The 57,671-nt window shown below is 41.5% G+C and carries 41 protein-coding genes (1 of these 41 running past the window's edge); 17 read left to right on the top strand and 24 right to left on the bottom strand.

Annotation, left to right across the window (positions count from 1 at the left end; genetic code table 11):
* The 4 genes from lipA to V7K73_RS25005 all read left to right on the top strand — a co-directional run.
* Positions 1-656, top strand: partial view of a lipoyl synthase gene (gene lipA, locus V7K73_RS25020; RefSeq protein WP_334884038.1) — the 3' portion only. 223 nt of this gene lie to the left of the window's left edge; only the last 656 of its 879 coding nucleotides appear in the window; the start codon falls outside the window, past its left edge; its stop codon occupies positions 654-656.
* 45 nt (positions 657-701) lie between these two features.
* Complete coding sequence (locus V7K73_RS25015; RefSeq protein ID WP_334884083.1) at positions 702-1,634, top strand: NAD(P)H-dependent glycerol-3-phosphate dehydrogenase; 933 nt, start codon at positions 702-704, stop codon at positions 1,632-1,634.
* 925 nt (positions 1,635-2,559) lie between these two features.
* On the top strand, positions 2,560-3,810 hold the full coding sequence (gene sigC / locus V7K73_RS25010; protein WP_334884036.1) for an RNA polymerase sigma factor SigC: 1,251 nt from the start codon (positions 2,560-2,562) through the stop codon (positions 3,808-3,810).
* A gap of 629 nt (positions 3,811-4,439) precedes the next feature.
* On the top strand, positions 4,440-4,895 hold the full coding sequence (locus tag V7K73_RS25005) for a Fur family transcriptional regulator (RefSeq protein WP_334884034.1): 456 nt from the start codon (positions 4,440-4,442) through the stop codon (positions 4,893-4,895).
* A 132-nt stretch (positions 4,896-5,027) separates the two neighbouring features.
* On the opposite strand, the gene V7K73_RS25000 is transcribed toward V7K73_RS25005, so the two are convergent.
* Positions 5,028-6,167: a peptidoglycan-binding domain-containing protein gene (locus V7K73_RS25000; protein WP_334884033.1), complete on the bottom strand. Its 1,140-nt coding sequence runs from the start codon at positions 6,165-6,167 to the stop codon at positions 5,028-5,030.
* Between the two features lie 9 nt (positions 6,168-6,176).
* Positions 6,177-10,229, bottom strand: coding sequence for a cobaltochelatase subunit CobN (cobN, locus tag V7K73_RS24995; RefSeq protein WP_334884032.1), 4,053 nt, complete (start codon positions 10,227-10,229; stop codon positions 6,177-6,179).
* Positions 10,230-10,322: 93 nt separating this feature from the next.
* On the opposite strand from cobN, the gene V7K73_RS24990 reads away from it, so the two are divergent.
* The gene (locus V7K73_RS24990; protein ID WP_334884030.1) at positions 10,323-12,350 is read left to right on the top strand and encodes a GAF domain-containing sensor histidine kinase; all 2,028 of its coding nucleotides are present in this window, start codon (positions 10,323-10,325) and stop codon (positions 12,348-12,350) included.
* 471 nt (positions 12,351-12,821) lie between these two features.
* Here the strand turns inward: V7K73_RS24990 and V7K73_RS24985 are convergent, their stop codons facing one another.
* Together V7K73_RS24985 and V7K73_RS24980 are read right to left on the bottom strand one after the other, a co-directional pair.
* On the bottom strand, positions 12,822-13,655 hold the full coding sequence (locus tag V7K73_RS24985) for an ATP-grasp domain-containing protein (protein ID WP_334884029.1): 834 nt from the start codon (positions 13,653-13,655) through the stop codon (positions 12,822-12,824).
* A 134-nt stretch (positions 13,656-13,789) separates the two neighbouring features.
* The gene (locus V7K73_RS24980) at positions 13,790-14,653 is read right to left on the bottom strand and encodes a hypothetical protein (protein WP_334884027.1); all 864 of its coding nucleotides are present in this window, start codon (positions 14,651-14,653) and stop codon (positions 13,790-13,792) included.
* 135 nt (positions 14,654-14,788) lie between these two features.
* Here V7K73_RS24980 and V7K73_RS24975 point away from each other — a divergent pair, with 135 nt between their 5' ends.
* From V7K73_RS24975 to V7K73_RS24960, 4 genes are all read left to right on the top strand, one after another.
* Positions 14,789-15,706 (top strand): metallophosphoesterase family protein, encoded by a 918-nt coding sequence (locus V7K73_RS24975; protein ID WP_334884025.1) that lies wholly within the window; start codon positions 14,789-14,791, stop codon positions 15,704-15,706.
* A 245-nt stretch (positions 15,707-15,951) separates the two neighbouring features.
* Positions 15,952-17,298: an MATE family efflux transporter gene (locus V7K73_RS24970; protein ID WP_334884023.1), complete on the top strand. Its 1,347-nt coding sequence runs from the start codon at positions 15,952-15,954 to the stop codon at positions 17,296-17,298.
* A 34-nt stretch (positions 17,299-17,332) separates the two neighbouring features.
* Positions 17,333-17,599 (top strand): ribbon-helix-helix domain-containing protein, encoded by a 267-nt coding sequence (locus V7K73_RS24965; RefSeq protein WP_334884021.1) that lies wholly within the window; start codon positions 17,333-17,335, stop codon positions 17,597-17,599.
* A 199-nt stretch (positions 17,600-17,798) separates the two neighbouring features.
* Positions 17,799-18,092, top strand: coding sequence for an antibiotic biosynthesis monooxygenase family protein (locus V7K73_RS24960; RefSeq protein WP_334884019.1), 294 nt, complete (start codon positions 17,799-17,801; stop codon positions 18,090-18,092).
* Positions 18,093-18,140: 48 nt separating this feature from the next.
* Here V7K73_RS24960 and pcrA read toward each other — a convergent pair whose 3' ends face one another.
* Positions 18,141-20,465, bottom strand: coding sequence for a DNA helicase PcrA (gene pcrA / locus V7K73_RS24955; protein ID WP_334884017.1), 2,325 nt, complete (start codon positions 20,463-20,465; stop codon positions 18,141-18,143).
* Positions 20,466-21,175: 710 nt separating this feature from the next.
* Here pcrA and V7K73_RS24950 point away from each other — a divergent pair.
* From V7K73_RS24950 to V7K73_RS24940, 3 genes are read left to right on the top strand one after another with little or no spacing between them, the layout of a single operon-like run.
* Positions 21,176-22,144 (top strand): sodium-dependent bicarbonate transport family permease, encoded by a 969-nt coding sequence (locus V7K73_RS24950; protein ID WP_334884015.1) that lies wholly within the window; start codon positions 21,176-21,178, stop codon positions 22,142-22,144.
* A 4-nt stretch (positions 22,145-22,148) separates the two neighbouring features.
* Positions 22,149-22,460: a P-II family nitrogen regulator gene (locus V7K73_RS24945; protein ID WP_334884014.1), complete on the top strand. Its 312-nt coding sequence runs from the start codon at positions 22,149-22,151 to the stop codon at positions 22,458-22,460.
* A gap of 37 nt (positions 22,461-22,497) precedes the next feature.
* Positions 22,498-23,199 carry a carbonic anhydrase gene (locus V7K73_RS24940; RefSeq protein WP_334884081.1) on the top strand — a complete coding sequence of 234 codons (702 nt, stop codon included), beginning with the start codon at positions 22,498-22,500 and terminating at the stop codon, positions 23,197-23,199.
* Positions 23,200-23,277: 78 nt separating this feature from the next.
* Here V7K73_RS24940 and V7K73_RS24935 read toward each other — a convergent pair whose 3' ends face one another.
* Complete coding sequence (locus V7K73_RS24935; RefSeq protein WP_334884012.1) at positions 23,278-24,951, bottom strand: sensor histidine kinase; 1,674 nt, start codon at positions 24,949-24,951, stop codon at positions 23,278-23,280.
* Between the two features lie 1,079 nt (positions 24,952-26,030).
* On the opposite strand from V7K73_RS24935, the gene V7K73_RS24930 reads away from it, so the two are divergent.
* Entirely contained in the window at positions 26,031-26,468 is a 438-nt protein-coding gene (locus V7K73_RS24930) for a CAAD domain-containing protein (RefSeq protein WP_334884011.1), read from the top strand.
* 331 nt (positions 26,469-26,799) lie between these two features.
* On the opposite strand, the gene V7K73_RS24925 is transcribed toward V7K73_RS24930, so the two are convergent.
* On the bottom strand, positions 26,800-27,951 hold the full coding sequence (locus V7K73_RS24925) for an S-layer homology domain-containing protein (RefSeq protein ID WP_334884009.1): 1,152 nt from the start codon (positions 27,949-27,951) through the stop codon (positions 26,800-26,802).
* A 396-nt stretch (positions 27,952-28,347) separates the two neighbouring features.
* Here V7K73_RS24925 and V7K73_RS24920 point away from each other — a divergent pair, with 396 nt between their 5' ends.
* The gene (locus tag V7K73_RS24920; protein WP_334884007.1) at positions 28,348-29,706 is read left to right on the top strand and encodes a sensor histidine kinase; all 1,359 of its coding nucleotides are present in this window, start codon (positions 28,348-28,350) and stop codon (positions 29,704-29,706) included.
* Positions 29,707-29,747: 41 nt separating this feature from the next.
* On the opposite strand, the gene V7K73_RS24915 is transcribed toward V7K73_RS24920, so the two are convergent.
* The 9 genes from V7K73_RS24915 to V7K73_RS24875 form a co-directional block, all read right to left on the bottom strand.
* Positions 29,748-30,815, bottom strand: a complete 1,068-nt coding sequence (locus V7K73_RS24915) for a sensor histidine kinase (protein WP_334884005.1) — start codon at positions 30,813-30,815, stop codon at positions 29,748-29,750.
* Positions 30,816-30,822: 7 nt separating this feature from the next.
* Positions 30,823-31,980, bottom strand: a complete 1,158-nt coding sequence (locus V7K73_RS24910) for an FIST signal transduction protein (RefSeq protein ID WP_334884079.1) — start codon at positions 31,978-31,980, stop codon at positions 30,823-30,825.
* A gap of 317 nt (positions 31,981-32,297) precedes the next feature.
* Positions 32,298-33,794: a glycosyl hydrolase family 57 gene (locus tag V7K73_RS24905; RefSeq protein WP_334884003.1), complete on the bottom strand. Its 1,497-nt coding sequence runs from the start codon at positions 33,792-33,794 to the stop codon at positions 32,298-32,300.
* A gap of 466 nt (positions 33,795-34,260) precedes the next feature.
* Positions 34,261-35,088 carry an SDR family NAD(P)-dependent oxidoreductase gene (locus V7K73_RS24900; protein ID WP_334884001.1) on the bottom strand — a complete coding sequence of 276 codons (828 nt, stop codon included), beginning with the start codon at positions 35,086-35,088 and terminating at the stop codon, positions 34,261-34,263.
* Between the two features lie 1,408 nt (positions 35,089-36,496).
* On the bottom strand, positions 36,497-38,641 hold the full coding sequence (locus V7K73_RS24895; RefSeq protein WP_334883999.1) for a peptidase domain-containing ABC transporter: 2,145 nt from the start codon (positions 38,639-38,641) through the stop codon (positions 36,497-36,499).
* 773 nt (positions 38,642-39,414) lie between these two features.
* Positions 39,415-39,621 (bottom strand): hypothetical protein, encoded by a 207-nt coding sequence (locus V7K73_RS24890; RefSeq protein ID WP_334883997.1) that lies wholly within the window; start codon positions 39,619-39,621, stop codon positions 39,415-39,417.
* Positions 39,622-39,726: 105 nt separating this feature from the next.
* Positions 39,727-39,942, bottom strand: a complete 216-nt coding sequence (locus tag V7K73_RS24885) for a hypothetical protein (RefSeq protein WP_334883995.1) — start codon at positions 39,940-39,942, stop codon at positions 39,727-39,729.
* 101 nt (positions 39,943-40,043) lie between these two features.
* On the bottom strand, positions 40,044-40,247 hold the full coding sequence (locus V7K73_RS24880) for a hypothetical protein (RefSeq protein WP_334883993.1): 204 nt from the start codon (positions 40,245-40,247) through the stop codon (positions 40,044-40,046).
* Positions 40,248-40,343: 96 nt separating this feature from the next.
* The gene (locus tag V7K73_RS24875; RefSeq protein WP_334883991.1) at positions 40,344-40,550 is read right to left on the bottom strand and encodes a hypothetical protein; all 207 of its coding nucleotides are present in this window, start codon (positions 40,548-40,550) and stop codon (positions 40,344-40,346) included.
* Between the two features lie 936 nt (positions 40,551-41,486).
* On the opposite strand from V7K73_RS24875, the gene V7K73_RS24870 reads away from it, so the two are divergent.
* Positions 41,487-42,836, top strand: coding sequence for an HlyD family secretion protein (locus tag V7K73_RS24870; RefSeq protein WP_334883989.1), 1,350 nt, complete (start codon positions 41,487-41,489; stop codon positions 42,834-42,836).
* A 102-nt stretch (positions 42,837-42,938) separates the two neighbouring features.
* On the opposite strand, the gene V7K73_RS24865 is transcribed toward V7K73_RS24870, so the two are convergent.
* The 8 genes from V7K73_RS24865 to sat form a co-directional block, all read right to left on the bottom strand.
* The gene (locus V7K73_RS24865) at positions 42,939-43,547 is read right to left on the bottom strand and encodes a hypothetical protein (protein ID WP_334883988.1); all 609 of its coding nucleotides are present in this window, start codon (positions 43,545-43,547) and stop codon (positions 42,939-42,941) included.
* A 615-nt stretch (positions 43,548-44,162) separates the two neighbouring features.
* Complete coding sequence (locus V7K73_RS24860; protein ID WP_334883986.1) at positions 44,163-45,860, bottom strand: alpha/beta hydrolase; 1,698 nt, start codon at positions 45,858-45,860, stop codon at positions 44,163-44,165.
* A 487-nt stretch (positions 45,861-46,347) separates the two neighbouring features.
* Positions 46,348-47,271 (bottom strand): ion channel, encoded by a 924-nt coding sequence (locus V7K73_RS24855; protein ID WP_334883984.1) that lies wholly within the window; start codon positions 47,269-47,271, stop codon positions 46,348-46,350.
* 359 nt (positions 47,272-47,630) lie between these two features.
* Positions 47,631-48,515, bottom strand: coding sequence for a YsnF/AvaK domain-containing protein (locus tag V7K73_RS24850; protein WP_334883982.1), 885 nt, complete (start codon positions 48,513-48,515; stop codon positions 47,631-47,633).
* Positions 48,516-48,779: 264 nt separating this feature from the next.
* Positions 48,780-49,691, bottom strand: coding sequence for a DUF2382 domain-containing protein (locus V7K73_RS24845; RefSeq protein ID WP_334883980.1), 912 nt, complete (start codon positions 49,689-49,691; stop codon positions 48,780-48,782).
* Between the two features lie 449 nt (positions 49,692-50,140).
* Positions 50,141-50,983: a DUF2382 domain-containing protein gene (locus V7K73_RS24840; RefSeq protein ID WP_334883978.1), complete on the bottom strand. Its 843-nt coding sequence runs from the start codon at positions 50,981-50,983 to the stop codon at positions 50,141-50,143.
* A gap of 465 nt (positions 50,984-51,448) precedes the next feature.
* Positions 51,449-53,620, bottom strand: coding sequence for a caspase family protein (locus tag V7K73_RS24835; RefSeq protein ID WP_334883977.1), 2,172 nt, complete (start codon positions 53,618-53,620; stop codon positions 51,449-51,451).
* Between the two features lie 235 nt (positions 53,621-53,855).
* Positions 53,856-55,034 carry a sulfate adenylyltransferase gene (gene sat, locus V7K73_RS24830; protein ID WP_334883975.1) on the bottom strand — a complete coding sequence of 393 codons (1,179 nt, stop codon included), beginning with the start codon at positions 55,032-55,034 and terminating at the stop codon, positions 53,856-53,858.
* A 178-nt stretch (positions 55,035-55,212) separates the two neighbouring features.
* Between sat and V7K73_RS24825 the strand changes: the two genes are divergently transcribed.
* Together V7K73_RS24825 and V7K73_RS24820 are read left to right on the top strand one after the other, a co-directional pair.
* A complete protein-coding gene (locus tag V7K73_RS24825; protein ID WP_334883974.1) occupies positions 55,213-55,668 on the top strand; it encodes a hypothetical protein in 456 nt (151 codons plus the stop codon).
* 111 nt (positions 55,669-55,779) lie between these two features.
* Positions 55,780-57,671, top strand: a 1,892-nt coding sequence (locus tag V7K73_RS24820) for a tetratricopeptide repeat protein (protein WP_334883973.1), incomplete at its 3' end; no start/stop codon positions are given.

The following is a 57,671-nucleotide window of genomic DNA, read 5'->3' as shown; positions in this document are numbered from 1 at the left end:
CTAAACCACTAGACCCCACCGAACCTGCACGACTAGCAGAAGCTGTTCGCCTCATGAAACTTAATCATGTGGTAATCACTTCTGTAAACCGAGATGACTTGCTTGATGGTGGTGCGTCTCAGTTTATCGCGTGTATTAATGCGGTTCGCACTGTTTCACCAAACACCACAATTGAGGTACTAATTCCAGACTTGTGCGGTAATTGGAATGCTCTAGAGTTGATTCTACAAGCTGCGCCAGAGGTATTAAACCATAATACAGAAACTGTTCCACGCCTCTATCGCCGCGTGCGTCCCCAAGGAAACTACGATCGCACATTAGAATTATTGCAGCGAACTCGTCAAGTTTCTTTTCACACATACACTAAATCCGGTATCATGGTTGGACTCGGTGAAACTGATGCCGAAATTCGCCAGGTCATGCAAGACTTGCGAACTGTCGATTGCGACATTTTGACAATTGGGCAATACCTCCAACCCAGTCAAAAACACTTGCAAGTAAATGAATTTATCAACCCAGAACAATTTGCTGCTTGGAAGGCATTCGGCGAAGAAATCGGATTTTTACAAGTTGTTTCTTCCCCATTGACAAGAAGCTCATATCATGCAGAACAAGTCAGGGAATTAATGGAACGTTACCCCCGGTTTAAAAGTTAGAAGTTAGGAGTTAGGAGTTATGAGTTATCAGTTATGAGTGAGCAGATGTACTCCAACTCAAAATTATCGGTTGCAATTCTTGGTACAGGTGCTTGGGGTGCATCTCTAGCAAATCTCGCCGCAGCAAATGGTCATCAGGTACGCGTGTGGTCGCGTCAAGGTTCCCAAATCCAAGTAGTTTTAAAAGATGTCCAAATAGTTTTGTCTGCTATCTCAATGATTGGTGTGAGAGATGTTGCTTCCCAAGTCCAGTCTTTTCCTCTTTCTCCAGAGACAATTTTTGTCACAGCCACGAAAGGCTTAGACCCCGAAACCACCTGTACGCCGTCGCAAATTTGGCAAACAGTATTCCCTAACCATGCAGTAGTTGTTTTGTCTGGGCCTAATTTATCTAAAGAAATTCAAATGGAATTACCAGCAGCAACGGTGGTAGCGAGTAATATTCCCACGGCTGCGGAAATAGTGCAGTTAGTATTTTCTTCTGGGCGTTTTCGGGTATATACTAATCCCGATCCTTTGGGCGTGGAATTGGGGGGAACACTGAAAAATGTGATTGCGATCGCAGCCGGTGTATGCGATGGTTTACAACTAGGAACCAATGCCAAAGCTGCTTTAGTCACCCGTGGGCTTACAGAAATGGTTCGCATCGGTAACAACTGGGGTGCGAAGACAGAAACATTTTATGGTTTATCAGGTCTAGGGGATTTGTTAGCAACCTGCAATAGTCCCTTAAGTCGCAATTACCAAGTCGGCTATCAGCTAGCTGGTGGTAAGTCACTTACAGAAACTCTCGAAAATTTACAAGGAACTGCTGAAGGAGTGAACACTTGTCGGGTTTTGATGCAACGAGCCAAGCAACAAAACATTCCGGTTCCAATTACTGAACAAGTTTATCGTTTACTTCAGGGTGAAGCCACACCCCGACAAGCACTTGATGAACTGATGCTGCGAGATATCAAGCCAGAGTACAACTACTAGAGCATCGATTAAATAATCAAAACCAATACGTTTGGGCTAAGGAAAATTGTAGGTTGGGTTAAGCAAAGGGGAACCCAACAAAGCCCCAGAAATGGGAGCATCCCAATTTTGCTTAAATCTTTTCCCTCACCCCCAGCCCCTCTCCCTTCAGATGGCAGAGGGTAGACATAATTCTAGTTCCCCCTCTCCCTTCAGATGGCAGACGGTAGCCCTCATCCCCTAACCCTTCTCCCTTCAGATGGCAGAGGGTAGACATAATTCTAGTTCCCCTTCTCCCAAATATGGGAGAAGGGGTTAGGGGATGAGGGCAAACACAAAGTTTTTGCACCTGACGGGATGCTCCCCCAGAAATGTTGGGATGGGATTCCCGCCGATTTTTGTTGAAATTGACGGGTTAGCACGACACAAAGAGAGTATTTAATAACTCCCCCACGTTTTCTATCTCCGTGTCGAGAGAATTTTTGCCGTTAATACTAATCACTTCTCCAATATCTATTAGCTCTACTTATACCTGAATAATCCTGAGAAAAAATTCGGAAATCGTCAGGATATCACTTTTGTAGCCATGTAAATGTGACTATGCCAATTATAAAGATGACATTCACTGAAGGATGTTTATACCGTGTTATAAAAATTACCGTTAAAACCTATCAAGGTTGAAATGTTAACTAAGTAGTTGAAATATTGAAAACCTAGCTGCCGATTTGAATAGCTATTGGTTCAATCAAAAGTTTATCAGCCGATTAAGTTCAGTAATGCTGTATCCAATCAAACCCTTACAGTTAATTTCAAAAAAAAATTGTAATGGAACGTTCAACATGTTAGTTCATCGTAAATCACGGGAACAATAGCAACAGTTGAATAGCTGACCGTAATCTAAGCTGACCGAAATCTATTGTTACCTGGAGCCATTGAGACGATCTTTATGCCAGCAACATCTTTTTATGCAGACGCCCCCTACAACACCAAAAAGTCTAGCCAGGCTTTGGACTCGGATCTCACGGTTGATGACAGTGAGTTATCGGTAGATGATTTACAGGAGCTAGAGATGGCTTCTGCTGAGAATGCTAACTTTGCTGCTAACACTAACCGTCGGAGTACAGACCTAGTACGTCTATATCTTCAAGAAATTGGTCGGGTTCGCTTGTTAGGGCGGGATGAAGAGGTTTCAGAAGCTCAAAAAGTCCAGCGTTACTTGCGGATGCGGATAGTGCTTGCTAATGCCGCAAAGCAAGGAGATGAAGTAATTACGCCCTATCAGAGGTTAATTGAAGTTCAAGAACGTCTGACCTCAGAACTAGGACATCGCCCGTCTTTGGAAAGATGGGCTACCACTGCTGGTATAATGGTATCGGATCTCAGACCGACTTTGGCAGATGGCAAACGTCGCTGGGCGGAAATTGCCAAGTTGACTGTAGAAGAGTTGGAGCAAGTTCAGTCCCAAGGACTCCAAGCAAAAGAACACATGATTAAGGCTAATCTTCGCCTAGTTGTGTCTGTTGCTAAGAAGTATCAAAATCGCGGTTTGGAATTGTTGGATTTAGTCCAAGAAGGCACACTAGGTTTGGAGCGGGCTGTAGAAAAATTTGACCCCACTAAGGGTTATCGCTTCAGTACTTATGCTTACTGGTGGATTCGTCAGGGAATTACCCGGGCGATCGCTACTTCTAGTCGCACGATTCGCCTCCCTGTCCATATTACCGAAAAGTTAAACAAAATCAAAAAGGCTCAACGCAAAATTGCTCAAGAAAAAGGTCGCACCCCTACTCTAGAAGATTTAGCAACTGAGTTAGAGATGACACCGACCCAAGTCCGAGAAGTTTTGTTACGGGTTCCTCGCTCCGTTTCTTTGGAAACCAAAGTAGGTAAGGATAAAGACACTGAGTTAGGCGAATTACTCGAAACTGACAGTGTAACCCCAGAAGAGATGCTAATGCGAGAATCTTTACAAAGAGATTTGCATCATCTTCTGTCAGATTTGACTAGCCGAGAACGCGATGTAATTTTGATGCGGTTTGGCTTGGCTGATGGTCATCCTTACTCTTTAGCAGAAATTGGCCGCGCTCTCGATTTATCACGCGAACGAGTCAGACAAATAGAATCCAAGGCTTTGCAAAAGCTACGTCAACCCAAACGTCGCAACCTCATCCGCGACTATTTGGAATCTCTAAGCTAACGTGAGCTTTCAAGGAAGGGCATTCGTTATGCCTTAAGAGAAACAATCTAGTTTCCTAAAAGTTTGACGAACCTCTTCCTGCTTTGAAGAACAAAAACCTCACCCTGTCCTGACGGACATCCCTCTCCAAAGTATCGGAGAGGGAAAGGTTTTGCATAGCAGAACCAGGGTTTTGAAAAACAAAAACCTCACCCTGTCCTGACGGACATCCCTCTCCAAAGTATCGGAGAGGGAAAGGTTTTGCATAGCAGAACCAGGGTGAGGTTTCTTTGGGCTATTTGATAACCTGTAAATTGCGTCAATAGAGACTTGTAGCAAATTATTTGCATTTAATTGGACAAAAGTTTCCCTAGACCTTTGCTCAAATATCTTGAAGGCGGGGATCAACTGAACAATTCAAAATTAACTTATGCAAAATTCAACGTCAAGGGATGTAATCGTTACAAGTATCCTAATTATTAGCTGTATGCAAATTAAATGCAATACAGCTTATTAATTGAATTTTGCTCAAGATTTGGTGAATTGTTCTTAAATATTTAGGATATATTCTCAATAGGCAATGATTGTTGCAAATTGCTCCCAAGATTTGTTATATTCTCAATTAACGAGCTTTGTTGATAAATATTAGTATGACTGTCTACACAACTACTTCACTCAAGGCAGAACTGAATGAACGAGGCTGGCGATTAACTCCCCAGCGCCAAACAATTTTACACATTTTTCAAGAACTTCCGCAAGGTGAACATCTAAGTGCGGAGGATCTTTATCATCGGCTAGAAACTGATGGTGAAGGGATCAGTCTGTCAACTATTTATCGGACTTTGAAGTTGATGGCAAGAATGGGAATTTTACGGGAACTAGAACTGGGCGAGGGACATAAGCATTATGAAATCAACCAGCCCTATCCCCATCACCACCATCACTTAATTTGTGTGAGATGCAACTCTACTATTGAGTTTAAAAATGACTCAATTTTAAAAATTGGCTCCAAAACCGCTCAAAAAGAAGGTTTTCACCTGCTGGACTGTCAAATGACCATCCATGCAGTGTGTCCCAAGTGCCAACGGGCGCTGATGCCGCTTTAGCACTTGGGTGGGTAATTAAAACGAAACTACTCAAATTAACCAAATAAGGGGAATTTTGAGCAGTTCGTAATTTGTTGTTACTGGAGGCAAGCAACCAGTTGAGGACTGATACTAACAATGCCAAAGCGGATGTTAAAAGCGTCCGCTCTTAAGATCCTTGAGGCTGATGCCGTAGAATTCTTGGGCTTGTTTAATTGCTTTTTTGGTGTCATTTGCCATCACACCGTTCAGCTTGCCTTTATAAAAACCCCGCTCCCGTAGTCGCGTTTGGATTTCTAAGGTATTAAATTCGCTTTTGCTAGTAGTATTAACTGAGTTATATAACTTAGCTCGGGTAGTTGGGCCAGCAACACCACTTGCTGACAAGTAATTAGCTGCCTGGAATCTCCGTACAGCATCGGCAGTGTAAGGGCCATAGTAGCCATTTGGCTCTCCCTCTAAATATCCTGCCCGGATTAATTGTTCTTGAAGTACTCTAACTGGTTCACCGCGATCGCCTACACGGAATTTATCTCGATTGACTACCTTTGTGGGAGCCTCTTCTCCATCACCAATGCCAGTTCCTGGCAATTTAGCTAATGTTGCTGGGCCAACAACTCCATCAACGCTTAATTTGTAAGAATCTTGGAAGCGCTTGACAGATTCTTCGGTAATTGGGCCAAATATTCCTGTGGCGTTCCCGTAATAAAACCCTGCGACTCTTAAGCGTTCTTGCAAACCTCTGACATCTTCACCTTCATCACCCTTAGCAAGGTAATTAGGATTGCGGCGCTTGCTGGTGGCTGAACTAGCTGAACTAGTGGTGCTGGGCTTTTTGGTTTGTGTATTTACAGCAGTGGACTTTTTAGTTTGTGTAGCCGTAGTTGTGGGCTTGTTCGCTTGCCAACTTTCTAATTTTTGCAGGGTGTTTGCCCCAACAATGCCGTCCACGGGTAGACCAGCCGCCTTTTGAAAGCGCTGCACAGCTTCTTGTGTGGATGCGTCATATACTTGAGTAACAGAAGATTGGTAAAAACCTGCTGTTTTCAACTTTTGTTGTAGACTTCTGACAGAAGGGCCTTGATCGCCTTTTTCTAGTGCCATGACGCTGCTGACGGCGCCAAGAATAGACAAGGACAGAGCAAGGGGCAACATATACTTCCAAGCCCTACCTGAAAGCCGTTTCCAGTCTGGTGCAGCTGCGTCCTTAAACAAGGAACTGAGGGAGACCAATTGACTGGGTGTGCTGTCTTCGTAGGCGAAAGCTAGGTGCAAATACGCAAGATTTTCCATATTTGTTTCCTACACCATTGATTTTTCTTCGATCACTGCTTCAGCTTGATGTACTAGGTTCCTCAAAGCTTCTAATGTTCCTATATTTACATCCTCCCACAAATTGCGCTTGTGTGCTTCTAATAATTTTTCTGCAATATCACGCAGTGCATAAGGGTTCTTTTCTTGAATAAATTCCGAGACGACCGGATCGAGCAAGTAAGCTTCTACTATGCCTTGATACATATAATCTTCGACACATTTAGCTGTTGCATCGTAGGCGAATAAAAAATCTACCGTCGCCGCCATTTCAAAGGCTCCTTTGTATCCGTGGCGCATGACTCCCGCAATCCACTTGGGATTAACTACGCGAGAACGATACACCCGGGCAATTTCTTCTTTAAGTTGGCGGACTCGTGGTTTGGCGGGTATGGAATTATCACCAAAATAAGTTTCAGGATTTTTTCCCTGTAGAGAACGCACCGCCGCAGTTAAGCCGCCCTGAAATTGGTAATAATCATCAGAATCTAGTAAGTCGTGTTCACGGTTGTCTTGATTATGTAGGACAACTTGCATTTGGGATAAGCGTTGCTTGAAGGCTTCGGGGGAGGGGAGGGGGGAGTTAGGAGTTAGGAGGGGGGAGTTAGGAGTTAGGAGTGAGGAGTTAGGAGTTAGGAGTGAGGAGTTAGGAGTGGGGAGGGGGGATTGGGGATTAGGAAGAATTTCTGCTCCTCTGCTCCCCTGCTCCTCGGCGCTGTTTCCCGATGAGTAGGCGTAAGAACTCCAGTTGATGTAGGCGCGGGCTAAATCTTCGTCATCTGTCCAGTTTTGCGATTCGATTAAACCTTGGAGTCCTGCGCCGTAGGCACCTGGGCGAGAACCAAAGATGCGATAGCGCGATCGCACTACGGCTTGTTCTAAAGTTAATCCTTGGCTTGTCCACAAATCAGTTTCTTGGCGAACTGCATCGGCGAGGGGATTTTGTTCTGGCGGTTCATCTAAGTCTGCTACTGCTGACACTGCTTGATCGAATAAGTCAATTAAGTTGCCAAAAGCATCGCGGAAGAATCCCGAAATTCGCAAGGTAACATCTACACGAGGACGCCCCAAAATCGCTAGGGGCAAAATTTCAAAATCCACTACTCGCCGCGCTGCACCATCCCATACTGGTTGGACTCCTAGTAAAGCTAAGGCTTCGGCTATATCATCACCGCCTGTTCTCATGGTGGCTGTTCCCCACAATGATAAACCTAGTGTTTTGGGGTACTCACCATGCTCTTGAGTGTAATATTCTACCAGGGTTTCAGCTGCTTTTCTGCCGATATCCCAAGCTGTTTCTGTGGGAATGGCGCGAATATCGACAGAATAAAAGTTTCTCCCTGTTGGTAGAACTTCTGGGCGGCCGCGTGTGGGTGCGCCAGATGGGGCGCTTGGGACGTAACCGCCATCGAGTCCGTGTAATAAGTGGGTGATTTCTTGGGGGGTTTGTTGTAAAGCGGGAAGGAGGCGATCGCGTATCCAGTTAAGGACAATGGGGAGTGGGGAGTTGGGAGTTAGGAGTGAGGAGTTAGGAGTTGGGAGGGGGGAGTTGGGAGGGTGGAGGGGGGAGTTAGGAGTTAGGAGTGAGGAGTTAGGAGTTGGGAGGGGGGAGTTAGGAGGGTGGAGGGGGGAGTTGGGAGTTAGGAGTTGTTCTACTAGGAGGGCGGCGTGTTCTTCTAGGACTTCGACGATATCACCGAGGGTACGGCATTCTGTGCCATTGACGATTGAGTATTCACCGCTAGGCATTGACAAATCGGCTGTGAGGGGATCGAAGTCTAGATGCCAATGTTGAGCTATGGCGCGGGTGATACCTGAAGAATGGCGATTGGGTATGCGAGCGATCGCTACTATTAAATCTCGTAGCTGGCGGCCTTGGGGACATTGCCCAAAAATATGCAACCCGTCGCGGATTTGGGCTTCTTTCAATTCACAAAGATAGCCACCGATGGAATTCAAGATTAAAGATTCAGAATTAAAAATTTCTGTTTCATAATGGAATCCTAAATCTAAATGGAGATTCTCTTTGATTACCAGTTCGTGGATGCGATCGCGAATCACTGGTAAACGCGAAGGATCTAAACTATCGGCTTCATAATATTCATCAACTAAATTTTCTAACTGTTGCAAAGAACCGTAGAGTTCCGCACGAGTCATCGGCGGCGTGAGATGATCTATAATCACCGCTTGAGCGCGACGTTTAGCTTGGGAACCTTCACCCGGATCATTCACAATAAACGGGTATAAGTGGGGAAGTGCGCCGAAAGCCACTTCTGGATAACAATTACTAGATAAAGCCACACTTTTACCGGGTAGCCATTCTAGATTTCCGTGTTTCCCTACATGAACTACAGCATCAGCACCAAAACATTCTCTTACCCAATAATAGAAAGCTAAATAAGCATGGGTTGGTTCTAAATCCGGTGCATGATAATTCAAACTGGGGTCATTATCATAACCCCTTGCTGGCTGAATTCCCACAAAAACGTTGCCGAGTTGAATTCCGGGAACGGAGATAGAGGCAGAGGGGCAGGGGGGCAGGGGGGTAGGGGGGAATAATTCTTGATTGCTTACCTGTTCTCCCACTCCCCACCGTTCAGTGATACCTTGCTGAACTGCTGGCGGTAATGAAGCGAAATACTTTTGATAGTCTTGCCAAGAAACACTTTGGTGTACTGGAAGCCATTCTTGACCTTCTGGATCATTGGTTACGCCATCTGTCAAGCGTTGAATCAACTCATCTCCTTGAGCCGGTGGATTTTCTACTTCATACCCAGCCTGATGTAAAGCTTGCAGGATTTCTACACAACTAGCTGGGGTGTCGAGTCCTACACCATTGGCGAGGCGGCCATTGCGGTTGGGGTAGTTTGCCAAAATTAGGGCTATTCGGCGTTTTTGGGGGGGTTTGGAACGCAGACGCGCCCAATTTGCTGCTAGGTTAGCAACGAACTCGATGCGATCGCTTACTGGTTCATAAATTACTACATCTGTCTCTAGATGGGGATTACGAGTTTGTACGGCTTTAAAAGATACAGCACGAGTAATAATCCGCCCATCTACTTCTGGTAGCGCCACATTCATCCCAATATCGCGGGGAGAAAGCCCTTGAAACTGTGACTCCCACTGCTCAATTGAGCCGCCACTGAGGATTACCTGCAACACAGGCACATCTAATTTTTTCCATAATTCAGTTTGGGGTGTTTCGCTTTCTAACCGTGCTAGAGAAAAACTGGTGGTATTCAGCAGCACAGCTATTGAATCCGCTTCTTTGGGTTGAAAAAATTCACTCAACTCAACTTGCACATCCGGTTCACGCAATGAAGAAACAAACACTGGCACAGGTTGTAAATTTTTCTGTACCAAAGCTTCGCATAAAGCATCAATTACCTTGGTATTTCCCGCTAAATAATGAGCGCGGTAGAAAAGGATGCCAATTTTTGGCATGGGGCATAGGGCATTAGTTATTCTTTCTCCCCCTGCTCCCTCATCCCCCACTCCCCATTCATACAATCCCACACGCCCAACTGGACGGGGTAATGGCGGATTGTATGCAGTTAACAGGCAACTGTCAGAGATAAATTGCAGAGCATTCACGAAATTTTCTACGCCGCCTTCGCTGAAATACTGCCATACCTGATTAACAATATTCACAGGCACGGTAGACTGAGAAATTAAGTCGGGATCAAAAGCGTCGTCCCCTGGCATTACAATAAGGGTTCTACCATTACGTTGCACAATTTCTTGCACTACTTCTAAACCATAACTCCAGTAGGAACGTCCTCCTAACAGGCGCAAAATAATTACTTGGGCAAGTTCTAAAACTTGCTCACCATAAGTATCTATGGTTAACTGTTGCTGTAACTGCAAGAGATTGGCCACTCTTAATGCCGGAAAGCTTGCAGGTAATTTTGTCACCGCAACTGCCAAAGTTTGAATGTCGGTATCAGCAGCCGTAATCAACACGAAAGGCGCTGGAGTTTGTTCTATAAAAATTAAACCTTCTGACTGATTCCATCCACCCGATATGCTACTTGTACGATGCATAATGCTGTATTACCGTCTTAAACTATTGGTTATTGCATAATCAAAACAAACTTTTCCCTGCATTCAGCCCCCTCTTACCAGTAATGATTTAAAATGCTTAGTTCTCCTAATTTGAGCTTTTCTCGAACCTTGCCTATTGTTGTATTTAATCAGCTTGGGGAATTGTTAGAACAGATGGCTCAAACGGTGGGAAGTGCCGCTCTGATACTGACAGAAGCTGTGTTAATGCGGATTTGCATACCTGGGGAATGGCAAAGGCAAAGGTTTACGTTGGTGGTTTCTGAGCAGTTTAGTGCGCTGTTGGTAGGAAACTTAGGGCAGGGGGATGAGGGGGAACAAGTACCCACTCAGGACTCGGCACTCAATGCTAGTTTGACATTTAATTTAGAGGCGATCGCAACATTTGTCTACGAATTGAGAGACTTGTTTGAGTGTGATTCCTCTACTTACCAAAATCTTGAAGGCTATGGTCAAATTATTCGCCCTAATGATGCCACGCTCCAAAGTCAATTCTCACTGTTGTTATTAGAATATCTCCTAACTCAGCCAAACCAAGAAATAATAGCACCTCTAAGCTCAACTGCGCCGACAGTTTATATCTCTGACTCAGTGCAAGATGTCTTAAAAAAACAGATTTCCCAAGAACGGTTGTTAAATCAGGTAACAACGCAGATCCGCAAAAGCCTGGATTTGCCAGTAATTATGGCAACAGCAATTACACAAGTGCGTGAGTTTCTGGAATTAGACAGATTAGTAATCTATAAATTTACAGGTTCCATCAAGACTCAACAATACCAGTCTGACACTATTCCCCTCGATAGAACCGCACTGGTAACAGACATGAAATCGGTTGGGGAACCTTCGGAAATCTATTTTTCTATACATGAGAGCAACGATAAACACTCGCATTCTGTGTCAGTCAATAATCAACCATTACTAGAAGAGTGCCTAAACTATGGAGGTTATGTTGTCTATGAAGCCCGGGCTACAGATGCTATTACATCGGTGTTGAATTATACGGAAAAAAATTGCTTTAGGCGAACCTCTCAATGTTGGGAAAAGTATCGCCAAGGTTTTACCTTAGCTGTAGATGATGTGGAAAAAACTTATGCTCTAGAAGAGTGTTTGTTAAATTTTTTGAGGGAAAGCCAAGTTAGGGCTAAGTTGGCGACACCAATTATATTTGAGGATAAATTGTGGGGATTGCTGATTGCTCATCAGTGCGATAATCCATACCAGTGGAATGATAGCGAAAAAAACTTGCTGATTGCGATCGCAGAACAATTAGCGATCGCAATTCACCAAGCTGAGTTAATGCAAACCCTCACCCAAGAAAAACAAACTCTCGAACAACGAGTTATTGAACGCACAATGGCTCTGCGTGATGCCCTTTTGGCCGCCGACGCTGCTAGCCGCCTCAGAAGTCAGTTTCTCGCTACTATCAGTCACGAATTACTCACGCCTTTAACTTATGTGATTGGGATGTCATCTACATTGTTACGTTGGCCTTTGGGTGAATTGAGTCAACGACAACGGGGTTATCTGCAAACAATCCACGACAGTGGAGAACATTTATTAGAAATGATTAATGACATTCTCGATTTATCGCAAATCGAGGCTGGTAAGACAGCTTTAAATATTTCGGAATTTTCTTTGGTGAATGTTGCCCAAAATGCTTTAGAGTCACTGCAAAAAAAAGCAATCAGTGAACAAATCAATCTCAACCTTGATTTGCAAATCGATCCTAAGCGCGATCGCTTTACCGCCGATGGAGAAAGAGTAGAACAAATTCTCTGGAATCTGTTAACTAATGCGATTAAATTTACCCCCGAAAGTGGTAGCGTTACCTTACGTCTTTGGGTGGAAGATAATACTGCTATTTTTCAAGTGGAAGACACCGGAATTGGTATTCACGAAGAACAATTACCATTAATTTTTGATAAATTTCAGCAACTCGATACACCCTATCGCCGCCGCTACGCAGGTACTGGACTTGGACTAGCTTTAACTAAACAACTCGTAGAACTCCATCGGGGACGAATTGAAGTAGAATCAACTGTAAGTATTGGCTCAATTTTTACTGTATGGATACCAACTCAGACTATGAGAATGATCAGTTAGGAGTTGGGAGTTGGGAGTTAGGAGTTAGGAGTTAGGAGTTAGGAGTTAGGAGTTTGGAGTTTGGAGTTAGGAGTTTGGAGTTTGGAGTTTGGAGTTTGGAGTTTGGAGTTAGGAGTTGGGAGTTGGGAGTTGGGAGTTGGGAGTTTGGAGTTTGGAGTTTGGAGTTTGGAGTTTGGAGTTTGGAGTTTGGAGTTTGGAGTCTTACTCCCCTTCCCTTGCAGGGAAGGGGTTGGGGGTTAGGTCTGTATTGGACTCAACTGCAAACCACTATAATTAGCTAGCCAAAGGACTAAATTTGGGAGCATCCCAATTTTGGCTTAAATCTTTTCCCTCACCCCCAGCCCCTCTCCCTTCATATGGGAGAGGGGGGAGACATAATTCTAGTTCCCCTTCTCCCAAACATGGGAGAAGGGGTTAGGGGATGAGGGCTATCAAGGTTTTTGCACCTGACGGGATACTCCCCTAAATTTTTTATTTTGAGGCTAGGCTAATTAGCATTTTTTCAAAAATTTTTAACGCATGTTCCTCCCCATTGTCTCTAGTTAAAATAGTATAATTTGGGTGAGAATTGATTTCAATTAACCAATATTGGTTATCTCGATCTAAGACTATATCTAAACCACCATAATCAAGGTCTAATTCTTCAAAAATTGGTTTAGCAAAATTAGCAATTTCTGACAATATCTGTGGATCGTTGATATACTTTGCTTTTGCACCATCCCAATGCAGAGGACTGAGATTACCTGCAAATTTTGCATCACTTATATCTTTTTCATAAAGCAAAACTAACTCTTTATTTAAGAAAACTGCTCTATATTCAGATTTTATTTGAATAAATTCTTGAGCTATCGCAACGTAATCATACTTTTTATAATTGATATTAAAAATCTCTTTTAAAGCAGTTTCAATTTCATCTGTATTCTGGCATAAAAACACATTATGTCCACCAGAACCAGAATTTCTTTTAACAATAACAGGTATTTCAAATTTATCTTTTATTTCTAATATAATATCTTGAAAACTTGGGAATTTTAAATAATTTTTATACTGGAGATCACAAAAAGGGGAAAGAAAACCTACTGTCCGAGGAAGTTTAACTTTTTTATTTAAAACGTGGTAAGTGTACTCCTTATCTTTTATCAGGTGGGCTACTGCTTGATTAATTAACGGAGTGCTATAGTTACAAAAATAATGATGTTTATTATTGAGTTTAATTTTGATTAAGTTTTCCGCCGGTTGAAAAATTTCATAGCTGATGTTTAAGTTTTCACAAGCTTGGAGCAATAGCGAAACGTTATCTAACATAATTACTTAAATTGAAACGTCAAAATTACGAATTACGAACTTGTATTGACCGAAGTGTGCCAAGCGTTGCCGAGGTAAGTCGAAATATTACGAATTACGAATTACGAATTACGAATTACGAATTACGAATTATTTTAACTTGCTGTTTGCCGTTTAAAAATTACTATCTCAGTACCAACAACTGGGTTACGCGCTATCAGCCTATTTTGGGAGTCGATAATTTCTAAATGGGTAAAATCAAGTTCTTGAGAGCGTTGTAATATTTCAGTAGCTAGTTTGTCCTGCTGAGATTCTTTGAGAGTGTACCAATCGTCACTAATTTTGACTGTAAGATTGCTGGTGCGGAAGTTGGCTTGAATTGACTTTATCAGACCAGAGGCAATGCGATCGCTAATTTCGGCTACCTGATTTTCAATAGCTGCAATCAAGGCTTGTTCTGGTGTTAATTCTATGGGTGGCGTTGGCGTTGGTGTAGGAATTGGTTCGGGTTCTGGCGTTGGTGGTGGCGGAGTTTGTACTTCTGGCGGTGGCTGTGGCGGCTGTGGTTCGGGTGGAACTGACTCAGGGGGAGTAGTTATCGTTGGTGTCGGTGTTGGTGTAGGAACTTCTTCAACGGGTGGAACTGTTGCGATTTCAGGAGGTTTACCAGTAAAAACACTCGCAGTTGTCCAAACCAGAATTACAGCAATTCCAGTAACAATTCCTGTCAAAAGGGTATCTGATAACTTTGTTGACAAATTTGATGGTAAAAACAAGCGGATTGTCCTTAACAGTCCACCCCACCACAACTGAAACTGCTGCAAAAAACTGGGTTTTTCCACAGTACCAGGTGGGGGTGCTGTTTCCAGTTTCTCCACGGTGACTTCTAAAACCCCAATTGTCCCTTGAAGAAGTTGGATAATTTTAGCCTTCCAAAATGGCTGAACTCTCTGGTAAGGTTTTTGGGGAGGTTGAGTTACTTGCTTATCCGTCGGTTTTGACTGATTGTCTTGTGACATGGAACTTTCACCAAAAGCAGCGAATCAAAGACAAACAAAGTACATTATTACTGGTGCTGCCTTCTTTTGCCTTAATGTATCACTTCATTGCACATTACTTCAGCTAAACTGACTATTTATTAAATTTGGTGAGTTATGAACCTAAAACGCCGTCAATTTTTATTTTTAAGTAGCCTCACCGCCATTGGTGCAGGATTTTTAGCCTGGATGTTAGCTGATAAAAATCATCAAACTGCTGATATTACCGATTCAACAACAGCTATAGCCTCCAACCCAGCTAAAAAAGACTTGTTATTACGTTTTGTGTCTGTAGCTGATACGGGGACTGGGGCTAAAGGACAGTATGCTGTGGCTGGAGCAATGAACGTATATCACAAGCGAAATCCTTATGATTTAGTTGTTTTAGCTGGAGACAACATTTACAACAACGGCGAAATTGAAAAAATTGGCGAAGTTTTTGAGCGTCCTTATCAAGCTTTGCTCAAGCTTGGTGTGAAATTTCAGGCTTGTTTAGGTAATCACGATATTCGGACTGAAAATGGCGATCGCCAAGTCAAGTATGCTGGCTTTAATATGAAGGGACGTTACTATACATTTAAACGAAATCAGGTACAATTTTTCGCTTTAGATACTAACGGTAATGCTGATTGGAAAAACCAGCTAACTTGGTTAGAAAAAGAATTAAGTCTTAGTAATGCTCCTTGGAAAGTTGTATTTGGTCATCATCCGATTTATTCATCGGGACAGTATGGGAGTAATCCAGATTTTATTAAAACTTTTACTCCTCTATTTCAAAAATACGGCGTTCAACTTTACATCAATGGTCACGAACATAGTTATGAACGCACTCGTGCTATTGATGGGACAACTTATTTAATTTGTGGCGCAGGTGCGGGTAATCGTCCTGTAGGGCGTTCTGAGTGGACAAAGTATTCTACGAGTGATTTAAGTTTTGCCTCTTATGAGGTGTATAAAGATAGAATAGAAGTAAGTGCGATCGCTACTGATAATCGTGTTTTTGATAAAGGCATTATTCAATTAAAATCAGCTTAGTTATATGACTACAGTTGAGCAAATAAAACATTACGTTGAGAACCAAAATAAACCAAACATTTGATAGCTGTCGCGTTAGTTTTTCCCTGTCGCAATTCATCTCCCGTTAGTCTTTCCTCCGTAAGACTGTAACGCGAATCCTCTTACTCCATTAAGATAGATTCAAGTTCACAGGAGCAGCATCTTCTGAACATGGGTTTAGATTTTGGAAAAACCCTTTGTTCTTCACATCGGGTTATAAGTATATGTTTTCTGAAATTAAAAAATCTCTGGCGTTAGCCGTACCTTTAGCAGCAGCACAACTGGCTCAATCTGCAACTGGTTTTGTGGATACGGTAATGATGGGCTGGTTGGGAAGTCAGACTATTGCATCTGGAGCATTGGGAGTTACTATCTTTAGTTTTTGTCTGTTGATAGTTACTGGTATTGTTTCTGCTGTCAGTCCGTTAGCTGCCCAAGCATACGGGGCGGGAAATAGAGAAAAAGTTGGCACAATTGTCCGCCTGGGACTAGGGATATCTTTAGTACTAGGAATACCAATTACATTCCTGCTTTACAATGGAGGTGCTTTACTACTTCTACTAGGGCAAGATCCTAAGACAGTAGCACTATCAGAGATTTTTTTAAGAGCGATCGCACTGGGTTTTATTCCTGCTTTAGGCTTTGGAGTCCTTAAAAGCTTTCTTTCTGCTCTATTGCAACCGCAATTAGTCATCGTGACTGTGGTTTTGGGTACTTTGCTCAACGTCACAGCTAACTATGTGCTGATGTTTGGCAAACTGGGATTCCCTGCGCTGGGTTTAGCTGGTATCGGTTGGGGAAGCACTGTCTCACTTTGGAGTATGTTTGTTGCTTTGATTTATATATGTAATCAGCCTCGATTTACAGTTTACAGGATTTTTCGACCTTCATCTAAAAAAGCTTTTCCCCTAGAGGAACGCCGGATCATTGGCGAGATTTTTCAGGTTGGATTGCCCATTGGGGGGCTGATTGCAGTCGAAGCGGGACTGTTCACCGTTGTTACTTTCATAATCGGACAGTTAGGAACAAATGCTCTTGCTGCTCATCAAATTGCTTTACAAACAATTTCGATATCATTCCAGCTTGCACTAGGCATTTCTTTAGCGACAACAGTACGTGTTGGGCAGTTAGTTGGACAAAATGATTTGCTTGCTACTCGTCTGGCTGGATATGTAGGTATTGCCATTGCAGGTGTATCTATGGGTGTAGTAGGCATTACATTGTGGTTAGTGCCAAAGTCGATTATTTCTCTTTATATTGACATTAACAATCCAAACAATGCAGATGTAGTTGCCCTGGCAGTGAAATTGCTGGGAGTGGCAGCGATTTTTCAAATAGTTGACGGTGTGCAAGTTACTGCGGGGGGAGCATTACGCGGACTAAAAGACACTCGAATTCCGATGTTAATTGGTATTTTTGCTTATTGGTGTGTTGGTTTATTTACTGGTTATACTTTCGGAATCTCGTCGGGGTATGGAGCTATTGGTCTTTGGTGGGGATTGGCTATTGGTTTAGCGATCGCTGCGATAATCATGACTTGGCGGTTTAGCAAGAAAACAACTAATCAGTGATAAACAAAGTTTTAATTAACTAAGGGTAAAAATTATGAACATCCAACTTCAAGTAGAATACGAGCAATTTATACAAACCCGAATTGCTACAGGTAAGTATGAAAATGCTGAAGATGTGATTATTAAAGCACTGAAACTGCTGAAAGAATGGGAGAATGGTTATCAGGAATGGGAAGAATCAACCCAGAAAAAACTAGCTGCTGGGCTTGCTTCTATCGAACGTGGAGATGTAGTAGATGGTGAAGTAGTGATGGCGCGACTAGAGGAGAAATTACGTCAAGCGCGTGAGACTAAAGGATAATGGAATACTCTATTGCCAAGGAAGCAAGTCAAGATTTAGATGAGATTTTATAAATTTGAAATACGTGTGAAAATGGCAAGCTATCTGAATCTTATGATCATTTTGGGTAAGCCGGCTAGCTAGAAGATTAAAAATTAACCCTGTTTAATCACTGTTGCACATCGCGTTAACCTTAGCTTAATTATCACCGCAAAACTTTATGATTCTTGAGTCCGTGATACTTCCTGTCAAACCTGGTTTAGAATCAGATTTTGAAGCGGCTTTTAAAAAAGCTTCTAAAATTATTTCCTCAATGGACGGATATTTATCTCATGAATTGCATAAATGTATAGAAGTTCAAAGTAAATACTTATTACTTGTTAGATGGAAAACTTTAGAATCTCATACTGTAGAATTTAGAAATTCTGCTGAGTATCAAGAGTGGAAAAAACTTCTACATCATTTTTATGATCCATTTCCCACTGTTGAACATTTTGAAGAAATTAAAATATGAAAAACAAGAACCCCGACTTCTCAAAGAAGCTGGGATTCTGCGATTGTATCACTCTACTCGTTGCAACTGCGCTACTCTTGGGTCAACAATTTTTTGTCCCAAGCTGGCAAATTTAATTGCCACAGACATCTTACTACCCGTTCCGAAAACATGAGTAATTTCACCAAGACCAAAAGTTTTATGTAATACTCTATCGCCTACTTGCCAATTCTGCTTTGTGTCTTGCTTACTACTAGAAGTAGAGGCACTTTTAGTATAAGTTTGACGACTCAGGCGTTGGGTGGTTAATAATTCTTCTGGTAATTCGTCGAGAAATTGCGATCGCATGGCGGCTTCACGAGAACCATATAAACGCCGTTCCCGCGCGTGTGATAAAAACAACCTCTCTTGGGCGCGAGTAATCCCCACATAACACAGGCGGCGTTCTTCTTCCAAAGATGCAGGATCGCTTAAGGAACGGTAGCCGGGAAATAGTCCTTGTTCTAATCCCACCAGAAATACTACGGGAAATTCTAAACCTTTGGAAGCGTGCAAAGTCATCAAAGAAACGGCTGTCTGTCCTTCTTTTAAGTTATCCAAATCTGAACTAAGGGCGGCGCTACTCAAAAAGTCTCGCAGGGAAACCTCTTCGTTTTCTTCTTGAAATTGCAGCGCGGCGTTATAAAGTTCCTGAACGTTTTGTACCCGATCTGTGGCTTCGTCTGTGCCTTGACTCATCAAGTCTTGAACGTAACCAGAATCTTCTAATATTCCTTGCAAAACCTCAGTCACGGGAAGCGTACCGATTTGTGCTTGCCAACGGCTAATCATTGTGGCAAAGTTATTTACAGCTTTTGTTGCCCGTCCAGCTAATGTATTAACTGATGTTTCATCGCTGAGTATTTCCCACAAGGTTGTCCCCAATTGTTGGGAGGCGTTAACCAAAGCATCAATAGTGGTTTTGCCAACTCCTCGCCGGGGAGTATTAATAACTCGTAATAAACTGACTGTATCAGATGGGTTAGCGATCGCTCTTAAATACGCAATCACATCTTTAATTTCTTTGCGATCGTAAAATCTCATTCCCCCCACAACTGTGTAAGGAATTTGATATTTCACCAACAATTCTTCAAATGGCCGAGATTGGGCATTTGTCCGATAAAGTATGGCAAAACTACCCCAGTCCAACTCTGGATTTTGGTTTTTTAAAGTGCTAATTTGATTAATTACAAATGCCGCTTCTGCAAGTTCTTCATCGGCTTTGTGATAAGTAATCTGCTCACCTGCCCCCCGCGTCGGTTTGAGGACTTTATCAATCCGTTGGGTGTTATTTTCAATTAATTCATTAGCTGCTTGCAGAATGTTTTCACAAGAACGATAGTTTTCTTCCAGTTTAACCATCGTCCGAGTGTCATCATCTACCAAACCATCACCAAAGTCTTCCTGAAATCCTAGCAAGATGGTGAAATCTGCCATCCGAAAGCTGTAAATTGATTGATCTGCATCGCCGACAACGAAAACTGAGCGATTTTGCCATTCCCATTCACTCTTTCTGTTTTCGCCATTAGTCACCAATAAATGAATAAGTTGATACTGAGTGCGGTTAGTATCCTGATATTCATCTACAAGAATATGGCAAAATTTGCGATGCCAGTAACCCAATACTTGCTCGTTTTGCTGAAATAATCTAGTTGGTACGAGAATTAGATCGTCAAAGTCGAGAGCGTTATTTTCTGCTAACTTATCTTGATATAAACTGTAGACTTGGGCAATTACCCGTCCGCGATAATTGGGTTGCTCTTGCTCAAATTCTTGGGGCGATAAACCTTGGTTTTTAGCATTACTAATAGCGTAACGGACAGAGCGAGCGTCAAACTTCTTATCGTCTAAATTTAACTGTTTATTGACAATTTCTTTAATCAGAGTCATCACATCTGATTCATCAAAGATAGAGAAATTGCGATTCCAACGCCGTCCTTTTTCGTCTACATATTTTTCAATATCAAAACGGAGAATCCGAGAAAATAAACTGTGGAAAGTGCCACACCATAAGTCTTTGATAGTTTCTTTGTAAACTTGCGATCGCAGTAGCGTTTGTTGATATTCTGTCAACAAATCAAACTTTTGACCGTGTTGTTTCATCGCCAGTTGTTCAGCAAACAGCCGTTGAATCCGGTCTTTCATTTCCCGTGCGGCTTTGTTGGTAAAAGTAACCGCCAGGATATTTTCTGGATCAACACGGTGTTTCAGAATTAGATTCGCAATGCGATAAGTCAGCGCCCGTGTTTTACCGGAACCTGCGCCAGCAACAACTAGCAACGGGCCGCAGTAGTGTTCGACAGCTTGACGTTGGCTAGGGTTAAGGTGAGCGAGAAAGTCGGTGGTTGTTGTCATGGATGTGAAAAAGCGATGTCTCCGACGGGCTATTCGGCGTCGCCTGGCGTCATATCAATAAAGAGTTACTATTGCCCAGGTTACAATATCTTAACGAAACTTGGTCAACAAAAGATTGCGTAGCACAGTACTTTGCTCACTTGTCACCGATACTCTTCATTAGACGTTCTCCCTATACCCTTTCGCCCACCAGGTTGTACAGGTTTACCGTCACTTTTCCCTATTACGTTAACTTTTCTACATAGATAAGTTAGCCATTAGTTATTCCTGCGCGTTCTGTCGTAAAATCAGCGACGGGGAATGAAAAATCATAAAAATAGTGGGCAAGCTTTAACAAAGTTTCGGGGTTTAATTCCCCAGCAAGACAGCACGTTTTGTGTCGGGGTTAAATCCCCGTTACAAAACGTAATTGCGAATTGCGAATTGCGAATTGGTTTAACTTGTTCTGTTGTCAACAGTAGGGGCAATTCATGAATTGCCTCTACAGATTTTTGTAGGGACACCGCAATGTTCCCTAGCCCGTGGTTTATTTGCTTGAAAAACGCTGTAATACCTAAGCGAGACTATTGTCACGAATAGGACTATTCACTCCTTAAGTACCCAATTGACATAGGGTAGCAATACACAGTACATCATGATTCAACCGTTAAATTTTTAAAGATGAAAAATTTCTTTAATTTCAGGTTTAACCAATACAAAAAGGGGTGGATATGGATATCAGCTTAATTGTATCCAACATTTTGAATCCGCCAATCCTGTTTTTCTTTTTAGGCATGACTGCTGTTTTTGTCAAGTCTGATTTAGAAATTCCCGCACCGATGCCCAAACTGTTTTCGCTGTACCTACTGTTTGCCATTGGTTTTAAGGGAGGGGTAGAACTAATCAAAAGCGGTGTAACTCAGGAAGTAGTTCTAACAATGGCAGCAGCAATGATGATGGCTTGCGTTGTGCCAATTTACAGCTTTTTTATTTTAAGGTTGAAACTGGATACTTACGATGCTGCTGCGATCGCTGCAACTTATGGCTCTATCAGTGCCGTCACTTTCATCACAGCTAGCGCTTTTTTAACTGAGCTTGGCATTGCTTTTGATGGTTACATGGTCGCAGCCCTTGCCCTGATGGAATCCCCAGCGATTATAGTTGGTTTAATTTTGGTGAATATATTCACCGCGGATGGCAAGCGGGATTTTTCGTGGCCGGAAGTTTTGCAAGAAGCATTTCTTAATAGTTCAGTTTTTCTTTTAGTCGGTAGTCTGTTGATCGGTGTCTTGACAGGAGAACGCGGTTGGCACGTATTAGAACCCTTTACTCAAGGGTTGTTTTATGGCGTTCTCACCTTCTTTTTACTGGACATGGGATTAGTTGCGGCCAGAAGAATTAAAGACTTGCAAAAAACCGGAGTTTTCCTAATTTTATTTGCGATACTAATTCCAATAGTCAATGCAGCCATTGGGTTGGTGATTGCTAAACTCATCGGTATGCCTCGCGGAGATTCGCTATTATTCGCTGTATTGTGTGCCAGTGCTTCTTACATCGCTGTCCCTGCGGCTATGCGGATGACTGTTCCCGAAGCAAATCCTAGCTTGTATGTTTCTACCGCTCTAGCTGTAACATTTCCGTTCAATATTATTGTGGGAATTCCGTTATATCTCTACGGAATTAACCTATTTTGGAGCTAATAATATGCACGTAGTTAAAAAGATAGAAATTATTGCCAACTCCTTTGAACTTGCCAAAATTTTAGATAGTTTAGACAAATCGGGTGTACATAACCATGCCGTAATTAGAAATGTTGCTGGTAAAGGATTACAAGGAACGACAGAAGATTTAGACATGACCATGCTTGATAATGTTTACATCCTCGCCTTTTGTATGCCAGAACAACTCAAGCCAGTTGTAGAAAATATCAAACCACTTCTTAATAAGTTCGGTGGTACTTGCTACGTTTCCGATGTGATGGAAATTCGCTCTGTCAGATGTGTTGCGTCAATGTAAGAGAGTTATAAATTCAATAAATTCAATGAAGCATTTCATGGAACGTCGTGACTTTTTGAAGTTAGGAATGACTGGGGCATTTGGGATGATGCTATCTGTCAGCGATTTCCTCTGGCGGGTGGAACAAGCTAAAGCTGCCGAAATACCCTCAACTTCCCCGGAATCCCTCAGTCCCGATGCCGCATTGCAAAAGCTGATGGAGGGGAATCAGCGATTTATTCAGCATCAACCCCAATACCCCGATCAATCGGCACTGCGCTTGCAAGAAGTGGCTCTTGCTCAACATCCATTTGCCACTATTCTTAGTTGTGCGGATTCACGAGTCCCCGCAGAAATTGTTTTCGATCAAGGCATTGGAGACATTTTTGATGTTCGGATTGCCGGAAATATTGCCACACCTGAAGCGATCGGTAGTATTGAATATGCGGTTGTCTTGTTAGCCTCTCCGCTATTGATGGTGATGGGACATGAACGTTGCGGGGCTGTAACCGCCGCAGTCCAAAACGAATCGTTACTCGGTGATATTAGTACTTTTGTGAAGGCAATTAAGCCAGCAGTAGAAAAGGTCAAGAGTCAGCCGGGTGACGCGGTTGAAAATGCTGTGGTGGCAAATGTTCAACATCAAATTGAACGATTGAAGCGATCGCAACTTTTAACTGAGCAGGTGCGATCGGGCAAATTGAAAATTGTCGGAGGTCGTTATGATTTGGATACAGGGAGGGTGACTATTATTACTTAGCCTGAGTAATGAGGGGGCAGGGGGGCAGGGGGAGAGGATATTAATAACCAATGCCCAGTTCCCAATTAATAGGCTCATTCAATCCTGTACAGTCATTGGTAGACGAATGGTGAAAGTAGAACCGACTCCCGGCTGACTTTTGACAATAATCTCACCACCCATCATTTGACAAAAGTGGCGGGTAATTGCTAACCCCAGTCCCGTACCTCCATACTTTTTCGTAGTCGAAGTATCTCCTTGGGTAAAAGGTTGAAATAACTGCTGCTGTTGACCTTGAGACATACCTATGCCTGTGTCACTAACAGTAAAAGTAATCATGCCCAAAGGAGCCTCCGGCCGAAATTCATCCTTTTCTCTGTTGACTGTCAGCGTCACTTTGCCGTTTGTAGTGAATTTACTGGCGTTGCTTAGTAAATTTAACAACACCTGCCGCATTCTAGTTTGATCGGCGTACATGATGCCAAGTTGTTCATCAAAATGCACTTCTAAAACATTGGCATTTTTTTCTATAGCTGGTTTGACTGTAAGAACAACATTATGAATCAGCGTCGCAATCTCGAATGTCTCAGGATAAAGAGTCATTTTCCCCGCTTCAATTTTTGACAAGTCGAGGATTTCGTTAATCAAGTGCAGTAGATGCTTACCAGCAGCGTTAATTGTTTCTAAGTCTGTGATAAAGTCTGCCGATAAACCAAGATCGGTAGCGTCGTCTTCTAAAAGTTGGCTCAAGCCAATGACAGCATTTAATGGTGTACGTAATTCGTGGCTGACATTGGCCAAAAATACGCTTTTTGCCTTGCTAGCAGCTTCGGCTAATTCTTTAGCTTGTTGTAGTTCTTTTGTTCGCTCTGATACTCGCTCAATCAGACGATTTAGAGATTTGGCGAGTAGGCCAATTTCATCTTCAGTGGTGACGGGCGCTCGCAAATCGAAATTATGTTTCCTTGCAACTTGTTCAGCTACTTGGGTGACAGTGATAACTGGTTCAGCGATCGCTCGACTGGTACGCCAAGCGACAATAGCTGCGATCACCACCGAAACCAGCATACTTATAATTACGATGAATCGCTCAACTATTTTTGCCTGCTCAACGGCTTTTTGCCTTTCTTGCTCTTGTTCTTCGGCGGTTTGCAGGATGTTAGTCAAGCTTTGAGAAAGCTGATCTAGCTGCATGGCTGTATCACCACGCATAATTGCCAATAACTGCGATCGGGCAGAAGAAATCTGCTCTTGCTGCACTTTTTGGGAGTTAATTTTTTGTAAGACTGCCTCGATTTGGTCAACGTAAGCTTTTAAATTAGTCTTGTAATCCTGCAATAACGTCTGTAAAGTCGAACTTGTTGCGGCTAGTCTTTTAGGTTTACTATCGATAAATTCGCCAATTTGTGACTCTAGTTGCTTGGCTTTTTCGACATTATTCAGAAAATCGGCTTTTTTACTTTGTAGCTGTTGTGAATTTTCCAATACAGCAACTAAGTTAGAGCTATGTAATTGCGCCCCAACTACTGCATCTTTATAATTACTCAGTAGTTGCCCTTGTTGGTATGCTTGATTGAATTGCCTAACTTCCCTTCCCCGGTAGTAATTGGCGATCACTAACCCAGTCAGCGAGCCAAAAAAGCCAATTCCGATCGCTACAAAGTACCCATAGCCAATTTTTTGATGGATGCGCCAGGAACTGGCTTTGAGTTTCCCTCGTGAGGGAAATTCTATTGTCGGGAGTTCGTCTGTCGATGGCTCTTCGGCTGACACTTTTTTGCTTTCTGAACTGCTGTCGATAGGGGTTGGCTTTTGAAGAAGGCATTTCTTAAGCCTCCTTGCCTTCCCGCAAAAATCACCAAATCAGTTTAGCTTGTGCAAACACTTTAATTGGTGATTAACATTTACATTATCTTCTTTTATAGCAATAGGAAATCATTACTTACTATATAATTAACATATACTTATATAGTATTGCTAGTTTTGATAGCAAATTTGCTAAGTATACTTACTGACAAAAAATAGAATCCACTGTTTTCAGCAGCAACAAATAATTCCCTGCACTAAAGATTTATCTGAGACTCTCTTCTTCTTACCACAACACTTTCCTCAATATGCGGTTGATAACAATGAGTAGTGCCATAGCTGATGGCACTACTCTACCTTAACTGCTTCGTTATAAAATTAATACAATCAGGAAAAAAACAAAAGCTTTGATATTCGTTGAGCATGGGGCATCCCTTGGGCAACTCTTAGAGACGCACTGTTAGGTCGCTCAAGGCAAATGGGCATTGGTTATTAATTTTCCCCCCTGCAACGCCAGCTTCCTCTGCTCCCTTATCTCCAAGGCATAGGTATCATAAAATAGCTTAAAAGTCTAGTCTGTGTAAGCACACAAAAATTTTTATTCCGTATTAATATCAATACGAATGCGTTAATTGACGGACACGGCTTAAGATAGCTTTAATATCGGCTAAAATCGGGTTTTAGGCTTATATAAATGAGAGGTGGGCTGATTTTTGCGATATTTGTACTTAAATTTAGTACGATTATGAGCGAATGACACGCAATAGGATAATCACAACCTGAGGATTCTAGTTGATTCAAAAAAAGAACTCAGAAAGGCGATGGAAGAAATTCTGCTGCTTTGTGCGTTCTATCCTCATCCTGAGTGTCTACCTTGTAGTTGATGCAGTAGATATTATGGGGCAATTATAGTTATAAGACACTAAAACCCTTTTGTGTCCTTTACGCAATTGTACTAATGCACAAGTGCATTACCTAATCAACACCCTTTTGGTTGTAATTATCCAGATTAAAAAAACTCAACTGTCAAATTTCTAGGAGTGAAAATGCCAGAACAAGAATTTACTGAAACCGCATCCAAAGAGACTACAGTGGCAGAGATCAACAGCCAAACAGGAAGCATCACCAAACTCCAGCCTCCCGCACAGTCTCAAGATGAATGGCAAAAATATGGTGAGCAAATTTCTAGCTTTTTAGCAACATTGCCAGAATATCTGGGAAGCTTCTTTAATCAATATAAGCAACCCCTGATCAATGTTGGTTTAATTGTGGGAGGAATTCTTGGGGTAAAAGTACTCTTGGCAATATTAGATGCTTTGAATGATATCCCCTTGGTAGCACCTACTTTTGAGTTGATCGGTATTGGTTACTCTGCTTGGTTTGTTTACCGCTATTTACTCAAAGCCTCAACCAGGAAAGAGTTAACTACTGAAATCACCACTCTTAAATCACAAGTGGTTGGTCAACAAATTCCAGAAGCTTAATAGTGATTATCGCTTCTTTATGTGACCCTTCTCTACATTTATTTGCTCTGAAACCTTTGTGGCAGGGCAAATGAGCGGAGCTTTCCCCCAGCAAGAACTGCTCCCCTGCCTCTTCGGTCACTTCCTCTGACCTTTGGTTTACGTGAGTTCCATGAACCTCTCCCAGACTTGAACTAAAGTTCAAGTCTGTCCCTCTCCGATTCGGAGAGGGAGAATTTTGCATACTAAAACCTCTTAAAGGTCTTTTTATTTACGAATTAGGTACAGCCCTTTGATCCATGAAAACCGCAGAGCGTGTCGGAGGCTCTATTACGAATTATAAATTTACGAATTATTGTTGAAATGAGCCTCGTGTGGACAAATTACCTTTTAGGTTCTGCTTTCGAGTGGGCAAGAGTTTTGGAGACACCCTACTCAATCGCACAATGTTTTGAGATGAAATTCTCTCCAACTTGCCCCGTTTTACTAAAGCTTGATGAATCATCGCCGCCACTTCAGCCCTAGTAGCTACTTTATTAGGAGCAACGATTTGTGGATTTGGATAGTTAACTACTAAACCATTGGCTGTAGCAGCAGCTATTTTGCTAGTAGCATAGGTTGGAATATCTTTAGCATCTTTATAGACACTTAAAATCTGATTTTGGGAAGTGGGTATTTTCAAATTCAACCCACTAACAAGGGCAACTAAAACTTGCACTCGCGTAATATTTTGTTGGGGTTTGAAGGTTTTTTTCGGGTAGCCTTTGAGAAATCCGGTACTGATGGCTTGGTCAATTGCTGAAGTAGCCCAGAATTTTGCTGATACATCTTGAAATGCGATCGCAGTCTTAGACGGTTCTTGCTCAAAGGCTTTTTGCAAGATAGCAGCAAATTCGGCGCGGTTTACAGGCTGATTTGGTCTAAAAGAATAATCAGGAAACCCCATGAGAATACCACGGGAAGAAAGAACATCTATAAAACGCCTAGCCCAAAAGTTATTGGGTACATCGTTAAATGCAATTGGCGGCGGAATAATAGATTTTTGTTTTGCCGGAGTTACTAAAGGCAACGCTGATGATGTAATTGATGACTCAACCCCTGCTAAAAAGGATAGAGGTGTCTGTGGTTGTGGGGATTGAGTTGGGATGACCTGAGTAGATGGTAAGACTGCGCCAGAAGAAGTTGCGCTGTTAGTTGGGAATGCAGGTGGATTGGGTTCAACAACAGCCTCAGGTGGAGATGACGGCAAAACATTGTTGGGGGCTGCATTGGGTTCTACCTTGGGAGTAGGGAAGGGCAATACTTGATTTGGTTGAACACTTCTAGACGGAGTAGAGGAAGGCGACAGCAACCCGTTTAAGTTCCAGCTAGAATCCCTGCGAGACAATGACCATAAAAGAATTGCTCCGATAGTGGCGAAGGCAACCAGAATGGCTATAAATTCATCAAAGCCAAGGGCAGTTTTTTGGGATGACTCCGGTTCGGAAGGAGGTTTATTTGTCATCGTGATTACCCTGGTAGCAGTAAAATTTGGTCATAATGCTACCTTTGCACTTTTTGTAAAGGTTGTTTTTAGTGTAGCTTGCGATCGCTCTCTAAATATTCTCCAATTTTCACCCTGACAGATCGCTAGTACAGAGGGCGCGGAAATAAACCTACTATGTGATTATAGTTAGAAAGCCCAAAATTAAAGTATGCGTGACTTTTGATTTTTGAGAGCCAGTTGCTTTTCCCCAAGGGAGACGCTGCGCGAACAACGTTCTTAACCCGGGCGTTGGGCGTGTTACTTTTGACTTCCACCTTGCGGTAGATATCTAAACCAAAACCGGATTTAGAGGGTGACAGAATGTAAAATATTAACTTATTGTTTAGCTAATATTTGTAAAAATCAGGGTGTCTAGTGTCAGAAGAATTCAGTTGCCAAATCTCACCGCCATTTGTGTCTCTTGGTAGCGATCGCGATATTGATTTAGATTCAACCCTCCAAGAACTACCAATGTACAACTTCCCAGTGGAAATCAATCACACTGGTATGGAAGTGGCTAGTTTTTTGGAAAAATACCCCCAGCTACCAGGAGTAATTTTGGTAGAACAGGGAAAGTTCATTGGGATGATTTCGCGGCGGCGACTGCTGGAATTTTTGATACGCCCATTCGGACAAGAGTTATTTGTTCAGCAACCATTAGGCGTTCTCTACAGCTATGCGCGGATACCGATGTTGCTGCTTGCTGATACAACATCGATTTTAACTGCGATGCAACTTAGCTTGAAGCGATCGCCAGAATTAGTAGCAGAACCAATTGTAGTAGAAACAGAATCTGGTGCTTATAGATTGTTAGATGTCCAAGAATTAAATATTATTTCTTGGCAAATTCGAGGAATCGACAATTTGGTGCGCTATGAACGCAGCCAAGCCCAAATGATTCAAAATGATAAAATGGCAAATTTGGGACGTTTGGTAGACGGTGTAGCGCACGAAATTTTAGACCCAGTGGGTTTTATTTGGGGTAACATAACTTATGTTTCAACCTACAGCCAAGATTTGCTCAAGCTGATAGCAGCTTACGACAAAGAATTACCATCAGTTTCTCAAGCAATTAATCTTCTTAAAGAAGAGATTGAATTTGATTTTTTAGAACAAGATTTGTTGCGATCGCTTGCTAGTATCCGCACCGGAGCAGAAAGATTAAAAAAGCTCGTCACCAGTTTACAAAACTTCTGTCATATCGATGAAGTTTATCCCAAACCAGTAGATTTACACGCTAGTATTGATAGTATTATTTTATTAATTAATAGCCGCCTTCAAGGAGAAATTGAAATTGTCAAATATTACGGACAATTACCTCCAGTATATTGCTTTATGGGGCAGTTAAACCAGGTTTTGATGAATATTTTCAGCGAAATTGTGGATACTTTACTCAATGAAGCAGTGCGACAGCAGTTGCATCGAGAAGATACAAAAACTGTTCAAAAACCCCGAATTGAGATTACTACAGAAGTAATTTCTCAGGAAGCAAGCAAGCCAAATGCACCGGATTCTCGCTGGATATTAATTCGCATTGCTGACAATGGCCCTGGAATGTCTCAAGAATTGCAACAGCAAATTATGGAGTCGTTTTCTCTTGAAACAAAAAATAGTAAAAATACTAGTTTAGCAGTAAGTTATCGAATTATCACCGTCAGACATGGGGGAAAATTAAGTTTTCATTCACAGATTGGTATAGGTACAAAATTTGAAATTTTATTGCCTTTAGTTTGATTGATTCAGAATTACGAATTAACGTTGCGTTAGATTACTTCTCAAACTTGCTGTTGGATAGGAATTTGAACCACAAACTCCGTTCCTTTTCCAGGTGTCGAAAAAAATTCTAACTTGCCGCCATGTTTTTCAGTGATGATTTGATAGCTGATAGCCATTCCCATTCCTGTTCCTTTGCCAACAGGTTTTGTTGTGAAGAAAGGATTGAAAATCTGTTTTTGAATCGATTCAGGAATCCCAGATCCATTGTCAGCGATCGCAATTTTTACCCATTGCAAATCAACAACAGAGGTATGAATTGTGATGCGGCTAGGGTTATCCCGGATTTCCTGATAAGTTCGTTTGGTATTGAGTTCTTCGAGGGCATCGAGAGCATTAACTAGAATGTTCATAAATACCTGGTTTAGCTGGCCGGCGTAGCATTCTACATAGGATAAATTGCCGTAGTCTTTGATAATCTGAATCTCTGGACTTTTGTCAGTGGCTTTGAGGCGGTGCTGCAAAATCATCAAAGTATTGTCGATCCCTTCATGAACATCTACGCCTTTGAATTCACTTTCATCTAGGCGCGAGAAGTTACGCAGTGACAGCACAATTTCTCGAATCCGCTCCGTCCCAATATTCATTGAGCGCAATACCATAAGCGCGTCTTTTTCCAAAAACTCTAAATCGATGGTTTGGCGTTCGGTTTGAATTTCAACAGGTGGGTTGGGGAAGTAACGGTGATAAAGCTGGACTAGTCGTAATAAGTCATGGGTATATTGGCTGATATAGGTGAGATTTCCGTAAATAAAACTAACGGGATTATTGATTTCATGAGCAATCCCAGCCACCATTTGACCAAGAGCAGACATCTTTTCGCTTTGAATTATTTGAGCTTGTATTTTATGCAAACTATCTAACGTATTTTCTAACTCTTGGCCTCTCTGCTGCAAATCTGTTTGAGAGTCTTCTAACTCACAAATGACTTTCTTCAGTAAAAACTCCTTTGTTCCAATGTCAGTTTCTAACTGGCGGCGTTCATTTTCGCAGCGTTCCAGCTTCTTTCGCAAGATGCGGTTTGCCTTTTCCAACTCTTGCATCTGTATGGAACTATCTTGGTTATCCATACACTACTTATTTTGTCCCTATTAAGAGTGTGACAAACGTTTTGTTATGAAATTGGGTTTCACCTCCGCCCACTATAGGAGCAATTTCACCATAAGCATAGAAACCACAACAAGGTAATATCTTTGGTAAATGAGTTTTGACAAGCTGATACTCAACTCTTGCTAGAGTTCCCAAAATTCGCCGACGGGCTGCACAGGAAATAAGTAACGCTGCTGTTGGCTCGACACCGGGATAATCGGCAAGAGCATTCTTCAAAGATGTCTCAGAAGCTGACAGAATATTGTCACGAGTTGTATCAGTAATTTGCACAACTGCCTGTTCAGGAATATCTAAGAAGAACTTCATGCTACCAGATTGTTGATCGTAGCCATTGGGTGCCCGCAAATAGAAATGATCTTGATCTTCAAAAACTGCTAAAGCATGGATGGCATAATTGGACGCAAATTTTTCTTCACCGAGATAATGCCGATAGAAATCTAAGGCCCGCTGTCCATCAATTTCATAGACTACGTTGCCATCCACTTTAGTTACACGGCTACGTTGGCTGATGGGAGTCCAACCCCCGGCAACTCCGTGAGAAAATAGTAGTTGTCCAGAAAATAGCAGCACTGGAACTGAATCACTTAATACTTCACCTTGGAAGAATTGGTAGGTTTTGTCAAAGGTATAGTCATCGGCAGTCATTCCCCCAATGATGGGAATATGCCCTCCCAGGCTTTGTTTTAAACCTTCTAAAATTAAAACCCCATTGCTCATTAGACTATCGGGAAAGGTGAGGCACAATTGTGGTAAAGATGCACTCTTTGCCTTTGCTTGTGCGATCGCTTCTTGGGCTGCAAGGGCTGGATTTTTGGATGCTTCTCGGCCAATACCTGCCCAAATTTCCACTTCATCGGTAGCAAACAGCATTAAGGTTAGAGAATCTTGCTGAAACTCGAGAATTGAAGAGATTTCTCCATTTGTAGTTCCACCAATCAACTCAATTCCGGGAAAAGCATCCTGGATGCGTTGCAAAATTAACGCATGATCAAAGTCTATAGCAGTGAATAAAAGTCCAGCCTGAGGAAGGGATCCTGCAAGAGAACGGCTACATTCTTGAAGAACTTCAGCGATCGCATTTTGAGAATCAGGATCGTCGCTATGACCAACAACAACTTGAAACACAGCTACCTCGTCGTAAGTTTTAATACCAGGTCTTTCATCCAATTCGGTTATCAGCACCTAGCAACCTACACTTAGACTTCCCACTTACTTGAACTAAATCTCAATTGCGCTGACTTTTTCTTTTTTGCCTCATCTGACGATACAAAAACTGCATGAAAATTTTGAGAGCATTTTCTACAAAATCACAAGACTCAGATCCCCGATAAGTCGGGGATCTCGTTATTCACGTAGGGCTATAGCACTTTGTCAACCTAGAGCAAGCCCCGAACCCTTTTAAGCGTTCGGGGAGGCAAACTCCCCTCTGAGCTTCGGAGAGTTCAATTTATGTGCAATAAATTTTCGCCACGTTGAGAAATTTCCCGCGCGTGATCAGTCCAAGCACCTTGTCCCCAATAACGAAAACAACTGGTTTGCAACAAAAGGTTATGTAAAAGAACGTTACGGTAATGAGATTGTCTGGTAACAGGTTCTGCTGAGTCAACTTGTTGTAATGGATCAAATTTTTGATGGAATAAACTGCTTAGTTGATACATGGGAGACAACACATTTTCATATCCTTTCACCCAACTGATATGATTTGTCCACGAAGCTCCATCCAAATGAAAATTAGAGTTTATTTGCTTTAATTCTTGAATGGCATTCTCTACAGCTTCCGGTTGAATATTATCTGATGAAACTCGCTCCCAAATCTGATATTGTCCCACTGGCTGACAAGTTGGATAGTCTTCAGGTTTGCATCCAGCAGCTTCGATTAATTCTAAATATTCTGTACCACACATCCCAACTACACCTGATTTTCCTCCGCCATTATTGACCATATCCCACCAAACTTGTTTAAAGGCGCTAGGAAATTCATTCATCATCACACCACCATTTTCACCATCTCCAATTTGACTAACTATTGGTGGGACAAAAACACTGCCAATTTGTTGTTTGGATAAGGTTTTTGCTTCATAATAAGGCTGCATTTGGGCAACTAATTTAGTATCCGAACCTTGGGTTTTAATTAAGGCTGTGATGCTAATTGTTTCGCCTTGAGAATTGCGGGCAACCAAACGATGTGGTAAATGTTTGTGGGTAAGAGATTGACCGCTAATTGTTTCTACAGAATGTTCTTGAACCAGTAACCAACGATATCCACATTCTTTCAGCGCTTTCACAAATTCAAAAAGAGCATCAGGGTGATTGGGTAGGTGCATTTCTGGAGGCGAAAATCCTTTGACTCGCGCTAATGCTTCCCAGCCAAAAATTGCCGCGAAGTGATGTTGCCATGCGATGATATGCAATTTGATATCTGCTATGGGTGTGGAAGGAATAACTGCATGGCCCCACATTGTACCCAGCCATTCTACATAAGGTTGGTAGGTTGGGTCGCAAGTAATACGTTTGAGATTATCGAGAACATCATCGCGTCCCATTTGCCGCAGTCCCCACAGAAGATTACCTGAGTAATCTAACATCACACGCGGATTGCAACCTTGATTTACAAGTTCGGGGATCAAGTCTCCCATGCGGCTGTAACAATGGGCAAAAGGATCTGCATTGTGGTTATCCCCTTCATGAGGATGTTCAAACATATATTGCAGATTGCTGATCAGTGTACCACCATTTCCAGCAGGTATAGTTGGCTGGTGCATGTGTAAGGCGATCGCAAACACAGCATTTACATCTTCTAAGCGAATATTTGTTGTTGGTAAAAATACTGGCTGATCCTGGTTAACTACAGAGAGAACCTCTGTTTCCCAACCAGATATATTCGGCAAGCCATCAATAATTTCCGGCAAAGGAGTAAGAGTCGTGGGCAAGGAAAGCATTTTTGGTTGCTCCGAAATAAGTTATATCTATAAAACTTGCTTAAGTATCTAATAGTGTTTGACTCAGTATAAATACAGTAAATATCCTGAGCCATAACATTTTTAGTTGATTTTCAGTAACTGCGAACTCAGGCAAGTCTAGTAATCATCAGTGCAGTCTACCCAGATATTCGCATCTTTGTGTTCTACTTTTTGATAAAGTTTGTTTACGCTCTGCGGATGGACTAAGTAAAGCTAGGCTTGATGAGGCTGTTGCTTCGTACCCTACGGGAAGGCTCCGCGAACGCAATGATAAACATGTTCTTGCAAAATTGGGATGCTCCGGTTTTGTTGGGTAACGCATTGCCTCAACCCAATCTAAAAACTAGAAACATTTTTATTTTTTCAGAGTAATAAAAGAGCGATCGCAACTCTGGTATAAATTTTGCTGCACGGTAGGCGATCGGCGCAGACACGCCAGAAATCATCAGAAATTCAGTTTCGGCATTAGCTTTTTCAGTTTTTGACTCGGCTGTTGTTTTCTTGGTGCTGGCGGTGTTGCTATTCGTAAAATTAGCTCTAACAACCAGGGCGCGAGGCGTTGACACCATACAGCTAAATGACTTTGCCATCCGACTAAAATTTCTGCTGAATCATTTTGCATTCCGGTGACGAGTGCTTTAGCCACTTGTTGGGGAGTCATGGGGATCACCCAGCGAAATAATTTTAAGTCGCGTACCATGTCTGTGTCTGTCAAAGAAGGCAGTAATGCAATGACTCGGATATTATAATCAGCTAGTTCCTGGCGCAAAGCTTGGGTAAATCCTAAGATGGCAAACTTGGTAGCGGAGTAAGTCGCCATTGTCGGTGCAGCCACTTTCCCCATCAGACTTGATACATTGACGATTGTCCCTTGCCTTTGGCTGGCCATGCGTCTAGCTATCAGACTCGTGAGGTTGTACATTCCTAACAAGTTCACGGAGAGTTCTTCTTGAACTTGGGGCAGTTTAGATTGCAAAAACGAGCTTTGGTATGCGACTCCCGCACAATTAACCAGCAGGTGAATCTGTCCGTAATTGCGCCACAGTTTGGCAACAGCGATATTTACTTCAATTGTCTGCGTCAAATCTAAGGCCACGATCGCAGTTTCAGTTCCCATCGCCTCAATTTCGTTAGCTACCTCAACTAACTTTTGGCGATCGCGTGCTACCAATATCAGCCGCTTAATGCCAATTTGCGCTAATTCGATAGCGATCGCTCGTCCAATCCCACGAGAAGCCCCTGTAATTAGGGCAACTTTACCTTGAATCTCCATTGGTTTTATCCTCCAAAATCTAAGTCTTACCAAACTCTTCGCTATTCCCGAAACACACAATCAAGAGCTACACTCGCTTGTCGGCTCAAGGTAAGACAAATAATTAATTGCAATTCAAATCAGACCCAAACTAAGCATGAAAGCAACGAGATATTTCTTGGTTAATCTGCAATCCCTCATAATTGTCTATACGAGGCAGAAAATTATCGTTTTTAACCTGTCAAAGCCTAACAGACTTGGCTGAATGCATATAGCTCATAGATTTTACTTCTCCTAGATCAGAGCGTTCATCAGCATTGTTGTACACACGTTAGCAATAAAATCAAGCTATTGCAATATTCTTTAATCAGAATTTCTTAATACTTCTTAACGACTGGTATATATATGCAAAAGATTTTCTTAAATAAGTTTTTATGAATACCTAAGTACAAATATCTTACTTTCCTGACAATTAAGCCCTGTTTTGGAAAATTGTAATATCTCAGTCATAGTTAAGAAACAAAAAAGACATAGAGCTTTTGTTCTCTTGTTGCAATACCTCAGTTTTTCAGCTATTTTGCAGACTTACAGCAGTATATTTACTGATTAATTTAAAATTAAAGTTGCAAATTTTTATCTTTTAAATAATAGAAGAGATTTAAATTATTGTCTTTAATGCAAATTAGAATGGCATGTTTATCTGCCAAAACTTCAGTAAAAATGGGAACTTGTTTTGCTTTAGCTTTGAGTCCATCAAAGGAATGCTTGAGACTTGCATGGTGTCTGTCTGACAATTCATGCCATCTCGAAAAGCAATGCAGTTTAGTTAAAGAGAATTGTAAGTAGCTAGACAAGATAAAACCAAACTATGTAACGAAAAGTAAAATCTCTATATTTGGCTCGTAGTTGCGCTGTCTTGCGCTAAAGGGCAAGACAGCGCAACTACGAGCCAGTGATGATTATCTGCGCCCACTTACTTAGGTTGGGTTACGCTTTGCTTAACCCAACAAAGCACCCGAAATCTTGGGTTACTCTCCCTTAAGCCCTTTTGGGTCTACGTCCCTCAACCCAACCTATCCCCCATATATGGGATTCGGGGAGCCTGAAATTCAAAGTCCCTCTCCCATATATGGGAGAGGGATTTAGGGTGAGGGCAAAAACTACGGTTATCAACTTATATCAGGTTTAAATTCTTATTTTTCTCAAAAAGATTCGTAAAAACTGCCGTAAAAATAGAATGAAATAGCCCTGATACAGAATGGGTATAAATTGATTATTTAGTCCACGCATAGTGGACTTCAGCTATCAGCCCTGAACTTCAGTTTAGGGCGGGCTATCGGTAACTGCGACTGGATTTTTAAGCACTGAAGCACTTACTACAAACTCATCAAATTTAATGAGACAGACCACTAGTTGAAACTGGGAGCAATTAAGGGGTTAAAAAGTCTAAATGGTTTCCTGGTTGGGAAGACAAATCTTCTACTGTCCCCTGAATTTGTAACTTACCTTGATTAAGCAAAACAATCCAATCAGCACGGGTAATTACTCTAGGACGGTGGCTAATCAGGATCGTGGTTTTATCTTTGCGATGCAACAACAGTTGATCTAAAACTTGAGCTTCACTAACTGGATCGAGTCCAGCAGTTGATTCGTCTAAAATCAAGATTGGTGGATCGTTAACAATAGCTCTTGCTAAAGCCAGTCTTTGGCGTTGTCCACCAGAAATATTTGACCCAAATTCACCTAATACAGTTTGATATTTTTCAGGTAGTTTACTAATAAAATCATCTGCCTCAGCAATTTGGCAAGCCTTAACAATTTGATCAAAGGTGAGGTGAGGAGAACCCAAGCGGAAGTTTTCAATAATTGAGCGACTCCAAAAATGAGCGTCTTGAGGAACAAGAACAACTTGTTGCCGCAAACAATCAAGAGCTAGGTCTTGCATATTATAAATACCAAACCGAATATTGCCAGAATTAGGTGAATATAATCCTGCAATCAGTTTAGCAAGAGAACTTTTTCCACAGCCGGATGTACCAATTAGGGCAACAACTTTACCACCAGGAATTGTGATGGAAAAATCTTCCAGTAACTCTAGCCTACCGACGTAGTGAAAGGTTAGATTTTTGCAAATAATATCAGCATCACTAGGAATTTTAGCAAAGGGTTTGCTACTATCGCTTGGAGTTTCAGGTGTGGAATCGATAACTTCTGTTAAACGTTCCGTGGCAGTTTTGGCACGCGTGAATTCATCTATAAATCCAATCACAGCACCGATTAATGCCAAAAAATTCCCATTCATCCCATTAAATGCCAGCAATTGACCGATGCTGAGTTCCCTACTAATAACTAGGGTGCTACCGAAACCAATCAAACTAACGCTGCCAATAGCATAAACTAACCCAGAAAAGGTGCTATTAATAATTCCAATCTGAACTGTGCGAAATGTTATGTTTGAGAGCCGACCAAATCTGTTCTGAAATTCTTCCCAAAATTGAGGAGCAGAAGTAGTAGTTTTGAGCGTCAGCGCTCCTTTAAAGCTTTCAACAAGAACACCCTGGTTTTCTGCATCTAAGACCAACATACTTCTGATTTTTTGTTGAAGTGTCGGCAAGAAAACCACCGTAGATGAACTCATGACAATAGCAACAACGACGGCAACAAAAGTGAGTTTCCAGCTATAGAACACCATAAAAGCCAAAGAAATCAGTCCGATAAACACTTGGCTAGGCAGACTGATAACTGCTTGAGCAACTAGCTGATTAATTTGTTGAATATCTTGCAATCTGCTAACAATTTCGCCACTGCGACGTGATTCATAGTAAGCCAGAGGCAGCCGCAAGATTGCTCTGGCAAATTCTAGAACTAGCCCTAACTCAAGCCGTTGAGCAAAATTGGCAATCAGGTTAGATTGAACTAGTTGCAGACTACTTGCGACCAAATTCATTACCACAACCGCAATAATTACACCAATAAGAAGCTGGGTATCACCTCGAACTAGTACATCATCCGTTAGAATTTGAAGCAGGAAAGGAGACGTTAACGAAAGTAGACCGATAACTATAGCGCAGAGAAAAGCCTCGAATATTATGCCCCCATAAGGCAATGCCCGCCGCGCAAAGCGCCAAAGACCGTTGACTTTATCATCAGGTTGAGCATAAAAACGAACCGAATCTGGCTCTAATAAAAGCATGACTTGATCTGACCAAGCCTCCGTTAATTCTTTTTTAGAGACATAACGGATGTTAAAGGCTGGGTCAGCAATTACATATTTTTTGCCCTTCTGACCATACAAAACAACCCAGTGGTAGCCTTTCCAGTGAATGATTGCTGGAAGTGGTGCTTGGTTCATTCGGTCTAATATTTCTTTTGATGCCCTGACCGAACGCGCATTGAAACCAAGTGCCTCTGCTCCTCGCCTCAATCCCAACAATGTTGTTCCAAGTTGCCCGGTGCCTACCGCTTCCCGGATGCGATTTAATGTAAAGTTACGGCGATAATGTTTGGCAACGGAAGCAAGACAAGCAGCTCCACAATCTTCTTCACTATGTTGTGTAACAACTTGGTATTTCATTTCAGACTCCAGTACCCAATAACATCGTGAAAAAACTTAAAAAAATTGCAGGGTTTCATCCCTGCGTGGTTAAAAATTTGACCAACAGTTTAATTTTACTATAGCGTTTCTCGAATGCAAGCAATACACTTTGACCTCACTTACATTCCTCTCTCCTAAAAGGAGAGAGGCTTTGATTCTTACTCCCCAACGCTAGCTCTTAAGGGGCTGGGGGTTAGGTCTGTATTTCATGCAATTGAGAACCGCTATATCATTACCATATATGTTGTACTAGGAAAGACAAATCTCTTAATCTTACTAGCTCAATAACTTTTTTAGTTCTAATTAGTTGTAATTGCTTTGACTATATTTTGTATATCAACAGAGAAAACACCGAGAATTTTTGTATGTTTATTTCGCTTATTCGTTTGGAGTCAATGAGGTAAAAAGAGTTTCGTTGTCGTTCACAAATTACTAAATTTTGATGAATATGGCTGATTTTTTAAATAGCAACCCTTAGTCTTTGACTACTCAAGGTGAGCAGTATCTTTAGGAAAATCATTAAGTAAGTCCATCAACAGTTACCTATTAGGAAACGTTGATAGACTTTGTTAACTTTGTTCAACAAAAGTATGCGGTAAGAATAAACGTAATGCTAGAATAACTGCGAGAAGCAACAAAACTAATGTCTTGCCACAAGGCAAATTACACTGTTGGAGCAGGTTAGTTTGTTTAAGACATTTTACATCAGTAAAGACGCGGTTAATCGTGTCTTTACGTTTATTCTTTCCCTTCTACTTAACAGCAGCAGTGTTAGAAGCTGTTATGTAGTTACTCAAAACAACAATATTGAGTTGTATAATATTGTTCAGGTTCACTAAGGGAGTAGGAAGAAGGGCAGTAGTGGGAGCGGCATCAGATTTTTTCTTATTATGCCGACCACCACCAGACAAAGTAGCTTCTTCGGTAACGGTTAATGTTGTGAACAATGTGCTTTCCATAATCTTAGTTCTCGCTTGATTGGTGAAATTAAAACTGCGTTACTTTCAAGTAATAGATATAAACGTAAAGAGTATATGTCTTTACGTTTGTTCTTTTGGTTCTACTTAACCACCAATAGTAATGGTGTTAGTAGCTTTTGCGTCTTCGCTGTCAGTGATAACATTGGCTTGGATAATATTGCTCAGGCTCACTGAAGGTTTGGGAGCAGCGGGGGTGGTGGGAGCGGGGGTGGTGGTAGCGGGCTTGTGCTTCTTGTACCAACCACCAGACAAACTAGCTTCTTCGGTAACGGTTAATGTGGTGAACAATGTGCTTTCCATAATCTTAGTTCTCGCTTGATTGTTGGGGTTAAAATTGCGTTATTTTCAAGTAATAGATATAAACGTAAAGAGTATATGTCTTTACGTTTATTCTTTTGGTTCTACTTAATAGTAATGGTGTTAGAAGCTGTTGCGTATTCGCTCCAATTAATAACATTGACTTGGGTAATATTGCTCAGGCTCACTGAAGGTTTGGCAGGGGCAGGAGCGGGGGTGGTGGTAGCGGGCTTGTGCTTCTTGTACCAACCACCAGACAAACTTGCTTCTTCGGTAACGGTTAATGTTGTGAACAATGTGCTTTCCATAATCTTAGTTCTCGCTTGATTGTTGAGGTTAAAACTGCGTTACTTTCAAGTAAACGTAAAGAGTATATGTCTTTACATTTATTCTTTTGGTTCTACTTAACCAATAGTAATGGTGTTAGTAGCTTTTGCGTCTTCGCTGTCAGTAATAACATTGACTTGGGTAATACCAGTCAGGGTCACTGTAGGTTTGGCGGGGGTGGTGGTAGCGGGGGTGGTGGTAGCGGGCTTGTGCTTCTTGTACCAACCACCAGACAAACTTGCTTCTTCGGTAACGGTTAATGTTGTGAACAATGTGCTTTCCATAATCTTAGTTCTCGCTTGATTGTTGGGGTTAAAATTGCGTCACTTCAAAGTAATATATATAAACATTTAAAGAGTATATTTAATTACTTTTTCGTTCCGCTAAAAGTATTATACGACTCTTGCTCCAAAGGTCAAGCAATTAATTTTTTAAGAAATATGTATTACACGTCTTCAAAAAAGATACTACATAGTTCTTCTTTATACAAATTTAATTAGAAAAAATTTTAATTATCAAAAAGTTCAGGCGTCAATATTCATAATTCATATAAATATGACGAACTAACTCATGTGTTTTTGGGAATAATACATAAGTTAGCCATATTAAGTATTAATACTGAAAAAGAACGCAAATACACGGAATTTTAAAGATACAGCTAACGATTAATAAATGTTTTTATACATATCCTACTTGAGTGGGTTTATAAGAAGTAAAGCTGGGCTTCTGCATATTTTAATTAAGTATGTTTACGTATAAATATTTTTATCTAATCTTTATATACAAAACTGAATTGAATAAAGATAAATTAATTTAATATAAAACAGGGGAATTTACTTAATCTTTTATAAATGAGAAATAATTGTAAAAAAGTTGTGTGTATTATACTATTTTTTGTAAATCTAATAAAGTTAATATGAAAATTTAGATAAAAATTATAAAGATTTGATGTTCGGGTGAAAAGGCATAATTGTTATTTAGACTTAACTGTATAGAAACCTTATATTTACATACTAACTATATACAGATAAGGGACTTATCAGTAATAAAAGCAAAAGCTGTCACTTTCGCCCTGAAAGGCAAAAGCGCCAAACTTATAATATTTTTGCCAAAAATACTCTTGAAACTGAAGAGAGCTTTTATTTTTTGGATCTCCCTAAATCTTGATCATCACACTAACGCGAGGGAGATTTTTTTGCTAGATTATTTACGGAACCAAAATGTTTTTAGCTTTCATGTTCATTGACCTCCAACCAGACTTTCTCCGCCTAGTCCAAAACGACGAATATCTTCCCTCAGTCAGTATATGGACGAGGTTGGGAGGAATATTTTTAATTGGAAGTGTTGGCGCTGCCTTCAGCCTTGCCAGTGTATTTGAATACAACATAATAGTGAAAGCTGATGCTACCGTCCGCCCAACTGGAGAAATCCGGTTAGTGCAAGCAGCAGCTGAGGGAACGGTAACAAATATTAAGGTCAAAGAAAATCAGGTTGTGAAAAAGGGAGATACGATCGCCTTGATCGATAACTCCCAATTGCAAACTAAAAAAAGCCAACTTCTCGGAACTATTGAACAGAATCAGTTACAACGATCGCAAATTGATGCACAATTAAAAGCGTTAAAAAATCAGATGGCTGCTGAGTCTAATGCAATGGGACAGGCGATCGCATCTGCCAAAGCAGACTTGAGTCGCAACAAAAGAGATTATCAAGATAAACAAATCACTAGTCAGACTCAAGTACAAGAATTAGAAGCTTCTGTTGAATTAGCTAGACAGCAGCTGAAGGGATATGAGCAGCTAGGCAATACAGGCGCGATCGCTGATCTCGAAATTAAAGAAAAAGAACAAGCTTTTAAAGCTGCTACTGCTAGACTCGAAAGCGCTAAAGCTGGACTGAATCCTAGTGATGCTAATGTAGCGATCGCACAAGAACGTATTTCCCAAGAACTGACGAAGGGTGAGTCTACTATTGCTCAATTGAACAAAGAGAAAGAAGAACTCATCAGGCGTCAAGTTGAAATCCAAAACCAAATTAGCAGCGCTCAACAAGAACTTAAACAAGTTTTTACCGAACTGCAAAAAACTGTAATTCGTACCTCTGAGTCCGGTACAATCCTGAAACTAGAATTAAGAAATACTGGACAAGTTGTTCGTCTTGGAGATGCGATCGCTCAAATTGCTCCCAACAATGCCCCTTTCATAATCAAAGCCCGTGTTCCCTCTTCAGATATTAGCAAAGTGCAGGTGTGTAAATTAGCACAGGTAGCAAAATGTCGAGAGGGGGAAGTACAAATGCGGCTTTCTGCTTATCCGTACCCAGATTATGGCATCCTCAAAGGTGCTGTCAGAAGCATTAGTGCTGATGCCATTACATCTCAAGGTAACGGTAACATTCCAATTGCGCCTTACTATGAGGTGACAATTCAGCCAGAGAAACTTTATTTAAAAAGGGCTGATAAATCTTATCCTATTCAAGCAGGGATGGAAGTTACAGCTGAAATCATTTCCAAAAAAGAAACCCTACTGACATTTATTCTGAGAAAAGCAAGACTGCTAACGGATGTGTAAATTCCTTCCTGTATTTCACCCCATTGAGAAGGACTGTAATAATTCCAAATTCACACATTCTCAGCCCAGCGTCTCGTAGAGAAGAAAGTTACATAAGGGCATTTAAACCCCGACTGTAGCTTTCTTCTGGCAGGGTAACTGAGGAAAGTCGGAGCTATCGAAACTCCGAGTTAATAATTGTTTAATATTATATTCTTCAGCAAAATTAATAACTATATTTACCAAGGCTGTAAACAGTTGAAAAATTTTATCAACGAAGGCAGGAGGTAGAAGGCAACAGGCAGAAAGAAGACTCTTCTCTGTATCCTGCTTTTCTCCATAAATGGCATTAACTTCAAAAGTTCGCCGATATAGTTGATAAATTATTTGTTTAAAAATCGCTGTCCGATCGCTCCAATTAAATTTTAAAGAGTCGGCTAAATTTAAAAATAAGTTAAAATCCAAGTTTTTTAAATCTTTTAAAAACCATATCCAATGATTCTTTTCTTCACAGATTTGTTTGTTAACAGTATATTGAATTGAGTTAACTGTGGTTTCTTGTAAACAAACAAATTTGTTGAAATTTCCATATCCCATTAAAAAAAGTGCAAAACAAGGAGCAAAAAACAATCTTTGTATAAAAGCAATGCTTTTATCTACCAAAAACTCAAAAAAGGGTGATTGAGCAAATTTGGCTGATTTTTTTTCAATTAATGCAAACACTTTTTTCATGATAAAAAAATCTTGTCTGATAACTGCACAGGGTAGTTTCTGTTGATTTATCAGTTGGCGTTTATAGTTTTATGCAGAGTTAGCCAATTCTTTACAAAAGTTTACAAACTGCGTTAGAGTCAGCGTTTTTTGGTTACGCGTGGTCAGAGTTTTGTTTTGGTCGCTTGGGTATCAATACTGCGTAGGTTTTGAAGATTTGTAGATTGGGTTGAACTTAAGTGTTACCTAACAAAGCCTTGATAATGTTGGGTTACCCTGCCTTAAGCCCCTTTGGGTCTACGTTCCTCAAACGCCACTTGCTTCGCTTCTCCCAGGGGGAGACGCTACGCGAACAAGTCGGGAAACCCCTTTCTTCGCAGTGGCTCCCCAACCTACTCCAGAGCGATTTTTCAGGCGAAACCTACACAGTCTTGGCTGGGAGCATCCCGTCAGGTGCAAAAACTTTGTGTTTGCCCTCATCCCCTAACCCCATCATTTGGGATTCGGGGAACTAGAATTATGTCTCCCCTCTCCCCTCCCCGATATGACGGGAGAGGGGCTGGGGGTGAGGGAAAAGATTTAAGCCAAAATTGGGATATTTTAAGCGATTGACAAAAAGGGCTTTACCTCAACCTCTCAGGGATGGTTAGGGGTAGGTTGAAGATTTGATGGTTTGGCTGACTGGGCTGTTGAGCCATTCCAAATTTGATTGAATTGATCTGCCGACAACGACTGTAAAATACTGAGATTAAGCGGCTCTTTACTGATAAAAGTGGCGTAGGAAGGCTGCAAATAGGAACGGTATTCAGGGCGGTTGAGGAGATGGGTTTCCAAAAAAGCCACGCTGAGGGCGTTGAGATAGGAATAAACAGGAGCGCGATCGGGGCCTAGCAAGGCAGATGGCACAGGTAAGACATCATTTCCAGAAGTAGTTTCTCCGATCGCCGAAAAGTGGGTGGCGTTTTCAATTAAAGCTAGATACTTATTAGAGTCAGAAAGCCAGGTAAAGGGGCGAATCTGCTCAGATACAGGTGGGGCAAAAATATCTTGACTACCTGCTACCAGCATTACTGGAATTTTAATTTGGCTGACTCCGCCCTCACCCAAAACTAAACTGTCAATTGGATTAATCGCCATGACTGCCTTGATGCGATCGTCTTTGAGTTCGTAATTTCTTAGGGGTAATTTATTTGCTTCACACTGCAACAAGAGCGACAAATTAAAGGATGAATAATTAGGATTACAGTTTTGCCTGAGTTCCTCAAAGTTAATATTTGCTCCGGCTAGAGCCAAAACAGTATAACCGCCCAAGGACTGACCGATCGCCCCAACTTGCTGAAAATTGAGTTTTCCTTGGAGGGTGGGATCAGATTTTTCTAAACGCTGGAGTTCATCAAGGAGATATTTGATATCCAAAGGTCGGTTGATGAATTCTGCTGGATCTGGGGGGCCTGCCAAACCCGCAAAATATTGTTGAAAGCGTTCGGCATTACTACCAGGGTGTTCGAGTACAGCAACAGCAAAACCATAGGATGCTAGATGTTCAGCCAGGTAGACAAAACTAGAGCGGTCTGAGGCGACACCATGAGAAATTACAATCAGGGGAAAGGGAGGCGAGGAAAGTTCTTTAGTGCTTTGTGAAGGTGCTTCTGGCAGATAGATATCCACGGGTAGACGGCGTGAGCGAGAAATGTCATTTAGCTCGAAGGTTTTTTTCTGCCAGCGAAATTTTCCTGGCGATCGCAAATCTGGCTGTTGTGAGAAGTCAGTTTTTGAATTGGCTGCTTCTGCGATCGCTTCTTTTTGGAGAGAGGCTACAACTTCATCCCTTTTTTTGAGCAATTGTGACAAATCATCAACGCTCCTTAACACCTCTGTAATATTCACCCGGATAGTATTGCTAGGAAATTTCCGCAGCAAATTCACAACTGTTAATCCCTGTGGATCAGCAGCAGCCAAAATCAAAGAGGCACGTATGGCATAGAAGCCGTTCTGTCGAGACTCAGTGAGGAGTAATTCTCCCAGCTGTTGCACCACTTCTTCGCCTATAGGTGAGTAGGTAACTTGAGATACTAATGTAGGAGTGACATTGAACCTTTGCTGGAGCAAATCCCGCAATTGAGCGAGTTGTTGGGGGGTAGCACGGCTAGCATAAAATGAAAAATCTTGATCGATTTTGCCAACTTTCGCAAAAGTTTCCAGCGAGTCCACAGATAAGGAAAATTCGCCGAAGGGAGGGTAATAAAAGCTAAGGCGTTCAGCTCCCAATCCGGGAGTTGCAGTCAAAAACGTAGATAGCAAACCTAAACCCAGGTATCTCAGAAATTTTTTCATTAGAAAAACCCACTGTCTAACCCTGCCAGACAAGTTTGAGCAGGGAGGAAAGCGGGGCGGGATTTATAACCGCTTTCCTGTTTACTTGGTTTAGATATATCAAACAGCTTACAAGCACAAAAAAGCAAGTATTTACAGCCCTATCCCATATATGTTTTAAATCACCCACTTTCAAAGCAAGGGATGTATCAATGACCAATGACTAACACATCAGTAACAAATTTTTCAGCAAAATACCATCAGTAAGGCGATAATAGATATAGAGATCAAAATATTTTATATGTCCTCCTCCTCCTGCCCCTCTTGTGTTGTCGTCCTCAATCAACAACAAGAGCAAAATATCTCTTACCAAAACCAGTGCCAGGATGTGCCAGTTAACCCCAGCAAGAGCAGGGTTAAAAGTTGCACTGTAGTTGAAAATGGTCGGGTTGTCGTTAAACCCTTACAAGCTCCACTCAATCAAACTGGGAAGTAATTTTTAAGCATTTCAACTGTTTTCATCTAAAGGTAAAACATCGTGGAAGCGGTTGTAATCGATGTAGCGATGTCCATCGGTTGTGTGATGGAAGATATCGACAAATTGATTATTCCACAAAATGTCATTAGCACCATAAGTATGACGGGCATGGACAACCTGTGCAACCGTTTCATCAATGCCACTCAAAGAGACAATCAGTATAGTATTTGTCTGGGTTAAAGATTCTGGTGTCATCCCATATAGAGGACTAAACTCATCAATAACGTGCATCACTGACCAGCTTAACGTGAAGCTAGGTGTTTGGTTCCTCAGCAGTTTCAGGTCGTAAAACCGACGCATGAACTGCCCTTCTGAGGTTACATCGTCGCGCATTAAGTAGACTCGCATCTGCGCCTCCAGAATCATATTGCGACGCTGATTAGCGCTGCGAAATATGAGAGTCGGCATTGCATTCTGAGATGTAATTACTGCTACACGACTAAAAAGCACACGGGCTGTAGGTCGGGAGAATCGAGCAAAAGCTAGTCCGGTCATCACAGCAATTCCCACCAAACCGATCATTGCTTCAATGGTGACAATAATATTGGCGTAAGTTGTTTTAGGATACATTGCCCCATAGCCGATGGATGCTAGGGTTTGTACGCTAAAGAAAAAGACATCTAAAAAAGAGCCAGGTCGGGCGTTGGCAATACAATCTCCTCCTATTAAGTAAGCTAGGGCAAAGAGAGCATTAACAGTTACATAGAAAGTACAAATCAGGGTCAGAAAGCCAGCCCAGGGAATCGTTAGCAGCAGATGGTAGGGATCGCGCCAGTAAGAATGCCATGCACCCATACCCATAATCTCAAATTTTCCATCTCGAACTTTAATCTGAATAGGTGGGATCAGACGCTGTTTTTTCTTCGGTGAAAGTCTCTTCAGTCGAAATTTCATTGCAAGTAGCCAAAAGAACGGCAACTGCTTAGTATTGTAAATTAAGTTGCTTTGGAGACATCCGACTTATACCAATTTCCGAAAATCTTGATACATATAGATTTATCGTAAGGGCATGGCAAAGACAAGCCCCTACGAACGTCTTTATATCATTATTAAGGGACTTCCAACAAATAAATTACCCAATCTTGTGGGGCGGGCAAGATGCCCACCCCACAAGAAGTAATTGAGTATTTTTTTATTTGGAAGTCCCTAAAGTGAAATGGTATTACCTGTAAGGAAATTTCAACTTTATTTTCTTAAATCAGCAAAAAAATAGGGTGTGCAATGCCCACCCTAACAATCAGCGACAAACTAACTCATTTTTCAGGGTTTGCTTGCTGACCTTTAGAACAGCGATCAAACCACTCCTGATATTTTTTCTGGTGTGACTCATCTTCAACAGCGATGGTCACTCGCACCTGGTTGCAACCGTGATTTTGCTCTAGTGCGATCGCATTCAACAATAAACTAGCAGTTTTAGGTGAGCTAAATTCCCCGCTTACCATTAAACCTGTGCCAAAATGCGGAACTTCAACTTTTTCTACTTCGGTTAAGTCAATGCCAGAAATTTCCTCTTCTCCTAAATCAATTTCTGCAAGTTGTTTGTATTCTGGGCTAATTTGTTCTACAATCAACTTTTCCCGCCGCACAGGAACTTGTATCATCCGGGTTTCGATTTCTTTGCGAACAATCACCTCACCAACTTTACGCTTACTGCTTTCAACAACTAGTCGTTCTTCTAGTAAACTAATAATCTGTTCTTCAGTAGCCTCATCTAAATAATTTACTGGCTGCTCAGTTGATTCTGATAGTGTGCGTAGATGCAAAGCAGCTTGCCCATAGGCATCGCCTGGTGTTTCTGTTTCTAAATATTCAGGCATATATTCGATTTCTGATTTATTTAAGTCTATGAAAACAGATTTAGTCGGCTTATCTATTTTTTTTATTCTCTGGCTCTGCAACCTAAATAAAGAATGATGTTTATCAGCTAACTGCTGACCATCTTCTAGAGTTTCTTGATTCACCTGGTTAGAATATATAACTAGGTTTAATCGACGATTAGCATCCACAATTAAATCATGAACTATTCCTACTAGCTGACCTTGCCGATCGTACACGGCAAAATTGCTTACCTTGTTTTTTAAATCTGCTAATGAGGAGCTAGTCTGATCAGAGTTTGCCTGTCCAATGTTTTTTGTCATCGGTTGGCTATTCATAGTGCAAAGTTTACGAACTGTTTTCTAGTTAGCTAAATTAAATGTATCAATCATCTAAATAACATTTAGAAAATGTTTGCGAGAGAATAGATGTATTTATCTAAGTCATATTCAGAGAAATATTCGCAACCCAAAATCTAAAGTTGTATTAGCTATTCAAAGCACAGGTAAGGCTAATTTTACACCCTCACCTGTACTCTGTCAAATTTAATTATTAGTCATTAGTTGCTAAACTAATGACTCTGTTATTTAGCGTTCTTCAATGGGAAGATTACCAGAATTTACATCTAACTCTTCACGACGCACGGTCTCTTGAGTTTCAACTGTCTCTTGATCGACCACTTTTCTAACTCTGACTTCTTCACGCAAAAATGCTTCTTTGCGAATTTCAGCAGTTTCTTCATGGATTTCTACGCGAGCAACTTCGCCTTCACGGAAGTCTGCTTCGCGCCCAGAAACGGCAGTACCTGCATCTGCTGGAGTTACACGTTCAATCACAACTCGCTCTTTTTCTATTGGCACTGCAACCCGTGCAGTATCAGTCTCAACGCGCTTGCCAATGGCTACTTCTCCAGTTTTTTGGCGGCGTTTACTGGCAATTAGCCGTTCTTCATACAATTTCAGAGTTTGATGATCTTGCTCATTTAACCCGAATAAAGAAGGCTCTTGTTCGTAATTGTAGCTATCACGATTGTAAGTTGGCGTAGTCGCCGCTGCTTGAGTCGTCGCTGGCTGATAGTTTGTATCCACTGGTGGTGTCGCTTCCAGTGGTAATAATGGATCTACAGGTTTAACGTAGTCTGTGGGTTGACGATATACCCCACGCACTCTTTCTTCATAATCATAATCAAGTGCTTCGCGTTCACTGAACTCAGGTAAATCTTCTGCTTGCTCTCTAGTCAAGCCAATTGTGTAGACGCGATCGGTATTATAATCGACACGCGCACGAGCAATTGGTAGTAAAACTTTTTTACCAAAAATCCAGAAGCCTAAGTCAACGACTAGATAGCGGAAATGACCTTCTTCATCCACTAAAACATCGCTGACAGTACCAACTTTTTCATCAGTTCCTTGTGTATAAACGCCAAGCCCCTTAATATCGTGACCTTCAAAGCTATCACGGTAGTTAGGCTCAAAATCTTGTAATTTGTAGAGAACCATAATATTTTCCTCAAAAATTTTCTTTCCCATCTCCTATTAACTAAGATAGACATTTAATTATTAGTTTACCTCTTTCTGGCGAATGAATTATTTCAAAAGTTGAATAATCAAAAGTTATAGATATTTGTTTGATGATTTAGGGCTTAGGCAAAAACCCTCTAAAGCTCCTATTCCTTCTTTGCGCGAACGTGTTTTTGTCTAACCAGACGCACTCGCGTTCGCGGTTCGTTTTTTGATAATTTTCCGTAAGTCCTGATGATCAGAGCGCAAAGAAATTTTACGTTTCTATATAGTTGTTCGTATAAATTTTTTAAAGCGTTAGATTCCCGATTTATTAGATAAATCGGGAACTTGTTGTTTAATACAAAAAGACAGGCAGAGATAAAAATTAACTTTGCCTGCATGATTATTTCAGATAAATCTACCAAAGGAACTTATTGACCAGCTACTTAAATAGCTTCGTGTGTAGTTGTACCATGTTCCTGAACCTGTAAATTACCCTCAGTATCAACATCTAACTCTTCTCGACGAATGGTATCTTGTGCTTCCACAGTCTCCCGTTCTATTACTTTCTTAACTCTGATTTCTTCACGCACAAAGGCTTCTTTACGTATCTCAGGCGTTTCTTCGTACACTTCTATGCGTGCTACTTCCCCTTCTTGGAACTTAAGTTCATTGGAATCTACAACCTTTCCTGCTTCTGTTGGCGCAACTCGCTCAATTAGAACTCGTTCTTTTTGAATAGGTACTGTAACGCTTGCAGTTTCTGTTTCAATGTGCTTACCAACCGTTACTTCTCCAGTTTTGATGCGCTGTTTACTGGCAATTAATCGTTCTTCATAGAGTTTAAAAGTTTGATTATCTTGATTATTCAGACCGTATAAAGCTGGTTCTGCTTCGTAATTATATGTATTGCGATCGTAAGTTACACCGCTAGTTGGAGAACGAAATACATTACGGACACTTTCTTCGTAATCATGATCGACGACCATGTTTTCTCTGTACTCGACTAAACCTTCTACTTGGTGTTTGCTTAATCCATCAACATAAACGCGTCTTGCAGGATAGTCTATTCGAGAAAGACCAATTGGTAGTAATATTTTTTTACCCAAAAAATCTGAGCTTGTATCAATAACTAAATACCGGAAATGGCCATGGTCATCAACTAAAACATCCGCCACTGAGCCAACTTTGTCTCCTCCTTGAGTGTAAAGATCCAGAGCTTTAACGTCGTCTTGGCCAAAAGTTTCTCGATAGTTGGGGTCAAAATGTTCAAGCTTGTGAAGAGGCATACGCTGTTTCCAGTTTATTTAGAAGGTTGCTTTTATAATGTAAAAAATATTTTGCTCAGTGTCCTCCTGCTGGCGACTGAATTGTAAGTAAGATATTTTATAGTTTATAGTTCATACCTGATCAGCTAAATACTCAGGGTAATCAATAGGAGTATGACTAAAGTTCTAAAAAGCTCTATAAATGCTGGTATAAAAAAGTTTTGTTAATGAGCCAATACGATTAAGTTAAGGTTTTAACAAAGTTTAGGGGTTTAATTCCCCACACCTTTCAACGGCAGTTGCTAACCCGCCTGGGAATAAATTCCTCTTGCTTATAGCTCAAGTCCTCTCAAGAGGAATAAATATCAATACGCTTGGGTTAAGGCTAAATTTATCAAAGTCAATTTTTTATCGAACCGCAGAGGCGCAGAGGACACAGAGAGAAGAAAAAATGCTTAACCCAAGGATATTGCATCATATCGTTGTTTAGACAACCTGAAAAGTAAAGCTAAGACTTGCCCAATTATTCACATCTAAGATATATGAGTCAGTTGCTGTGCCGTTCATTTCTGCTTTGAGGGCGCTGGCGTTATGTAAGTCTTGTAGTAAGGCTTGTGTAACGTCTAAGGGATTCAACAATGAACCTATCGGCTGTTGTTCGGCTGTGGAATACTTAACAGTACTCAAGGCGGCGAGAGTTTCGCTAAAGGGAGCAGTACTAAAAATCAGTTGTTGTTCGTAAAAACAAGCTGGCCCTGAAATCAGCCATTCGGAAGCAGCATTAGTTTGGGGTAGGGTGAGGGTTTCACCTGGGCCGATGACGACTTGTTTGAGGAGGGGCTTGGTGTCGGCAGTGTTTGCTTCTTGGGGGGTTTCCCAAGAATAGAAGCCAACTGCTGTATGATTATTGTTTAATCCCAGTAAGATTAAATATACTGGGCGATCGCTCTGGTTTTCCACTCGATATTGCATTCGACTACCGATAGGCACAATCGCAGTGGGGAGTGATTTTTTGATCGAAGTTTCAGGTTTGAAAGTTCGTATTGTTTCACGTTGCATCACCACCTGTGGTGATATATCGCTAATTATTTCTAAGGTTGCCTTGAGAGGCAAGCGGGAAGAACCTTGATTTTCTGTAAGTCGCCATAACTTGGCTGCAAACAGGATTGATAATTTTGGCGCTAACCTTTGCACTGTTAATTTTACTGCTTCTCCTACTTCGCCTGCGGTATTGGGAATTAGTTCGCCACCAAGAGAAAATAGACCATAACGAGTGGGAATTTCCTGTAACTTGGCAAATACATAATCAGCAGGTTTTTCTCCTGCTATTACGGTGGATACATGGGAAAATCCAGCGAAGGCACTTGTAGCATCTACGCGCTCAATTCTTTCTAATCCAGTATCCAAAGCTATTTTTAAATGAATATTTCGCGGTAAAACCCTCACTGCTTCTTGAACGAGTTGCCCGACTTGTAGGGAATTTGCACCTTCAATTTTGGAAATTTGCGCTTTTGCTGTTAACCCAGTGCGCGATCGCAATACCAATTGCTCTGTTGTTGCTAAGGTTAATCGAGAATTCACTCCGTAGTATAGCAGCACTTGTGGTGGTAATCCTGCCAACCACAGATAAACTGTTTTACCGTCTTCTTCAATAGCACTCACCACGCCTTCTGCACCAATGATACTGTCTGGAAAAGAAGAGGCGACTAACCCCCCAGCCCCCATCCCTTGTAGCGTTGGGGTAGAATTCAAAGCCTCTCTCCTCTTAGGAGAGAGGTTTGGAGAGAGGTTTTCCAGATTCCCCGGTTGCTGTTTACTACCCAATTTGTATAGAGAATTTTCCATATCCAAGAGGGCGACTTGAATTGTCGTTGCTGGGGTGAATTCCCACAAATACTGTGTCAAGGCGTAGGTAAACAACCCGGCACTAAAACCAGAAAAGAGTCCTTCTCTGGCTGGCTGGTTTGGTTCTGAGGTAGCTGTTAAAACAATGGGAGTGCTGGATAACTTCTGAGTTTTAAGTTGTTTGAGAAAGTCGAGTTCTTCTGCTGCTAACTTTCCTACTGACTCCTCAAGGGCGCGAATTTTTAATCCTAAGACTGGGCTAGGAGCATAATAGCTAGTATCCAATACTGCTGTTACTCGGTCTGTAGGGAGCGATCGCAATAATAACAGTAGAGTTTCTTCTAATATATAGTTGACTATTTTATCATTTTGTGCATTTGTACATACATTAGCTGCCACCAAAGCATTTTGCATTGTATTTGGTGATGTGTCAAATTTAACACGGCTGCCATAACCGCTAAAGTGGAAGACGACAACATCATCGGGTTTAACTTGCTTGCCCAGGTGATCTAAAAAAGCTGCTTCAATGAATTCCCTGCTAGCTTGTTCGTCAGTTAAGGTTAAAATATCTGACCCTTGGAAACCAAAGCGGTTAATCAAAAGTTCTCTTTGTAATTCCACATCCGTCAGACAACCACTGAGGGCTGGGATTTGTGGGTATTGGTTAATACCTATTAACAATGCCAACTTGCGCGAACCAGGTTGTGCCAAAGCCTGATAATAGCGATTTCCCAAAGTCAACCACTCAGCTTCAGTTACCCCCAATACCGCCAGTATTGAGCCAATTCTGTGTAAAAACGTGCGCCGTTCCATAATTAGCTATCAGCCCTCAGCTATCAGTTAGCAGCTTACAGGGCTGAACTCTGTATTGTAAAGTTACAGTTTATGCTGCTTGCTTCTTGACCAAATAATTGTTCATTCATAATTCATAATTTCTGTTAACATCACTAACTTAAGTTAGTAAAAACATAAAAACACATTCCTGACTCAACGAAACCGCATTCATCAGTAGAATCTTAATTACGAATTACGAATTACGAATTACGAATTATGCCCTTACTTCTATCTGCATTGCCCGCGCTAACTCTGCCGCTACTTCAGGACGAGAAAATTCTGGTGGAGGTAATTCACCACGCCGCAGCATTTCTCGGACTTTTGTTCCCGATAGATGGATGCGTTCTTCTGGCTTGCTGGGACTGGTTTTAGATGTTGCCATCTGCTTAGTGCGCTTGCAGTAGAAAGCGTGTTCAAATTTCATCGGCACAATGCCCAATTCACTTGGGGCAAATTCATCAAAGATGTATTGAGCATCGTAAGTACCATAATAGTCACCAACGCCAGCATGATCGCGGCCGACGATAAAGTGAGTACAGCCGTAGTTTTTGCGGACTAAAGCATGGAATATGGCCTCACGAGGGCCAGCATAGCGCATTGCGGCGGGATTTATTGCTAAAGTTACTCTGTCTAAGGGGTAGTAATGTTCTAGCAAAATTTCATAACAGCGCATCCGCACGTCAGCAGCGATATCATCTTCTTTTGTCGCCCCGACTAATGGGTGCAAAAATAGACCATCAACAATTTCTAAAGCGCATTTTTGAATATATTCATGGGCGCGGTGGATGGGGTTGCGAGTTTGAAAGCCAACGATGGTTTTCCAACCCTTGTCTCTAAATAGTTGCCGTGAGGCAGTTGGATCAATTTGGTAAGTGGGGAACTGGGAATGAGGTTCGCGTTGCAACAACCAAATATCACCCGCTAGATGTACGTTACCTTGGTTATAGAGTACCTGTACGCCGGGATGATTGACATCATCAGTGCGGTAGACTTTTATTGCTTCGCGGGTTTTGTCGTAGTTATATTTTTGGGTGAGTTGCAAAACTCCGATAAATTCGCCTCTGGAATTATCCAGACGAATTAAGCCGCCTTCTGGCAATGGGGAAGCTACTTCTTCGCTTACCGATAGTGTAATCGGGATTGACCACACAAGACCGTTAGCTAATCGCATTTCTGTAACAGTGCGATCGTAGTCTTCTTGGTTCATAAAACCCGTGAGTGGACTAAAAGCACCGATCGCAATCATTTCTAGATCAGAAACGGCGCGATCGTCAAGTTGCACTCGTGGCAAAAAGTCAGCTTTTGAGAGAAACTCTGCTCTTTGTTCTGGTGTGGCGATCCGGTTAACCAACTGTCCACCGTGCGGGGCTATAGCATCTGGATTGTGACTCAACGTAATCCCCTCTTTGTATTAACTGTTATTGTTTCAGATTATGTACTAACTTACCAAATACTGGTACGGAGACAAAACCCTTACTGTGTGGTCTATTTACCTGAAAATAGCTGTAAGACTGTAATTAAACGTAGAATAAAATAAAAAATATAGCTATTGTCTGAGGAATTTATTAGATATGGTTGGTCTTATTACTTTAGCAGCAGCGCAGGCGATCGCAAATGTTGCTTTTAGCAAGTTCTTTGAGTCGAGTGTGGGTAAGTTAGGCGAGAAGTTTACTGAGACGGGACTGAAGAAAATTGACGAATTGTATCAGACGATTCGGAAAAAACTCAGTGGTAATCCTGGCGCTAATCATGCCTTAGCTGATGTTGAACAAGGTAATCAGGAAGCGTTACAGCGAGTAGCGGTTTATCTTTTGGATGTCATGAACGCTGACGGTAACTTTGCCACAGATGTGCAAAAAATTGCTGATGAAATCAATATTCATCGTGTGGAAGATAACAGCAGCCAGAATCAGTACAACTATGGTGGACAGAATTATCAAACTAAAACGGGTGAAAACAATACTAATCAATTTGGCAATAGTACAACAAATAATAATAACTACTATGGCACTCCGCCACAGGTTTGACTGGATTCGTCCGTAAAACAACGGATAAATTCAAATGCCAATAGTCCCATTATTAACTCACTGCGTCCAGAAACTAGCTATTGGCAAGGACGGAATGATGAACTTGACCAAATGCAGCAATGGTTACATTCAGATCGTGTGCGTCTAATTGGTGTGACGGCGACGGGAGGTTATGGAAAGTCGGCATTAGTTGCTAAATTATGTGAAACAGTTGCAGCAAGTTATCCCCAACCGATTTGGGCAACTTTTAGTGATGCGTATCCTTTTGCTGTATGGGGACGCTGGCTGTTGGATAAGTTGGAGAAACCAGCACCGGAAAAACCAGAAGATTTATTAATTGCGGTTTGTGCTTGTTTGGAAACAGAACGACATTTGCTGGTGTTGGATAACCTGGAAACTTTGCTGCACAATGATGGACAATGGCGAGATCAGGCTTATGACCAATTTTTATTGCGTTGGTTCGGTTCTAGCAGTGAAAGTAAGATTTTGGTGACTAGCCGCGAAGAACCAATGCTACCAAGCAATACCCTAAACCAAAGTAAATGGTTAAAACTAGATGGACTTTCGCTAGATGCAGGGGTGGCGTTGTTACAAGCTTTGGAAATTCAAGGTTCAGATGCAAATTTAGCAGAATTTGTCAAGAGTGCTGATGGACATCCTTTGTTATTGAAGCTGGTGGCGGGGTTGCTGAAAGCTGAAGAGGGAGAAGAGGCAAATATTAGTGTTTTGAAACAGGATATTTTCAAGATATTAGGTTTGCACCGAGATGACCCAGAGGCGAGTATTGCTAAAATCTTAGATGCGAGTGTTGAGCGTTTAGAACCCAAGTTACAAAGTCTGTTGCAGTATTTAAGCGTGTATCGCTTACCCTTTGACTGTTCAGCAGCAATAGCGATGTCTGGCTTGATTGATGAAGAACAAGTAGAAGTAGTTGACTTTTCACAGGATTTGGAAAACCTCTCTCCAAACCTCTCTCCTCTTAGGAGAGAGGCTTTGAATTCTTCTCCAAACTTTGTAGGGTTGGGGGGTGGAGAGTTAGGTTTCGCCTCTTCTTCTCCAGATGAGGTGAAGAGTCAGGTAGAAGTAGAACTGCGACAACTAGCAAAACGTTCTCTGTTACAAGAGAAGAAACAGCAAGGGGTGTGGAAGTTTCATTTTCAACCGTTAATTCAAAGTCATTTACAAAATTCCTCTTCACCAGAAGCGCATCAATGCGCCATCGCCTATTACGAACAACGCCGGAAACTAGAACTGTTATCCACAGATAAACTCGATGATGTGGCGGAATATCTAGAAATTTTTCATCATCACTGTGAACTTGGGGAATATGTTCAGGCTTTTTCTAGCGTTTATTATCGTGAAAACAATCATGATGATTGCGACAAATTTTTAAGAAAAAATTACTACTATCCAGCCCGTCTGACATTATATAAGCGTTTAGATCAAGAGTGGAAACAGCCAGAAAATCCAGATGAATTAAAACGCTACAGTGATTTACTCCAGGTGTACGGCGATGTTTTGCAGTTCCTTGACCGACGTGATGAAGCTTTACAACGCTACGAAACCGCTTTGTCATTTTACCGCGACACTGGTTCTCGCTTGGGGGAAGCGAATACATTACAAGCGATCGGCGATGTTTTGCAGTTCCTCAAACGCAGTGATGAAGCTTTACAACGCTACGAAACCGCATTGTCATTTTACCGCGACATCGGCGATCGCTTGGGGGAAGCGAATACATTAATAGCGATCGGCAATGTTTTGCAGTTCCTTGACCGACGTGATGAAGCTTTACAACGCTACGAAACCGCTTTGTCATTTTACCGCGACATCGGCGATCGCTTGGGGGAAGCGAATACATTAATAGCGATCGGCGATGTTTTGCAGTTCCTCAAACGCAGTGATGAAGCATTACAACGCTACGAAACCGCTTTGTCATTTTACCGCGACATCGGCGATCGCTTGGGGGAAGCGAATACATTAATAGCGATCGGCGATGTTTTGCA

This window comes from Nostoc sp. (genome assembly GCF_036916975.1).
Lineage (GTDB): Bacteria > Cyanobacteriota > Cyanobacteriia > Cyanobacteriales > Nostocaceae > Nostoc.
The sequence above is the reverse complement of the archived record's forward strand: the minus strand, read 5'-3'. Positions and strand labels throughout refer to the sequence as shown.

Excerpts from the sequence above, each read along its gene's own strand:
- V7K73_RS25015 (WP_334884083.1), top strand. The coding sequence starts at position 702 with ATGTACTCCAACTCAAAATTATCGGTTGCAATTCTTGGTACAGGTGCT.
- sigC (WP_334884036.1), top strand. The coding sequence starts at position 2,560 with ATGCCAGCAACATCTTTTTATGCAGACGCCCCCTACAACACCAAAAAG.
- V7K73_RS25005 (WP_334884034.1), top strand. The coding sequence starts at position 4,440 with ATGACTGTCTACACAACTACTTCACTCAAGGCAGAACTGAATGAACGA.
- V7K73_RS25000 (WP_334884033.1), bottom strand. The coding sequence starts at position 6,167 with ATGGAAAATCTTGCGTATTTGCACCTAGCTTTCGCCTACGAAGACAGC.
- cobN (WP_334884032.1), bottom strand. The coding sequence starts at position 10,229 with ATGCATCGTACAAGTAGCATATCGGGTGGATGGAATCAGTCAGAAGGT.
- V7K73_RS24990 (WP_334884030.1), top strand. The coding sequence starts at position 10,323 with ATGCTTAGTTCTCCTAATTTGAGCTTTTCTCGAACCTTGCCTATTGTT.
- V7K73_RS24985 (WP_334884029.1), bottom strand. The coding sequence starts at position 13,655 with ATGTTAGATAACGTTTCGCTATTGCTCCAAGCTTGTGAAAACTTAAAC.
- V7K73_RS24980 (WP_334884027.1), bottom strand. The coding sequence starts at position 14,653 with ATGTCACAAGACAATCAGTCAAAACCGACGGATAAGCAAGTAACTCAA.
- V7K73_RS24975 (WP_334884025.1), top strand. The coding sequence starts at position 14,789 with ATGAACCTAAAACGCCGTCAATTTTTATTTTTAAGTAGCCTCACCGCC.
- V7K73_RS24970 (WP_334884023.1), top strand. The coding sequence starts at position 15,952 with ATGTTTTCTGAAATTAAAAAATCTCTGGCGTTAGCCGTACCTTTAGCA.
- V7K73_RS24965 (WP_334884021.1), top strand. The coding sequence starts at position 17,333 with ATGAACATCCAACTTCAAGTAGAATACGAGCAATTTATACAAACCCGA.
- V7K73_RS24960 (WP_334884019.1), top strand. The coding sequence starts at position 17,799 with ATGATTCTTGAGTCCGTGATACTTCCTGTCAAACCTGGTTTAGAATCA.
- pcrA (WP_334884017.1), bottom strand. The coding sequence starts at position 20,465 with ATGACAACAACCACCGACTTTCTCGCTCACCTTAACCCTAGCCAACGT.
- V7K73_RS24950 (WP_334884015.1), top strand. The coding sequence starts at position 21,176 with ATGGATATCAGCTTAATTGTATCCAACATTTTGAATCCGCCAATCCTG.
- V7K73_RS24945 (WP_334884014.1), top strand. The coding sequence starts at position 22,149 with ATGCACGTAGTTAAAAAGATAGAAATTATTGCCAACTCCTTTGAACTT.
- V7K73_RS24940 (WP_334884081.1), top strand. The coding sequence starts at position 22,498 with ATGGAACGTCGTGACTTTTTGAAGTTAGGAATGACTGGGGCATTTGGG.
- V7K73_RS24930 (WP_334884011.1), top strand. The coding sequence starts at position 26,031 with ATGCCAGAACAAGAATTTACTGAAACCGCATCCAAAGAGACTACAGTG.
- V7K73_RS24925 (WP_334884009.1), bottom strand. The coding sequence starts at position 27,951 with ATGACAAATAAACCTCCTTCCGAACCGGAGTCATCCCAAAAAACTGCC.
- V7K73_RS24915 (WP_334884005.1), bottom strand. The coding sequence starts at position 30,815 with ATGGATAACCAAGATAGTTCCATACAGATGCAAGAGTTGGAAAAGGCA.
- V7K73_RS24905 (WP_334884003.1), bottom strand. The coding sequence starts at position 33,794 with ATGCTTTCCTTGCCCACGACTCTTACTCCTTTGCCGGAAATTATTGAT.
- V7K73_RS24900 (WP_334884001.1), bottom strand. The coding sequence starts at position 35,088 with ATGGAGATTCAAGGTAAAGTTGCCCTAATTACAGGGGCTTCTCGTGGG.
- V7K73_RS24895 (WP_334883999.1), bottom strand. The coding sequence starts at position 38,641 with ATGAAATACCAAGTTGTTACACAACATAGTGAAGAAGATTGTGGAGCT.
- V7K73_RS24890 (WP_334883997.1), bottom strand. The coding sequence starts at position 39,621 with ATGGAAAGCACATTGTTCACAACATTAACCGTTACCGAAGAAGCTACT.
- V7K73_RS24885 (WP_334883995.1), bottom strand. The coding sequence starts at position 39,942 with ATGGAAAGCACATTGTTCACCACATTAACCGTTACCGAAGAAGCTAGT.
- V7K73_RS24880 (WP_334883993.1), bottom strand. The coding sequence starts at position 40,247 with ATGGAAAGCACATTGTTCACAACATTAACCGTTACCGAAGAAGCAAGT.
- V7K73_RS24875 (WP_334883991.1), bottom strand. The coding sequence starts at position 40,550 with ATGGAAAGCACATTGTTCACAACATTAACCGTTACCGAAGAAGCAAGT.
- V7K73_RS24870 (WP_334883989.1), top strand. The coding sequence starts at position 41,487 with ATGTTTTTAGCTTTCATGTTCATTGACCTCCAACCAGACTTTCTCCGC.
- V7K73_RS24865 (WP_334883988.1), bottom strand. The coding sequence starts at position 43,547 with ATGAAAAAAGTGTTTGCATTAATTGAAAAAAAATCAGCCAAATTTGCT.
- V7K73_RS24860 (WP_334883986.1), bottom strand. The coding sequence starts at position 45,860 with ATGAAAAAATTTCTGAGATACCTGGGTTTAGGTTTGCTATCTACGTTT.
- V7K73_RS24855 (WP_334883984.1), bottom strand. The coding sequence starts at position 47,271 with ATGAAATTTCGACTGAAGAGACTTTCACCGAAGAAAAAACAGCGTCTG.
- V7K73_RS24850 (WP_334883982.1), bottom strand. The coding sequence starts at position 48,515 with ATGACAAAAAACATTGGACAGGCAAACTCTGATCAGACTAGCTCCTCA.
- V7K73_RS24845 (WP_334883980.1), bottom strand. The coding sequence starts at position 49,691 with ATGGTTCTCTACAAATTACAAGATTTTGAGCCTAACTACCGTGATAGC.
- V7K73_RS24840 (WP_334883978.1), bottom strand. The coding sequence starts at position 50,983 with ATGCCTCTTCACAAGCTTGAACATTTTGACCCCAACTATCGAGAAACT.
- V7K73_RS24835 (WP_334883977.1), bottom strand. The coding sequence starts at position 53,620 with ATGGAACGGCGCACGTTTTTACACAGAATTGGCTCAATACTGGCGGTA.
- V7K73_RS24825 (WP_334883974.1), top strand. The coding sequence starts at position 55,213 with ATGGTTGGTCTTATTACTTTAGCAGCAGCGCAGGCGATCGCAAATGTT.